Annotated in this window: 48 protein-coding genes and 1 tRNA gene; 25 read left to right on the top strand and 24 right to left on the bottom strand. The window is 33.0% G+C overall.

Going from position 1 to position 56,181, the window contains the following annotated elements; genetic code table 11:
• Positions 1-303 (top strand): hypothetical protein (locus AC061C_RS11475; protein WP_478291287.1); only part of this gene is annotated, 303 nt, incomplete at its 5' end.
• Between the two features lie 226 nt (positions 304-529).
• Positions 530-1,429: an alpha/beta hydrolase family protein gene (locus AC061C_RS11470; RefSeq protein ID WP_478291286.1), complete on the top strand. Its 900-nt coding sequence runs from the start codon at positions 530-532 to the stop codon at positions 1,427-1,429.
• A gap of 150 nt (positions 1,430-1,579) precedes the next feature.
• Here the strand turns inward: AC061C_RS11470 and AC061C_RS11465 are convergent, their stop codons facing one another.
• The 11 genes from AC061C_RS11465 to msrA form a co-directional block, all read right to left on the bottom strand.
• Complete coding sequence (locus AC061C_RS11465; protein ID WP_478291285.1) at positions 1,580-1,720, bottom strand: hypothetical protein; 141 nt, start codon at positions 1,718-1,720, stop codon at positions 1,580-1,582.
• A gap of 117 nt (positions 1,721-1,837) precedes the next feature.
• Positions 1,838-3,082 carry a site-specific integrase gene (locus tag AC061C_RS11460; protein ID WP_478291284.1) on the bottom strand — a complete coding sequence of 415 codons (1,245 nt, stop codon included), beginning with the start codon at positions 3,080-3,082 and terminating at the stop codon, positions 1,838-1,840.
• Between the two features lie 251 nt (positions 3,083-3,333).
• Positions 3,334-3,418 (bottom strand) — tRNA-Ser (locus tag AC061C_RS11455).
• Between the two features lie 168 nt (positions 3,419-3,586).
• On the bottom strand, positions 3,587-4,720 hold the full coding sequence (gene ribB, locus AC061C_RS11450; protein ID WP_417944155.1) for a 3,4-dihydroxy-2-butanone-4-phosphate synthase: 1,134 nt from the start codon (positions 4,718-4,720) through the stop codon (positions 3,587-3,589).
• 8 nt (positions 4,721-4,728) lie between these two features.
• Entirely contained in the window at positions 4,729-6,162 is a 1,434-nt protein-coding gene (locus tag AC061C_RS11445; protein ID WP_478291283.1) for an LptF/LptG family permease, read from the bottom strand.
• Between the two features lie 8 nt (positions 6,163-6,170).
• Positions 6,171-6,860 (bottom strand): outer membrane lipoprotein periplasmic chaperone LolA1, encoded by a 690-nt coding sequence (gene lolA1 / locus AC061C_RS11440; protein ID WP_417944159.1) that lies wholly within the window; start codon positions 6,858-6,860, stop codon positions 6,171-6,173.
• 4 nt (positions 6,861-6,864) lie between these two features.
• On the bottom strand, positions 6,865-9,312 hold the full coding sequence (locus AC061C_RS11435; RefSeq protein WP_478291282.1) for a DNA translocase FtsK: 2,448 nt from the start codon (positions 9,310-9,312) through the stop codon (positions 6,865-6,867).
• A gap of 18 nt (positions 9,313-9,330) precedes the next feature.
• Complete coding sequence (locus AC061C_RS11430; protein ID WP_417944161.1) at positions 9,331-9,705, bottom strand: diacylglycerol kinase family protein; 375 nt, start codon at positions 9,703-9,705, stop codon at positions 9,331-9,333.
• A gap of 9 nt (positions 9,706-9,714) precedes the next feature.
• On the bottom strand, positions 9,715-10,212 hold the full coding sequence (tpx, locus tag AC061C_RS11425; protein WP_478291281.1) for a thiol peroxidase: 498 nt from the start codon (positions 10,210-10,212) through the stop codon (positions 9,715-9,717).
• Between the two features lie 260 nt (positions 10,213-10,472).
• The gene (gene msrB, locus AC061C_RS11420) at positions 10,473-11,015 is read right to left on the bottom strand and encodes a peptide-methionine (R)-S-oxide reductase MsrB (protein ID WP_478291280.1); all 543 of its coding nucleotides are present in this window, start codon (positions 11,013-11,015) and stop codon (positions 10,473-10,475) included.
• Positions 11,016-11,018: 3 nt separating this feature from the next.
• Entirely contained in the window at positions 11,019-11,645 is a 627-nt protein-coding gene (gene msrA, locus AC061C_RS11415) for a peptide-methionine (S)-S-oxide reductase MsrA (RefSeq protein ID WP_478291279.1), read from the bottom strand.
• Between the two features lie 420 nt (positions 11,646-12,065).
• Here msrA and AC061C_RS11410 point away from each other — a divergent pair, with 420 nt between their 5' ends.
• Entirely contained in the window at positions 12,066-14,225 is a 2,160-nt protein-coding gene (locus AC061C_RS11410; RefSeq protein ID WP_478291278.1) for a S9 family peptidase, read from the top strand.
• A 279-nt stretch (positions 14,226-14,504) separates the two neighbouring features.
• On the opposite strand, the gene AC061C_RS11405 is transcribed toward AC061C_RS11410, so the two are convergent.
• Complete coding sequence (locus AC061C_RS11405; RefSeq protein ID WP_417979512.1) at positions 14,505-15,548, bottom strand: NAD(P)-dependent alcohol dehydrogenase; 1,044 nt, start codon at positions 15,546-15,548, stop codon at positions 14,505-14,507.
• A gap of 420 nt (positions 15,549-15,968) precedes the next feature.
• Positions 15,969-17,045, bottom strand: coding sequence for a Ppx/GppA phosphatase family protein (locus AC061C_RS11400; protein WP_478291277.1), 1,077 nt, complete (start codon positions 17,043-17,045; stop codon positions 15,969-15,971).
• Between the two features lie 516 nt (positions 17,046-17,561).
• Here AC061C_RS11400 and AC061C_RS11395 point away from each other — a divergent pair.
• Positions 17,562-17,996, top strand: a complete 435-nt coding sequence (locus tag AC061C_RS11395) for a DUF6526 family protein (RefSeq protein WP_478291276.1) — start codon at positions 17,562-17,564, stop codon at positions 17,994-17,996.
• Between the two features lie 101 nt (positions 17,997-18,097).
• Positions 18,098-18,667: a pentapeptide repeat-containing protein gene (locus tag AC061C_RS11390; protein ID WP_478291275.1), complete on the top strand. Its 570-nt coding sequence runs from the start codon at positions 18,098-18,100 to the stop codon at positions 18,665-18,667.
• Positions 18,668-18,713: 46 nt separating this feature from the next.
• Here AC061C_RS11390 and AC061C_RS11385 read toward each other — a convergent pair whose 3' ends face one another.
• The 5 genes from AC061C_RS11385 to glyA form a co-directional block, all read right to left on the bottom strand.
• Entirely contained in the window at positions 18,714-20,510 is a 1,797-nt protein-coding gene (locus tag AC061C_RS11385; RefSeq protein WP_478291274.1) for an ATP-binding protein, read from the bottom strand.
• A 10-nt stretch (positions 20,511-20,520) separates the two neighbouring features.
• Positions 20,521-20,973: a response regulator gene (locus AC061C_RS11380; protein ID WP_309759543.1), complete on the bottom strand. Its 453-nt coding sequence runs from the start codon at positions 20,971-20,973 to the stop codon at positions 20,521-20,523.
• Positions 20,974-20,996: 23 nt separating this feature from the next.
• Positions 20,997-21,557: a helix-turn-helix domain-containing protein gene (locus tag AC061C_RS11375; RefSeq protein WP_309759545.1), complete on the bottom strand. Its 561-nt coding sequence runs from the start codon at positions 21,555-21,557 to the stop codon at positions 20,997-20,999.
• A 189-nt stretch (positions 21,558-21,746) separates the two neighbouring features.
• Positions 21,747-22,340, bottom strand: coding sequence for a MiaE family protein (locus tag AC061C_RS11370; RefSeq protein ID WP_417967969.1), 594 nt, complete (start codon positions 22,338-22,340; stop codon positions 21,747-21,749).
• A 121-nt stretch (positions 22,341-22,461) separates the two neighbouring features.
• Positions 22,462-23,736, bottom strand: a complete 1,275-nt coding sequence (gene glyA, locus AC061C_RS11365) for a serine hydroxymethyltransferase (protein WP_478291273.1) — start codon at positions 23,734-23,736, stop codon at positions 22,462-22,464.
• Positions 23,737-23,844: 108 nt separating this feature from the next.
• Between glyA and fahA the strand changes: the two genes are divergently transcribed.
• From fahA to argH, 10 genes are all read left to right on the top strand, one after another.
• Positions 23,845-25,128 (top strand): fumarylacetoacetase, encoded by a 1,284-nt coding sequence (gene fahA, locus AC061C_RS11360; protein ID WP_309757247.1) that lies wholly within the window; start codon positions 23,845-23,847, stop codon positions 25,126-25,128.
• Positions 25,129-25,284: 156 nt separating this feature from the next.
• The gene (locus AC061C_RS11355; protein ID WP_478291272.1) at positions 25,285-26,469 is read left to right on the top strand and encodes a hypothetical protein; all 1,185 of its coding nucleotides are present in this window, start codon (positions 25,285-25,287) and stop codon (positions 26,467-26,469) included.
• A 473-nt stretch (positions 26,470-26,942) separates the two neighbouring features.
• Complete coding sequence (locus tag AC061C_RS11350; protein WP_478291271.1) at positions 26,943-27,560, top strand: GNAT family N-acetyltransferase; 618 nt, start codon at positions 26,943-26,945, stop codon at positions 27,558-27,560.
• 212 nt (positions 27,561-27,772) lie between these two features.
• The gene (locus tag AC061C_RS11345; RefSeq protein ID WP_478291270.1) at positions 27,773-28,969 is read left to right on the top strand and encodes an argininosuccinate synthase; all 1,197 of its coding nucleotides are present in this window, start codon (positions 27,773-27,775) and stop codon (positions 28,967-28,969) included.
• A 219-nt stretch (positions 28,970-29,188) separates the two neighbouring features.
• The gene (gene argC / locus AC061C_RS11340) at positions 29,189-30,166 is read left to right on the top strand and encodes an N-acetyl-gamma-glutamyl-phosphate reductase (RefSeq protein ID WP_478291269.1); all 978 of its coding nucleotides are present in this window, start codon (positions 29,189-29,191) and stop codon (positions 30,164-30,166) included.
• A gap of 122 nt (positions 30,167-30,288) precedes the next feature.
• A complete protein-coding gene (locus tag AC061C_RS11335; protein ID WP_478291268.1) occupies positions 30,289-31,425 on the top strand; it encodes an aspartate aminotransferase family protein in 1,137 nt (378 codons plus the stop codon).
• Positions 31,426-31,515: 90 nt separating this feature from the next.
• A complete protein-coding gene (locus AC061C_RS11330) occupies positions 31,516-32,460 on the top strand; it encodes an N-acetylornithine carbamoyltransferase (RefSeq protein ID WP_478291267.1) in 945 nt (314 codons plus the stop codon).
• A gap of 76 nt (positions 32,461-32,536) precedes the next feature.
• Positions 32,537-33,322 (top strand): acetylglutamate kinase, encoded by a 786-nt coding sequence (gene argB / locus AC061C_RS11325; protein ID WP_478291266.1) that lies wholly within the window; start codon positions 32,537-32,539, stop codon positions 33,320-33,322.
• Positions 33,323-33,404: 82 nt separating this feature from the next.
• On the top strand, positions 33,405-34,475 hold the full coding sequence (locus AC061C_RS11320; RefSeq protein WP_478291265.1) for a M20 family metallo-hydrolase: 1,071 nt from the start codon (positions 33,405-33,407) through the stop codon (positions 34,473-34,475).
• 199 nt (positions 34,476-34,674) lie between these two features.
• Positions 34,675-35,955, top strand: coding sequence for an argininosuccinate lyase (gene argH, locus AC061C_RS11315; RefSeq protein ID WP_478291264.1), 1,281 nt, complete (start codon positions 34,675-34,677; stop codon positions 35,953-35,955).
• Between the two features lie 491 nt (positions 35,956-36,446).
• Here the strand turns inward: argH and AC061C_RS11310 are convergent, their stop codons facing one another.
• A complete protein-coding gene (locus AC061C_RS11310) occupies positions 36,447-36,602 on the bottom strand; it encodes a hypothetical protein (RefSeq protein ID WP_478291263.1) in 156 nt (51 codons plus the stop codon).
• Between the two features lie 547 nt (positions 36,603-37,149).
• Between AC061C_RS11310 and AC061C_RS11305 the strand changes: the two genes are divergently transcribed.
• The 3 genes from AC061C_RS11305 to AC061C_RS11295 all read left to right on the top strand — a co-directional run bounded on the left by AC061C_RS11305 (position 37,150) and on the right by AC061C_RS11295 (position 40,016).
• Entirely contained in the window at positions 37,150-37,725 is a 576-nt protein-coding gene (locus tag AC061C_RS11305; RefSeq protein ID WP_478291262.1) for a hypothetical protein, read from the top strand.
• Between the two features lie 145 nt (positions 37,726-37,870).
• Positions 37,871-38,869 (top strand): DUF2157 domain-containing protein, encoded by a 999-nt coding sequence (locus AC061C_RS11300; protein WP_478291261.1) that lies wholly within the window; start codon positions 37,871-37,873, stop codon positions 38,867-38,869.
• Positions 38,856-40,016, top strand: coding sequence for a hypothetical protein (locus AC061C_RS11295; protein ID WP_478291260.1), 1,161 nt, complete (start codon positions 38,856-38,858; stop codon positions 40,014-40,016). The genes AC061C_RS11300 and AC061C_RS11295 overlap by 14 nt, the downstream gene beginning before the upstream one ends.
• Before the next feature lie 305 nt (positions 40,017-40,321).
• On the opposite strand, the gene AC061C_RS11290 is transcribed toward AC061C_RS11295, so the two are convergent.
• Entirely contained in the window at positions 40,322-40,843 is a 522-nt protein-coding gene (locus tag AC061C_RS11290) for a hypothetical protein (protein ID WP_478291259.1), read from the bottom strand.
• A 203-nt stretch (positions 40,844-41,046) separates the two neighbouring features.
• Positions 41,047-41,436 carry a bacillithiol system redox-active protein YtxJ gene (gene ytxJ, locus AC061C_RS11285; RefSeq protein ID WP_417967939.1) on the bottom strand — a complete coding sequence of 130 codons (390 nt, stop codon included), beginning with the start codon at positions 41,434-41,436 and terminating at the stop codon, positions 41,047-41,049.
• Between the two features lie 143 nt (positions 41,437-41,579).
• Here ytxJ and clpB point away from each other — a divergent pair, with 143 nt between their 5' ends.
• Entirely contained in the window at positions 41,580-44,183 is a 2,604-nt protein-coding gene (gene clpB / locus AC061C_RS11280) for an ATP-dependent chaperone ClpB (protein WP_478291258.1), read from the top strand.
• 91 nt (positions 44,184-44,274) lie between these two features.
• Here clpB and AC061C_RS11275 read toward each other — a convergent pair whose 3' ends face one another.
• Positions 44,275-44,742, bottom strand: a complete 468-nt coding sequence (locus AC061C_RS11275; RefSeq protein ID WP_478291257.1) for an OsmC family protein — start codon at positions 44,740-44,742, stop codon at positions 44,275-44,277.
• Positions 44,743-44,943: 201 nt separating this feature from the next.
• On the opposite strand from AC061C_RS11275, the gene AC061C_RS11270 reads away from it, so the two are divergent.
• The 6 genes from AC061C_RS11270 (at position 44,944) to AC061C_RS11245 (ending at position 53,341) form a co-directional block, all read left to right on the top strand.
• Positions 44,944-45,813 carry a DUF808 domain-containing protein gene (locus AC061C_RS11270; protein WP_478291256.1) on the top strand — a complete coding sequence of 290 codons (870 nt, stop codon included), beginning with the start codon at positions 44,944-44,946 and terminating at the stop codon, positions 45,811-45,813.
• A 451-nt stretch (positions 45,814-46,264) separates the two neighbouring features.
• Positions 46,265-46,900, top strand: coding sequence for a hypothetical protein (locus AC061C_RS11265; RefSeq protein ID WP_478291255.1), 636 nt, complete (start codon positions 46,265-46,267; stop codon positions 46,898-46,900).
• A 161-nt stretch (positions 46,901-47,061) separates the two neighbouring features.
• Positions 47,062-49,758, top strand: coding sequence for an NB-ARC domain-containing protein (locus AC061C_RS11260; protein ID WP_478291254.1), 2,697 nt, complete (start codon positions 47,062-47,064; stop codon positions 49,756-49,758).
• A gap of 588 nt (positions 49,759-50,346) precedes the next feature.
• Positions 50,347-50,856 (top strand): hypothetical protein, encoded by a 510-nt coding sequence (locus AC061C_RS11255; protein ID WP_478291253.1) that lies wholly within the window; start codon positions 50,347-50,349, stop codon positions 50,854-50,856.
• Positions 50,857-51,470: 614 nt separating this feature from the next.
• On the top strand, positions 51,471-52,628 hold the full coding sequence (locus AC061C_RS11250) for an alpha/beta fold hydrolase (RefSeq protein WP_478291252.1): 1,158 nt from the start codon (positions 51,471-51,473) through the stop codon (positions 52,626-52,628).
• Positions 52,629-52,801: 173 nt separating this feature from the next.
• A complete protein-coding gene (locus tag AC061C_RS11245) occupies positions 52,802-53,341 on the top strand; it encodes a hypothetical protein (protein WP_478291251.1) in 540 nt (179 codons plus the stop codon).
• A 301-nt stretch (positions 53,342-53,642) separates the two neighbouring features.
• On the opposite strand, the gene AC061C_RS11240 is transcribed toward AC061C_RS11245, so the two are convergent.
• Both AC061C_RS11240 and AC061C_RS11235 read right to left on the bottom strand, forming a co-directional pair.
• On the bottom strand, positions 53,643-54,644 hold the full coding sequence (locus tag AC061C_RS11240) for a PorP/SprF family type IX secretion system membrane protein (RefSeq protein WP_478291250.1): 1,002 nt from the start codon (positions 54,642-54,644) through the stop codon (positions 53,643-53,645).
• A gap of 17 nt (positions 54,645-54,661) precedes the next feature.
• Positions 54,662-56,181: T9SS type B sorting domain-containing protein (locus AC061C_RS11235; RefSeq protein WP_478291249.1), on the bottom strand; the 1,520-nt coding region annotated here is incomplete at its 5' end.

Genomic DNA, 56,181 nt, shown 5'->3' with positions numbered 1-56,181 from the left:
TTAAAAAATATTCCTGCTTCCGTTACTAAAGATAAAGCTATTTCTTTTGAAATAAAGCAAAAAAATTTTTATAAACTTAATTCAAAAGGTGTTATTACGATAATGCTTGAATCAATAATTGGAAAATCAGAAATCGAATGGTTAGCGAATAAAATTTGTGATGAAATATTTCATACAGCAGAGAAAGTTTTTATTTTCTATTATTTTGAAGATCAGAAAAATACTGAGGTCGCATGGGCAACATCGCATTTTACAAATGGGAAACTAGAAATCAATATAAATGATTTTATTTTATCAATGTAATTGCCTCCAGCAGCTAAGGATCATTGTGTGCTTAGCTCAAACAATGAAACCTGTGTAGAAAGGAACCGGAGGTGTTTAAACAAGAGGAATAATTGCAATTTAATCCTGTATATTTACTTTATGAATAACAAAATAAAGTCAGTCTGGAGGTTTTTAGAAGAACTGACGTAATAGGCAATACTAACGCAGACTGGAGAATCTAACGTAATTTTTATATTAAACTAAAATGAACATAAACTTTTCTTCTAACTTATTTCTTTGGTTACTATTAATAACTTTACCAGAAATGGTATTTTCTCAATCGGCTGACTTTACCATTCAAGATGTAAAGTTTGAAAGTCAGGGCGTCACTCTTGCAGGCTCAATTTTAACACCTAAAAAAACAGTTGCAGCAGTTGTAATTGTTCACGGGTCTGATCCTGTAAAAAGAGAAATGGACTTCGCAATACGTCTTGCCAAAGAAGGTGTTGCTGTATTGACATATGATAAACGTGGAGTTTGGGAATCGGGCGGTGTATATGTAGGGCCATCTGTTGGTACTAATAATATTGACACTACTAATCTTAATTTATTATCTCACGATGCAAGTGCAGCTGTAAACACATTTCGAACCTATTTGAAAGATAAAAAAACACCAATTGGATTAGTTGGTTTCAGTCAAGCAGGATGGATAATCCCAATTGCTGCAAACAAAAATCCACAAATCGAATTTATGGTTTTATTTAGTTGCCCTACAATTACAACTCTAGAACAACTTCGATTTCAGTTTTATACTAACGGCAGCAATAATTTTTGGGAAAATCATACAGAATCAGATGCTCGTGAAAATACTAAAAATGATCCAGACAGGTATCAATTCGTTGCGACTGACCCGAAAATTTCTCTGAATACTCTTTCAATTCCAGGACTTTGGCTTTTTGGTGAGAAAGATATACAGATTCCAGTAAAGTTGTGTATAGAGCAATTAAATACATTTAAAGCTCAAGGTAAACCTTTCGAATATACTTTGTTTTCTAAATTAGGACACAATACTTCTTCCGGCGATATTACAGAAACTGTTGCTATTTCAATTCAATGGATAAAACAGAAAACTTTTAACATTAAGAAGTCTAAAGTATCAAAATAAAGCACTGCCTACAACAGCAAGGGTTTCGTTGGGCTTGAAAAGCCAACAATGAAGCCTGTGTTGAACGGAAGCGTTTATAAGTTTTATTTCTCTGATTTGATCTCTTTTATCATACGCTCGAGTTTTTCTCGCTGTTGTTTTGCTTTTTCATCATATGAAAAGTTCTTTAAGTTTTATTTCTATATACTGAATCGCTTGTTTTGCCTGACTCATAGGATCGGTGGTTTCCTTTTTAATTTTTTCAACTTCAAATTCAAATTCACAAAAGAAAGCATCGCAATATATCTTCATATATGAGTTTTAGTTTACAAAATATCAAACTAAAGTATGCTATTATTACAGAGTTAAATCGTACGTAAAAGTTAATTGTTTTATAATGAATTGCCAAATTTTTATTAATGTCTTGATTTAATTGGTCTTGTCGAGCTTCATTTGATGCGCGTTTTTGAATTTATCCTTGAGGATCATCATATCATTGCTGATTTTTTTATCTAAAATCTTAGCATAATGTTGAGTAGTTTTTAAATTGGTATGTCCGAGCATTTTACTTACGGTTTCAATTGGCACACCATTGGAAAGTGTTACAGTTGTCGCAAAAGTATGGCGGGCGATGTGAAAGGTAAGTTCTTTATTGATGCCGCATACATCAGCAATTTCTTTTAGATAGGCGTTCATTTTTTGATTACTCAGAATAGGTAAAAGACGGTTTTCATTTACACAGGTTGGATGATTTTTGTATTTATCGACGATTTCCATTGCCATTGGTAATAATGGAATTTTGGAAGGGGTATCCGTTTTTTGTCGGTTTTTAAAAATCCATTTATCTCCATCTATACCCAAGCTAATGTGGTTTTTGTTTAATTGCTGTACATCGACGTAAGCTAATCCGGTAAAGCAGCTGAAAATAAATATATCGCGGACCAATTCCAATCGTTCCGAAACAAATTCTTTATTTATCATACTTTCTATTTCGTCTTCGTTTAAAAACTCTCTTATGACTTCTTTTACTTTGGCTTTGTAATTCGCAAATGGATTTTTGATTAGCCAGTCATTTGCAAGGCATTGATTGATGATTTTGTGGAAGTTTTTGACGTATTTAACTGCCGTGTTATTGTTGCACTTGCGAACACTACGCAGATAAAATTCATACTCCATGATAAAGGCATGGTCAATCTTCTCTATATTAATATCAGAAAGACTGTATTTCCAGTGAAGAAAGTCTTTGGTGTGTTTGAGTGAGGTTTTATATCGCTCTAGCGTTCCAGGGGCATATTCGAGACCCAAAAGCTCTTCTATTTTTCGGTTGTGCTCCTCGAAAATTGGAATTAACATTCGCTCCCGTTCTTTAATTCCGAGTAACTCATTTTTAAAAGTTTCAAAGTTTACTGGAATGTCTTTTTTGATTAAAATTTTCTCAATATTTAAAATCTTAGATTTTAAATGGTCAAGATGTCCATTGATTGAACGAGCTTCTTCCGAAGTTCCTCTCATTTTTGACATTTCAGAATGCCATTTTTCGGGATCAACAAACTTACCAGTACTGTTGTCTAATCGTTGTCGATTGATAGTAATTCTTTGAAAAATTGGGACTAGCCCTTGGGCGTTGACTTTTGCTCTTTTTACATAAAAAAGAATTGAAATTGGTGCATCCATGATGTGGTAACCTTTAAGTTAATAGAAATTTAAAAATTCCATCAACACAAAACAAGATGTTCATATAGTGAACTCCTTATTTTATCGGGGTTTCCAAAGGTAGGGGCACAATACATTTCATTTTACAATGTGCCCCTCGATGTGCCCCTTTTAGTATGAGAAACCATGAATAATTTGGATAGGCCTTAAAATGAAAAACCCTCTAAATCATACGATTTAAAGGGTTTTAGTTGGTTTTTTGAAATAACCAGCGGAGAAAGAGGGATTCGAACCCCCGGACCTGTTACAGTCAACAGTTTTCAAGACTGCCGCATTCGACCGCTCTGCCATTTCTCCAGTATGTCGCTTTCATTATCTGATTGCGAGTGCAAATATAAGAACCTTTTTTGGTTATACAAATCTATTTTTAGAAAAAAAACATCAATTTATTAGACTCATTTTTAAAGGTTTCATTTTCTTTACTTTAGAGACAACTTATTTTTTAAAAAAGCTAATAAAGATAGACTAATACTTTACGTATTCCGTTATTTCTAACCCATATCCAATCATCCCTACCCGTTTAGTACCTTCAGTATTGGATACTAATCTAATTTTTGAAATATCAATATCATGCAATATTTGTGCTCCAATACCAAAATCTTTACTATCGATGATAATTTTTGGTGCCTTCATAACTCCTTCGCTTTGTAATAATTTGAGTTCAGCTATTCGATTCAATAAATTTATTGATTGCATGTCTTGATTGATAAAAATCACAGCGCCTTTTCCTTCATCATTAATTACTCGGAACATATCATCCAATTGTTGATCTACATTGTTGGTCAATGTACCTAATAAATCATTGTTTACTTGCGAAGAATTGATTCTAGTTAAAATAGATTCACCCAAATTCCAAGTGCCTTTTGTCAAAGCAATATGAATTTGTTTATTGGTCGTCTGTTGGTATGCTCTTAGTCGAAATGTGCCAAAACGAGTCTCAATATCAAAATCTTCTTTTTTAACAATCAAACTGTCGTGTTGCATTCTATAGGCCACTAAGGCTTCGATGGAAACTAATTTTAAATCGAATTTTTTAGCCACTTCCACTAATTGCGGTAAACGTGCCATAGAACCATCTTCGTTCATAATTTCAACAATCACACCGGCTGATTTAAAACCGGCTAATCTTGCAAAATCTATAGCAGCTTCGGTATGTCCTGTTCTTCTTAATACGCCACCTTGTTTGGCTATAAGCGGGAATATGTGTCCAGGACGTGCTAAATCATGTGGTTTAGTTTTAGAATCAACCAAAGATAAAATCGTTTTTGCTCTATCTCCGGCTGATATTCCTGTAGTCACACCGTTACCTCTTAAATCTACCGAAACCGTAAATGCAGTTTCCATCGGGTCGGTGTTGTTACTCACCATAACATGCAATCCTAATTCTTTGCATCGGCTTTCTGTTAGTGGAGCACAAATTAATCCTCGACCGTGTGTAGCCATGAAATTGATCATTTCTGGTGTCACTTTTTCAGCAGCAGCCAAAAAATCTCCTTCATTTTCACGATCCTCATCGTCAACAACTATTATTATTTTTCCTTGACGAATATCTTCAATAGCCTCTTCAATAGTGTTGAGTTGTATGTTGTTTGTAATCATTTGTATTGTTAATTTTGTGACGGGAATATTTTTTTTATTACTTTTTGGAATGGCGCCAAAATGACATCCATGTTGATTAATCCAATATCATTTGTAGCCCTATAGGTTAATAAAACAGCTAATGGTGTTAGTATAAATGAGGACAACCAAGAACCCATAAAAGGTGTCATTCCATTTTCCTGTGCTAATCTTTTTCCAAAAGTATTGATAAAGTGAAAGGTGATAAAAATTAAAATAGCAAAAACTATAGGAAGTCCTAAGCCTCCTTTTCTAATAATTGCTCCTAGCGGCGCTCCAATGAAAAACATTAGAAAACAAGCATATACAATAACGAATTTATCGTAAAATGCCAATAAATGTTTATTGATATTCTTTTGTTTATTGTCTAATTCTGATTTGGTGGATTCTATAGCGTACGCTATGCTTGTTTGATTACTCACTGCTATTTTCAAGATATCTGATTGTTGTTTTAATGTATACAAAGACAGGATATCTTTAGGAAGTGGTTTTCTTTTTTTTCCGTTAGCTATTTTTTTATTTATTGGAATTGCTATTCGGGAGTTACTATTTTCCGAAAACGAAATAATATCCGTTTTCATATTCTTATTTAATGAATCTAAGGTATAATTCAATTCATTTACAGTAAGCATGGTGTTCGTATTCGCAACACTTTCATCTGTGATATCGGTCTTATTTAATTCAGATAGATCAATATTAATGATTTGTTTTTTAAAGGAACTTTTAGCGAAAGGTAATTTGCTACGATCTTCGTATTTTTTTGGAACAATATCTTCATAATAGTACCCATCATTTAGCACTAATTGCAAAATACTCGATTCTTCACTACTAATTAGTTCTCCATCTTTCGCCTTTATTACGGTTTTACTTCCGTCTCCAATCTTAGATTTTTTATGAATTGTCACACCAGTTAGGATATTTCCTTGTTCACCGGATTTTTTATTTACCTTAATATTATAAAAGCCCACATCGTTAAACTGACCTTCGGCTATAGCCAATGCGGGTTTGACTTGTGCAATGTTTTTTCTGAAATTGATAAATTTATACTCCGCATAGGGAATAACATTATTCGAAAAAAAGAAGGCTACAATACTTAATAAAACGATGAATACTGTCAAACTTCTCATGGCTCTTTGCAAAGAAATTCCGGAAGATTTCATAGCTGCAAATTCATAATTTTCGGCTAAATTTCCAAAAGTCATTATGGAGGCCAATAGTATAGAAAGCGGCAATACTAGTGGTACAATTCTAGGCATAGAAAAGGCCAAGAATTTAATAATCATCACTAAGTCTAAATCTTTGCCAGCCAATTCTGATATAAATAACCAGACCGTTTGAAGTATGAAAATGAAAAACAGGATTACAAATACCGTAGCAAATGTAGTCAGGAATGTTTTTAATAAGTATTTGTCAAGAATTTTCACCTAATAAATTAATCTAATTTGTTGATGTAGTAATTTGGATATTTACTTTCCGCAAATGTAAATTGATTTTTTGACAAAGGTTGGTTGGTTTTGAAAGAATTAACCGTTAATGTTGTTTTTGTACCTTTTTTACCTACTTCAATTAGGTTATAGATGTGTTTTGTTTGAATATCAATTCCCAATAGTACCTCTTTGCGTTGATCTCTAGAACTCGTAGGTACCAATTTAATATACTGAATTTTGCGGCCTTTTACGTTTTGTAAAATATCCATATTGTATTTGTAACCCGTATTAAAAAAAGTTAACATTTTTGACGGAGTAATGGCACTATCATCTTTTTCATTGACCTTAGATATCGTAATTTCCTCATCTTCTGGAACAATAGTGAATGTTTTTTTACCGTCAAAAATTTTAGTTACTCCCATGAAATTCAATACATATTGATTGCCTTTCATGGTTACATTTCCTTTACTATCCTGATTGATATTTTCTTTTGCATTATTCAGCGAATACTTGAAATCAATTACAATTGTACTATAACTTTTAACTTTAGCAGTAACTTGATCTAAAAGTTCTTTTGCTTTTTTATCTTGTGCTTGAATTGAGAAACTAAAAAATAATAATGCTGCAATTAAAAGAAATTTTTTGCCCATACTTTCGGTATTATTTTTTTTTAATTCTTGAATTTTTGATTTCATGGTATTAATTGTTTTGTTCATTGTTGAAAAATTGATCAAGAGAACTCATGTCTAGAATATTTACACTTCGTGCTTTACTTCCTTCAAAAGGGCCCACAATTCCTGCAGCTTCGAGTTGATCAATCAATCGGCCTGCTCTGTTGTAGCCTAATTTTAGTTTACGTTGTAACAACGAAGCAGAACCTTGCTGTGCATTTACAATGATTTCAGCTGCTTCTCTAAACAATGTGTCTCTGTCAGAAATATCCATATCAAGATTAATGCCACTTTCCTCACCAACAAACTCAGGAAGTAAATAAGCCGTTGCATATGCTTTTTGAGAACCTATAAAATCAGTTATTTTTTCTACTTCGGGTGTGTCAATAAAGGCACATTGTACTCGAACAACATCATTACCATTGGTGTAAAGCATATCCCCTCTTCCTATCAATTGATCGGCACCTTGAGTATCCAGAATCGTTCTGGAATCAATTTTTGAGGTTACTCTAAAAGCTATTCTAGCTGGGAAATTGGCTTTTATTAAACCTGTTATTACATTTACGGATGGTCTTTGTGTTGCGATAATTAAGTGAATTCCAATGGCTCGTGCCAATTGTGCCAATCGTGCAATAGGAACTTCTACTTCTTTACCAGCAGTCATAATCAAATCGGCAAACTCATCTACTACAAGAACGATGTAAGGTAAAAATCGGTGTCCGTTTTCAGGATTTAATTTTCGAGCTTTAAATTTATCATTGTATTCTTTGATGTTACGCACCATCGCATCTTTCAATAATGAATACCTATTGTCCATTTCTACACAAAGGGAATTCAATGTATTGACCACTTTAGCATTATCAGTGATGATTGCGTCATCCATATCTGGAAGTTTGGCTAAATAATGTCTTTCTATTTTATTAAAAAGTGTAAGCTCTACTTTTTTAGGATCGACCAAAACAAACTTCACCTCAGCTGGATGTTTTTTGTACAAAAGTGATGTTAAAACCGCATTCAAACCTACAGACTTTCCTTGACCTGTAGCTCCTGCCATCAATAAGTGCGGCATCTTGGCTAAATCAACTACAAACGTTTCGTTCGAAATTGTTTTTCCAAGAGCGATTGGCAATTCCATTTCAGCCTCTTGAAATTTAGCTGAGCCAATAACACTTTTCATAGAAACCATCGTTGGATTTTTATTAGGAACTTCGATTCCAATAGTTCCTTTTCCTGGAATAGGCGCAATAATTCGAATTCCTAATGCCGAGAGCGATAAAGCAATATCATCCTCTAAACTCTTAATTTTCGAAATACGAATTCCTGCTTCTGGTACAATTTCATATAATGTAACCGATGGACCAACGGTCGCTTTAATTTGTGCAATTTCTATTTTGTAATTGCGCAGTGTATCTACAATTCGGTTTTTATTCTCTTCTAACTCTTCTTGGTTGATTGTAATTCCACCAGTAGAATATTCTTTTAATAAATCTAAAGTCGGAAATTTAAAATTAGATAAATCCAAAGTCGGGTCAAACAATCCAAAATCAGCCACTAATCGTGAAGCTAAATTTTCCTCAATAATATCTTCTTCTGGAGCAGTTTCTATAACAAACGACTCATTACTAGCTACACTAATTTCTGGATTTACAACTGGTGTAACTTGCATGGCAAGCGGCTTTACAACAGGATCTCTATTAATATCCGATGAATTACTAATAGTAGGTTTTAATGCCTCTTTGTTAATTTCAAATTGTGAGCCATTGGTTTTTAAATGAATCTCGTCTACATCATCAACAGCAACGGCAAATTCTTCTAAATTATAACCGCTATTGCTATTATTAATTGGATTAGAAATTGGGGGACCTTGTGTTTCTTTTTTGGTAGTATCAAAAAACGACTGAATACGCTCTGGTGAGAGTTTGATTTTGAAAATAATATAAATGATTAACCCAAATATCAAAATCAATAATGTACCTGTCTTCCCAATATAATCTTGTAGTAATAAATTCAATTCATAACCAATAGTTCCGCCTAGTTCAGGTAAGGAGGTAGCAAAAAATCCAAATAAAACGGATAAAATAATAATCACGAATAAATCCCAAAACCAGATATTTTTTAATTTTCTAGTAGGAATTCCGAGTATTAAATAAAGGCCTGTTAAAAAAAACAAGCGCACTATTATAAAAGCTGCTACCCCAAATCCTTTATAAATAAGAATGTGAGCTAAGAAAGCGCCAAATTTACCCAGCCAATTCTGAACGATTTCATCTCTATTTTGCAGTTCATTAACAGCACTTTGATCTTGTTGTCCATAAATAAAAAAAGAAATAAACGCCACTAATAGCGCTATCGAAAACAATACTAATAGTGCTCCAAAAACAATTTTATGTTGTTTAGTAATTTTTAATGGATGAACTGACTCTGTTTTTGTGCCGCTCGCTTTGTCTGAAGCTGTTGCTTTTTTTATTTTTGCCATTCTTGAATTGGATAATTTCTAAAGAAATAATGGGAGATAAATGATTAAACCGATAGCAAATGCTGTTAAAGCGGCAAAAAATACCGCTCCAGCAGCAATGTCTTTTATAAAGCCAATTCTTTCATGAAAATCGGGATGTATAAAATCAGCCATTTTTTCAACGGCAGTGTTTAGGCCTTCCACACTTAAAACCAACCCAATAGCCAGTATTTGAAAAAGCCAATCCGTTTTGGAAATATCAAAATAAAAACCTGCGATAGTGACAACTATTCCAAGAGAACATTGTACCATTATACTGTGTTCAGTAGTAATCAGTTTTAAAGCTCCTGCAATCGCATATCTGAAGCTTTTTAATCTTCCGTAGAAAAAAGTATTGTCTTTTTGAAATTCCATTAAATACGATTAAAGTACCGCTAAAGCAGCTTCGTAATTGGGTTCATCTGCAATTTCAGTAACTTGCTCTGTATGTGTAATAGTTCCATTTTCGTCAACAACAATAACTACTCTGGAATGCAATCCAGCCAATGGCCCATCTGTAATTTCTAAACCATTTGTTTTACCAAAACTTCCTTCAGGAAAATCTGATAAGTTCATCACGTTTTCAAGACCTTCGGCTCCACAAAAACGACTTTGAGCAAAAGGCAAATCTCTAGAAATACAAAGAACGATCGTGTTTTCTAAAGCACTAGCACTTTCGTTAAATTTACGAACAGATGCTGCACATGTTCCTGTATCTACGCTAGGGAAAATATTTAAAACCAGTTTTTTGCCTAAAAAATCACTTGCCGAAGCAATGGAAAGGTCATTTTTAACTAATTTAAAATCAGCTAATTTAGTACCTACTTTTGGTAATTCACCTGAGGTGTGTATTGGATTTCCTCCTAATGTTATTGAAGCCATGTTTTTTATTTAATTGTGAGGTTCAAAAGTATGAAAATTAATTCAGATTTAATCTTCAATTATTGGTTTATAGTTTGATTTTTTTGAAAGATAATGCTAGTCTCAATAGGTCTTTTGTTGCAACTGAAATCAATTTTTCAATGAAATTACTACCATTAGATTTAACATACAGTGTATCACATGAATTCATAAAATTCAAAAGGGCGTCCGTTTTATTTAAAACGAACGCCCTTTCTTTGAAACAAACAATTAACTAACTTTTACTTTGATTCCTGAAATAACAACGATGCAGAGTTCATACAATATCTAAGTCCAGTAGGATTGGGACCATCATCAAAAAGATGTCCCAAATGACCATCGCAGCGTGCACATACTATTTCGCCCCGAACCATTCCCAAACTTTTGTCAGCAACCTCTTTTATTCTATTACTATTTATTGGTGCATAAAAACTTGGCCATCCCGTTCCTGAATTAAATTTTGTTTTGGATGAAAACAGTGGCAATTTACATCCTGCACAAAAATAATGTCCTTTTTTGTGGTTGTCATTGTATTTGTTTTGAAAAGGACGTTCGGTACCTTTCTCGCGTAAGATGAAATACTGTTCTGTTGTTAAAATTTTTCTCCAAGATGCATTTGTTTTAACAACCTTTTTCAAAGAAATATCAGTCAATGACAGTAACGGATTTTTTTGGTTAGTTTCGCTAACAACACTTGATGTTCTCTCTTTTTCATTTGCCTGTATGCACGCCATGAAACTAAAAATCACTAGCGGAAGTGCAAAAAAATATTGGAATCGTTTCATAATTTAATGATTAGGTTTTAATTTTCCTTTGTATGATGCTATAAAAGAATTGTATCGTGGCATTGAAACCCCTTGTACGTATGGCTCGTTGGGATTGTTAACTACATAATCCTGATGGTAGGCTTCCGCTTGATAAAAATCTGCAGTTGGTTTTATTTCCGTTACTATTGGAGCATCAAAAACACTATTAGCAGTAAGCTCCTCGATTTTATCCTCAATTATTTTTTTCTCTAATGCATTAGAATAGAAAGCAATTGATCGGTACGAAGATCCGCGGTCAGGTCCTTGCTGATCCGGTGTTGTGGGATCGTGAGAAGCAAAAAAAATAGCCACTAATTCTTTGTATGAAACTACTTTTGGATCATAAAAAACAGCTACTGATTCTGCATGCCCGGTTCTATTTGAACTTACATATTCATAGTACGGATTTTTAACAGTACCACCTGAATAACCTGAAATTACTTCCTCCACTCCTACTATTGCTTCAAAAACGTGTTCGCTACACCAAAAACAACCAGAGGCAAAAACTGCAATTGCTTTTCCTTTTTGTGGCGCAAGTGACAACTTTTCAGTTTTAGAGTTACAACCCATAATCACCATTAAAACTAAGATACAAACTGTGAATTTCATACTATTCTTTTTACTGATTTCTCATTCGATGATTTAAATGAGATTCTGAACAATTCGTTTTTGATTGTTTGTCAACACACTTTTCAATCGTTTAATATACTGTAATATACGGCCTATTTGTGTTTTTAGTTTGCTTCTAAGTCCTAAATTTTTGTTAGTTTTTTTAAAGTACATTTTACAGTATTTTTTTTTCAAGTAAACTATCAGGCAACACACATAGCCAAACACTATTTTTAAAATTAAAGTTGCTGTATCAATGCAGCTAAATTTTAAACTATAATATTGATTCTTATAAAATGGTAGAGTTAACAGAATTTATTTTATATTTATTATTACAAAATCCATTTAAGAAACAAACCAATTCATTAAAATGTTTTGTTTTCAATTTTACTCCATAACAATAAAATAAAAAATCAAACTATGAAAAAATTGTCAATTACGATATTGTTTTTATTACAATTGCATGCTGCTATCGCTCAAAATAAAAGTGAGGATGTGACTCTTACCGATATGTTAAAAATTAAAACAGTTGGAAACATTACCGTATCTAAAGATGGAAAACGAGCTGCTTTTACGGTAAATACAATTGAAAATGATGAAAATAACAAGCTGGATTACAAATATCGTTCACAAATTTTCACCACAACAATTTTAGAAAATAATACACCCGTACAATTAACCACTCATAAAGATGGAGCTACAAAACCAGCTTGGAGTCCTGATGGCAAGCAAATAGCTTTTACTCGATCTGTTGAAGAAAAAAATCAAATATTCATCTTGTCTATGGAAGGTGGTGAGCCTATACAATTGACGAAAGATAAATACGGCGCAAGCAATCCTAAATGGTCTCCAGACGGCAAAAAAATACTGTTTTCATCCAGCATACCATTACGCGATTTACTGCAAGACTCTATATTGAATCCTTCAAAATCTATTCCCACTTGGAAGATGGAAAAGCCTGGTTTTGACAAAAACGAGCATTTACTAACCAATAAAGACAAACCAAATCCAAACGGAAATTTAGCCGAAATTAGAGCGTATCTGGATAAAAATGCAACCGATAAAAAAGCAATTGTGCTTAATAAATTGAATTTTCAAAGTGAATCAAACATTTCATCAGAAATGAATTTCAATCACTTTTTTGAAATAAATGTATCTAAAGACGCTGTTCCGAGACTACTTACAAATGGCTTTTATAATTTTAGCACTGCTGATTACACGCCAAGCGGGAAACAAATAATTTTATCGGGTGATGTAGATACTTCAGAAAATCAAGATCGATCCTTGGAAAGTGAAATTTTCATTATGGATGCAGATGGAGGAAATTTCAAAATGCTATTGGGAGAGGATGGAAAAAGATACAATAGCGCTTCACTTTCACCATCGGGAAAATGGTTGGCTTTTCTATCCAGCACTACCTCATTCATATCCGTACCGTCACTATCGATAATGCCACTTAATGGTACTGAAAAAGATATTATAACTATTCCTTTTGATCGAAACAAATCAAATTTTATTTGGAGTAAGGATGACAAATACTTGTATTTTACCGCTCAAATGAACGGCGGTAACGTGCTACACAAGCTCAACACATTAACTCAAAAAATAGAGACTCTTTCAAGCACTGATACTGGAATATCCAGTTTCGATATTGCAAATAATACAATTGTTTATTCAAAAACTCAAGTATCAAATCCATCTGAATTATATTTTGCTGAAGCCAATTTCAAAAATGAGAAAAAAGTTAGCTCCTTTAATGATTGGGTTACTGCTAAAAAATTATCTTATCCAGAAAAGAAAACATTCCAAAACGAATTAGGAATGACAGTAGAATATTGGATTATGAAACCATCTAACTATAAACCAGGAGAGAAATATCCTTTATTACTAGAAATTCACGGAGGTCCATCAGCTATGTGGGGACCTGGTGAAGAAAGTATGTGGCACGAGTACCAATATTTTTGTAGTAAAGGATACGGAATAGTGTACAGTAATCCGAGAGGCTCTGGTGGTTATGGATTGGATTTTTTGAGAGGGAATATCAACGATTGGGGCACAGGTCCGGCAAGTGATGTACTGACAGCACTGGATAAAACCGTGCAAGAAGGCTGGGCAGATCCGTCTAAGTTACTCATTACTGGTGGTTCTTATGCAGGATATTTGACCGCATGGATTATCAGTCATGACAATCGCTTCAAAGCAGCATGTGCGCAACGAGGTGTTTATGATTTGAATACTTTTTTTGGCGAAGGTAACGCTTGGCGACTGGTACCCAATTATTTTAGTGGCTATCCTTGGGAACCAAAAGTAAAAGAGATTTTAACACGTGAATCTCCTATGAATTATGTTCAAAATATTACAACACCTTTTATCATTTTTCATGGAGGTAATGATCGAAGAACTGGATTTATTCAAGCTGAAATGTTGTTTCGAAGCCTAAAAGTACTAGACCGTCCAGTAGAATTTGTAGTACATCCCGGTGCCACTCATGAAATTACTCGAGCTGGTGATAATCGTCAGCGTATGGATCAAATGCTGAGAACGTATGAGTTTTTTGAAAGAACAATCGACAAAAAATAAAATTATATACTTACATCTAAGTGGCAAGAAAGATATATTATCGCAATTATTAAAAAGAGTTTTTGCCACAGATTGAAAGGGTTAAGAAGATTTTTAAAATTACAAAATGAATTAATCTGTGCTAATCTGTGAAATCTATAGCAAATAAATTTAGAGCTTCATTAAAATACTACATTAAATTTTACCCATTAGATAGAACTAAAAATTAATACCTTTTTCCTAAACAAAAATCCCTGTCAAATTTATTTTGACAGGGATTTTTCGTTTCAAAAGCATCTTTTATAATGTAGCCATATCAATAACAAATCGATACCGCACATCGCCCTTTTCCATTCGCTTATAGGCATCATGAATGTTTTTGATATCAATCATTTCAATATCTGAAACTATATTATGTTCTGCGCAATAATCTAACATTTCTTGTGTTTCTGGTAATCCTCCGATGAGGGAACCTGCCAGACTCCTTCTCCCGCCTATGAGGCTAAAAGCATGCACCTGATACGGAGTTGGAGGAACTCCAACGCAAATATGAACACCATTAACTCGCAATAATGACAAATACAAATTTAAGTCATGCGGCGCAGAAACGGTATCTAAAATAAAATCGAAGGAACCAGCAACGCTAGCTAGTTGTTTTTCGTCTTTGGTTACGATAAAATTATGAGCACCCAGTTTTTTCGCATCTGCTTCTTTGTTTGCAGATGTACTCAATACTGTAACCTCAGCACCAAAAGCAACACCAAATTTAACGGCCATGTGTCCTAAACCTCCTAAACCCAGAACAGCTAATTTATGACCTTTCCCTACTTTCCAATGTTTTAATGGCGAATACGTCGTAATTCCGGCACATAATAATGGTGCAACAGCAGCTAGATCTAGTGTATCAGAGATATGCAAAACAAAATCTTCGTGAACTACAATTGTATCTGAATAACCACCGTACGTAGGAGTTACCCCATCTTGACCTAATGCGTTGTAAGTATCCGTTCGCCCTTTTATACAAAATTGCTCTAAGCCCTCTTTACAATTCTCACAACTTCTACAGGAATCTACCAAACAACCCGTTCCTGCTAAGTCTCCAACTTTAAACTTCTTAACGTGACTACCTACTTGAACTACTTTCCCCACAATTTCGTGTCCCGGAACCATTGGATAAATAGAGCCTCCCCAATCGTTTTTTATTTGATGCAAATCACTGTGGCAAACTCCACAAAAATGAATATCAAATTGCACATCGTGTGGTCCTAATTCTCGTCGTTCAAAATTCCAAGGCGCTAAATCTGTGGTCGCATCCTGTACTGCATATCCTTTTGATGGTATCATAATTTTTAAATTTTAAGTTATGCTAAATTACGGAATTACGGAATGTGTTTTTATCTAGTATTTGATAATGTTTCCATAAATTAATACTGGCTGTATGAATAGAAAACAATTAACTCAATACATAATTTGGATAAATTAAATGAAGTTTAAACCTGATACAATTAGTCTATTTTAAAAACAAAAATAAGCTCTTTCTACCATACCTATAGTATTTTCGTAGTGTTAAAGAAAGAGACAAAGACGGTTTACATTATTTTTTACACCAAAAAACTAACGATTATTGGTTTTGAATGTGTCCGAATTCAATAAATGACTACTGATTTATAGGAATATCCAAGTATTAAAAAAAAGAAATCGCTGTAAAAATAATATTTCACAGCGACTTAAGAATTCATGGTAAAAGCATAGAAATACTGTTAACTACCAAACCTTTTTAACTTTTTTAGATCGCTCAGCAATGTAAGTTACTAGCCAAGCTATTTGTCCTTCTTTAGCGAAAAAAAGTTTCTTATTTTTTAAATCTGGGATTGCCTCAAGAGTAACAAGTAGCATAGTACTTCCCGATATTAAGTACTTTTGCGAATATGTTTTAAGTACAGTTTCTACTTCTTTATCTGTCTTAGCTAATTCTTCTAACTTTTTGAAATTATTTTTTAAAACCGCATCAAAGTCAAGTACATCTTCTATTGTGAATTTATTAAAACTTGCTTTTGCCGCTCCGTTAAAAAGTGTATAAAATGCCCAAACTGCTCCACCAGACATATACACTTTCTTTTTATCTAATGCTTCTGGATTTGTAGCATACATCGCATCTATTTGCTTTCTTAAAATAGGTAAAAAACTAAATGACTTTTCTTTAAATTCTGCCAAATCTTCTTTTTTTGTAATTTTGATTACAGCTTCAGTTAAAGTAATAGTGCCGAAGCTTACAACTAGTGGAAAAAACACAAAAACATCATTGTTTCGCACATCAACATAACCACCTTTAGTATTGCCACCTCCTATATCTAGAATCACTGAGTTTGGGTATTCTTGCGGAGGTACACAGCCTTTTAACAGCATTTTCCCCTCTGTTTTTGCATCAACAAAATCCAGTGTTCTCGTAGTTGCTAAATATATTTTATCTGCCAGCACTTGAGTGTTTTTTGCCATAGCAACTCCGGAAGAACCAACAATAAAAATATTTTCATTTTCAATTTCAAATTCATTCAGCATTTTTAAATAGTTGGCAATAACTGTTGCAACAGCTTTGTCAATATCCTCTTTAGCTAAATTACCGTCTTTTGCAATCCCTTTTGCAATTCCAATGTTTTCTGTCCAAAACGATTTTACAGTATAATCGCCTTTCTTAATATTGCCAACTTCTAGAACACTCATTTTAATTCCTTTGCTGCCAATTTCAATACCCCCATAAATATTAGATCCTTTTGCATCACTATATATGCTAGTGAAAAAAAATGCTATTATTCCAATTAGAAAATTTAGTTTTGAATTCATTTGTTTTGTTTAGTTTAGTTTTTTTTTTGCTTTTCGTTTTAACATGTCGTTTCATAAATAAGACAAGTGTTTATAAAATGGGGAATGCAAATCGTCTATTTTATGTTGTTTCAAACCAAAGTTTCGATCAAAACACATACTAAAAAGAACAGATATTGTTGTGGAATATGATGCATTTTACACTTCAACAATTTTACTATTTATAGAAATATTGATCAAATGAAAGGAAAAAACATTAGTAATACTTTTCTTTTCTTTATACTACTTATATACTCGTTGAAATACATTTTTTGTACTGATTTTAACGAAAAACTGTGAATTTTGAAACAAAAAAATTCAAAATAAATCTGATAATTCCGTATAAATTTGTTTAGATATGTAAAATTTTAAAATAAAGTAAGGTTTTAGACAAACATTGCCTTCCTAAAATAATACTTAAGTATTTTGATTTATTCATTAAAACATCTCACGTAATTCAAATTAGTAGTTTTACAGTACCTTTAAAGAAAACTAAATATGAAAACGCAATCGTATAAGAACCATATCCGCTTTTACCCGCCACATCATTTTATTTATTACCCAATAATAATGGCTTTTTTATCATTTAGTATCTATTTTGCTTTTACCACAGAGGATGCGATTGTATGGTCATTTTTAAGCGCAATTTTTGTAGCTCTCTTTTGTATAGCATTTATGCTACGCCAACATTATGCATTGACTTTGCAAAACCGAATTGTGCGCCTGGAACTCAGATATCGTTATCTCGCTTCAACCGGAGAACGATTTGAGAAATTTGAAAATCAATTAAATGACGACCAACTATTTGCCTTGCGATTTTCCCCAGATGAAGAACTCCAAAATCTGGTAGAAAGAGCTTTGAATGAAAACCGTACTGGAAAAGATATTAAAAAAGCAATTGTAAATTGGAAAGCAGATCACGAAAGAGTGTGAAAGATTAAAGTTATTTACAAATACTCTAATCCTTAAAGCCTATTAATTTGTTCCTTTACAGAATTAAATAGTGAACTTTACCTTGACTATAAAATTTTTAAATGGCAGAATATTTTCTAGATATCGAATACAAAAGCATCACTTACGGTGAAGAGGAAGTCAATTTTAAAGAATTTGAATGCTGTACGTTTACCAAATGTAATTTTTCTCAATGTGCATTTGTGGCGGTTACTTTCATTGATTGTACCTTTAATGATTGTACTTTTAGCAATGCCAAAATTAATTATGTAGCCTTTAGAACTGTAACTTTCAATAAATGCGAAATCAAAGACGTGAATTTTGCCATGTGCGATAAATTAATTTTTGAAATTGCGTTTAAGGATTGCATATTGGATTTTTCCAAGTTTTATACTCTAAAATTAAAAGGAACTTCTTTTACCAATTGTAGCCTCGTCGCAGTAGATTTCATGAGCACAGATTTAACCGAAGTGCTATTTGAAAACTGTGATTTATACCGCTCTGAATTTGCAAAAGCTATTGCCAACAAAGCAAATTTTAAAACTAGTTTCAATTACACCATAGATCCTAAAACAACTAAATTAAAAAAAGCAGTATTTGCTTTAGAGGGATTAAAAGGATTACTATACAAACACGACATTGAAGTCCATTAGCGAAGTTTTTAAGCAAAATAGTGTTGCCTATTTTGAAATTACTTTGCTAAAGTAATTCCCCTTTTGGAATAAAAATATAGAATTTTGCCCCAATATTTGGTTTTGCTTTTACTTTAATAAAACCTTTATGATTTTCTACAATTCTACTACAAATTGCCAATCCAAGTCCTGTTCCTGAATATTTTGGATTGGTTTCTAAACGTTTGAACAATAGAAATATTTTTTCTGAAAATTCTTGTTTAAAGCCAATCCCATTGTCTGAAACAATAATCTTATAGTAATCATTTTTATTAGCGATTTTGTAATCTAGCATTTCTTTTTCTGTAATTCTATTTGTAGTAATGCTAACCTGCGGAATACCTTCTTCCTTACTATACTCTAAAGCATTAGAAATTAAATTAATAAAAAGCTGTTTAATTTGGAAAGGAATTGCTTTAATAACAGGTAAATTTCCAATAGTGATATTGGCTTTTTTATCATCAATAGTAGAGGATAAATCTTGAAGTACTTCCTCTAGAACTTTATTTAGATTTGTTTCAACAAAAACTTTATCCCCTTTTATCGTTCTGGAATAATCAACTAAATCAATTAATAAAGTCTGCATTCTATTTGCTGTAAACCTAATTTTAGAAAAATAGTCTTTTCCTTGTTGGGAAAGTAAATTCAATTCGTTTTCTTCAAATCTTGAAATAAACATTTGAATTTTACGAAGTGGTTCCTGCAAGTCATGACTAACAATATTGTTAAATGCCTCCAGTTCAGTATTGATATATTTAAGCTCTTTGTTGTTTTCTTCTAATTCTAGTGTTTTTTTATATTGATTGGTGATGTCATAGTTTACCCCAATTTTAATTAACTCTCCACTACCATTTGTTGTAAAACTTCCTACAGCTATGATGTATTTAATACTTCCATCTGGTGTCAAATATCGAAACATCATAGAGGTCGATTGATGATTTACTAACGAATCTGTATGTACTTGGGTTACATATGCTAAATCATCTGGATGGATATATTTACTGGTGTTTTCTAAATTAGGTTCAAAAGCATTTGGCTCCACACCCATCAACCGGAAAATATTGTCAGAAAATGCATACTTGCTAGTTTCAACATTGACCATCCAATGTCCAAAACCTGCGGTCATTTCAGCAGTGTTGTAGGACTCATTCAATAATTTTAACTGATCATTTGCTTTTTTAAGCTCCTCAATATCAACATTCATTTTTTGGAAGGAAAGCAACAATATCAAAAGAGAAAGAATCACCAATAAAAAGGCTGTAATAATGGAGTCTCGCAATTCAAATTGATGATTGTTATTTTCAAATTTAGTTTTTATACTCTCTGAAAATATGATTTTTGTAACAAAAGATTTCATCTTTTCTGTAATCGTACTACTCTCCAGTAACATCTGATTTATGGCGAGCGGACTTGACTTTCTGCTTTGTGCCAACAGTAATGTCTTTCTGAATAACTTGAATCTAAGATCGATCAGTTTTTTTAAGCGATTAATATCATTGTATCGAGCGGTATCATTTTTTGTCAAAAACTCTAACTTTGTTACACTTTCTGTTATTTTACCTCTATTCAAAAAACGGTCTTCAATATACCTGTTTTCTTTTGTGATAATGTAACTGCGTAAATTCATCTCGTAATTACTAATTACGGATAATAGTTTTTCTAATTCGAGTTGTGTTTGGTTTGAATTTGAAATTAATTCAACGGTAGAGTCCAACTTTTTCATTTGGGAATAAAACATAGAAGCGATATAGCAAACAACAACAATTGCAATAGCTAAAGCTATTTTAAACACTTGTGAGTTTTTATATAGTCCAAGAATTTTCATTTACTCCTTGTTAAATGCTAAAGAAAAATGTTTCAATATTTAACCCTGAAGTGTGAAACTGCCAATTCATATTGACCACCTCTTTGATCACTTTTTTCAGTTCAGAAAAATCATTAGGTTTTTTAATGTAGATATTCGCCCCTTCAATAAAAGTATCTTCAATATCTTTTTCTGATGAGGATGTAGAATATATTGCTATTGAAACATCTTTAAAACGAGCATTAGATCTAATTTCTTTAAGACAATCAATACCTGTTTTTCCGGGCATGTTTAGGTCTAGAAACAAAACATGAGGCAACTTAATTTCAGGATGTACCAAATAATCCATAAGATCATTTCCATCTTTAAATAGAGTCAACTTATTATTCATTTTAAGCTCTTGTATAGCTTCACTAAAAAAAGTGCGATCATCTTCGTCATCGTCAGCTAAAAGAATATGCATTGAATCTTGGTGTGTAAGCATAAATGGGTGTTTTTGTAACTTAATTAATCAGTGTTAGATAATTTTCTCTTTTTACCTACTATTCTTTTGAACATGGAGGGCGTTAATCCAGTAACTTTTTTAAACTGGGTTGATAAATATGCCACACTGCTATAGTTTAATTCATGAGAAACTTCAGTTAAGGTAAGTTTTTCTTCAATTATCATTTTCTTAGCGCGTTCGATTTTTTGAATAATTATAAAATTCTCTATCGAAGTAAATGTATATTCAGAAAAAACATTAGTAAGATATCCGTATCTAAAGTTCAATTTATCAGACAAGTATTGCGAAATGGTAACATTAGGAAACTTATCTTTTTCATAGACAATTTCAATAATAGCATCTTTAATTTTTTGAATTAATTGCCCTTTTGGGTTATCAATAATTTGTATTCCATACTTTGACAAACTCACTTGGAGTTCAGTCAAAACATCTTCAGAAACAGTATCCGCAATTTCAATTTGTCCTAAGTCCAGCAATTGATATTTAATATCAAATTTCTCTAATTGTTCTTGTAATATTGCTTTACATGCAATATTTCCATCGTAATTAAAATTCAGTTTCATATCAATAAACAAGTGTTAAAATTAAAATCTAAAGAAAATCAAAAAATACTAATCTACCAACAATTCATTTACTTTAATGCTAAAATCTGGATTGATTAGAATATATTCAATTAATACCCTTACTGGTGGGATACATTTATTCTTTTGCTGTAAATAAAAATTATAGACAACACAAACTACACATGGAAATTACCCGTGAATTGTTTCATTTTTACCATAATTTTTTATGATATTTTCTTCAAATGAAAGCCATTCTCTCCAACGTTTTTCAACATCAATTCCTACGCCATATTTTCTCGCATACGTAATAAAAGTAGTATAATGTCCCGCTTCACTCTCCATCAAATTTCTATAAAAAACAGCTAATTCTTCATCTTGAATGTTTTCAGAAAGTACTTTGAAACGCTCACAACTTCTGGCTTCTATCATTGCAGAAAACAATAATCGTTCCACTAAACTGGATACTCTGCTCCCATCACTGCTTTTTTTCATATATAAATACAGTTCATTCACATACTCATCTTTGCGTTCTCGACCCAGTTTCAAGCCCCGTTTGACAATAATGTTATGTACTTGCTCAAAATGATCGATTTCTTCTTTGGCTAAAGCCAATAAATCCCGCACTAAATCTTGATGTTCTGAATTGTGAGTGATGATTGTAATTGCATTTGTAGCAGCCTTTTGTTCACACCAAGCATGATCCGTCAGGATTTCTTCAATGTTTTTTTCTACAATATTAACCCATCTAGGATCGGTTGGTAGCTGTAATCTTAATACACCCATTTTTTTGGTCTTAAAGTTAGAAAGTCATAAAGTCAAAAGTCGAAAGCCAAAACTAAGAGAGAATATTAAATTCTTTTCAAAGACTTTCGACTTTCGACTTTAAACTATAAAGACGTATTTATTAATATACAAAAATAGCTCTTTCGCTCATCATTTCGTTTACTTCATTGGCAACTGCCTCAATAACCTCTTCGTTTGTATGATCTAGCAATACTCTGTCAATTAAGGCTACAATAGTTTCCATATCTTCTTCAACAAGACCACGAGTGGTAATAGCTGCCGTTCCTACACGAATTCCTGAAGTTACAAATGGTGATTTATCATCAAATGGAACCATGTTTTTATTTACGGTAATTTCTGCTTTTACAAGAGCATTCTCAGCCTCTTTTCCAGAAATATTTTTATTTCTTAGATCAATCAACATCATGTGATTGTCTGTTCCGCCAGAAATGATTTCATAGCCTCTTTTTACAAAAGCATCAGCCATTGCATTTGCATTTTTTTGTAATTGCAAAGCATACGTAAAAAATTCATCTTTCAATGCTTCTCCAAAAGCAACTGCTTTAGCTGCAATAATATGCATTAATGGACCACCTTGATTCCCTGGAAAAACAGCCAAATCCAATAAAGAAGACATCATTCTGATTTCCCCTTTTGGAGTGGTTAAACCAAATGGATTTTCGAAATCTTTACCCATCAAAATTAAACCTCCGCGAGGACCACGTAATGTTTTGTGTGTTGTTGTCGTTACAATATGGCAATGTGGCAATGGATCATTCATCAAACCTTTGGCGATAAGCCCCGCAGGATGCGAAATATCAGCCAACAAAATAGCACCAACACTGTCTGCAATTACTCTAAAACGCTCAAAATCCATATCGCGTGAATACGCAGAGGCTCCTGCAATGATTAATTTTGGTTGTTCTTGAGTGGCTATTTCTTGTATTTTATCATAATCTAATCGTCCTGTTGCTGGATCTACACCATAGAAAGAAGGTGTGTATAAACGTCCCGAAAAATTAACAGGTGAACCATGGGTAAGGTGTCCCCCATGAGACAAATCAAAACCTAAAATTTTATCTCCAGGTTTAATACAGGCGTGGTAAACCGCAGTATTTGCTTGTGAGCCAGAGTGAGGCTGTACATTTGCGTACGCTGCTCCAAATAATTCTTTGGCTCTATCAATAGCAATTTGTTCTACAACATCAACTACTTCGCAACCTCCGTAGTATCTTTTGCCAGGATATCCCTCGGCATATTTATTCGTTAAAACAGAACCTGCAGCTTCCATCACTTCGTCACTTACGAAGTTTTCTGATGCAATAAGTTCTAATCCGTGAATTTGTCTTTCTTGTTCTTCTAGAATAAGGTCAAAAATTTGTTCGTCGCGTTGCATTTTTTTGATTTTCGTTAATTTGATGCAAAAATACAAAAAAACGTTTGGTAAATAGTTAGATTATGATATATTTGATGAGTAATTTTTTAACAAAATAATTAACAAAATATGCCGATAACAGCTAACGATACTAATAGAAAATCATGGTTAGAAGTGCCTGCCGATAGTGATTTCCCTATTCAAAACATACCTTTTGGAGTTTTTCTAACCAAAGAAAATATAGTGACTGTAGGAACAAGAATTGGTGATTTTGCCATTGACCTTGGTGCCTTGCAACAATTAAATTATTTTGAGGGCATTGAACTTACAGATGATATGTTCATGCAAGATACTTTGAATGATTTTATTTCAGATGGTCAAAAAACATGGCGTTTGGTTCGGAATCGAATTGCAGAACTATTTGATGCCACAAACCCAAAATTACAAAATAATGCAAAAGATCTTGACATTATCATTTTTAGAATGGAAGATGTCGAAATGCAACTACCAGTACTAATTGGTGATTATACTGATTTTTACTCTAGTAAAGAACACGCTACAAACGTAGGAAAGATGTTCCGCGACCCAGAAAATGCATTATTGCCCAACTGGCTTCACATTCCCGTAGGATACCACGGCAGAAGTTCTTCCATTGTTCCTTCTGGAATTCCGGTTCACAGACCAATGGGACAAACACTACCAAATGGAGAAACTACACCGGTTTTTGGACCTTCACGTTCTGTAGATTTTGAATTGGAGACCGCATTCATTACAACCGATGTAAATATCATGGGCGAAAACATAGCGGTTACTGAAGCTGAAGATTATATTTTCGGAATGGTTTTATTGAATGATTGGAGTGCTCGCGACATCCAAAAATGGGAATATGTACCATTAGGTCCATTTTTAGCTAAGAATTTTGCTAGCTCTATTTCCCCTTGGATTGTGACTATGGATGCTTTGGAACCGTTTAGAACGAAAGGACCAAAACAAGAACCTACTCCACTTCCCTACTTACAACAAAAAGGAAAACATTCTTTTGATATCAACTTGGAAGTAGCCATTCAACCTGAAAATGCAAAACCAACGGTTGTTTCACACTCCAATTTTAAATATTTATATTGGTCTATGTGCCAGCAATTAGCGCACCATACTTCTAATGGATGCCGAGTAAACTCTGGAGATATGATGGGTTCTGGGACTATTTCCGGTCCTACCGAAGATAGTTTTGGTTCTATGTTAGAATTAACTTGGGGCGGAAAAAATCCGATAAAAATGAGTGATGGAACTGAGCGTAAGTTTATCAATGATAATGATACCGTAATTATGAAAGGCTACTGTCAAAACGGTCAGGTCCGCATTGGTTTTGGTGAAGTATCAAGTAAACTCCTTCCTCCTTTTGTAAGACCATAAAAATTATAATTTGTATATTTAAACCTAACATTTAGTCTATTTTTGTTAGGTTTTTTTATGGCATTATTTTTGGATTTTCAAAAATCGAAAATCAAATTATCTGCTTAAAACAAATAGGAAAAACAAGTCAAATTCAAATACATAATTCTACAGCTTATGAAAAAAATTACTCTTTTATTATCCTTGTTTCTCCTTTTTAGCGCTTGTGGCGTGAAACAAACTCAAAACCTATTGAGCTCCGGAAATTACGATCAAGCCATAGACAATGCTGTATCTAATTTGCGCAGCAATAAAGATAAAAAAGGCAAACAAGATTATGTGTATTTACTAGAAGAGGCGTTCGCAAAAGCAAAAGAGCGTGATTTGAATGCCCTTAATTTATTAGCCAAAGAGGCTAATCCTGCACAATTGGAAAAAATGTATACTACCTATGTACAATTGAATTCCCGTCAGGAAAAAATTAAACCGGTTCTCCCTTTAAAACTCATTAAAGAAGGCCGAAATGCAATCTTTCCTTTTGATAATTATGACGATCAAATCATCAGTAGTAAAAATGCTTTATCAGCTTATTTATATGCCAATGCCAAGAAATTAATGGTGACTTCAGATAAAATGAATTACCGAAAAGCATTTGATGATTTAGAGTATTTGAATCAAATCAATCCAAATTATAAAAATGTTTTGCAACTTATGGACGAAGCTAAATTTAAAGGTTCTGATTATGTTTCGGTTTATACAAAAAATGAAACCAACATGATTATTCCTCAGCGTTTGCAGAATGATCTATTGGATTTTAGCACTTTGGGGTTAAACGACAAATGGACCGTTTACAATAGCAACAGACAAAAAGGAATTGACTACGACTATGGAATGGTAATCAATTTTAGACAAATTTATATTTCACCCGAACAAATTAAGGAACGCGAATTTGTAAAAGAACGAGTGATCAAGGACGGTGTAAAAAAATTAATTGATGCCAATGGAAAAGAAGTTCTTGACGAAAAAGGCAAAGTAGTTATGGTAGATAACCTGATTACCGTTGCTGCCAGAATATATGAATTCCGCCAATTTAAGTCATGCCAAATAACAGCCAAAATTGATTACATTAACTTTAAAAACAATCAATTATTGCAATCGTTCCCTCTAACTAGCGAATTCATTTTCGAAAATATTTACGCCACATACAAAGGAGACCGTCGTGCCTCAGATGATAATTATTTCTCGTATTTTGATAGAAAACCAGTTCTTTTCCCGAGTAGTGAGCAAATGGTATATGACACTGGCGAAGATTTGAAGGCAAAAATTAAAGATATAATCACTCGCAACCGATTTAGAAACTAGTAGTCTAAATTACATTAAATCCAATAGAACTCCTTGATAATCAATTGTATCAAGGAGTTTTTTTAAAAAAAAAAATCAACAATCCGTTGGTATTTTGTTAGAAAACTTAAAAATAAATTGAATAGTTAAAAATAAGTGTACTTTTGCTGCAATGAATAATACAAGTTTACATATTACTACTTTGTCACGGACAAGCAGATTTACGACTTCGCCCGAAGTACGGATGCTATCTCTATAGTACCCAAAACCTGTTTCGTATTTTTATTCATTTTTCATTTTTTCTGTTTTGAACGTACCGCTATTTTCTATTGGATTCTTATATCCAAAAACAAACGCATTTACATCTATATCGCACTTTATTTCAGTTACTTACAACAAAGCAACCTGTTTTAAAGCATCAATTATAGGTAACACAAACTCGTCTCAGACTTCATTACACGATTCTTTTCTAACTTTAAAATTCAACTTTTAAAATGAATATTTCCATCGTCACAACTCAGGAAGAGCACTACAAATACGCAATAGAAATTTGCGAAACAATAGAGTTATCAGCACTTTTAAGAGGTACTGGTATTGCTAAAAGAACGCCTGAGTATATCCAGAAAAAAATGGAGACTCAAGACGCCGTTATTGCACTAGACAAAGGGAAATTTGCAGGTTTTTGTTATATCGAAAGTTGGCAACATGGCAAGTTTGTAGCACATTCTGGCTTGATCGTTCATCCGGATTATAGAAATCTTGGTTTGGCAAAAAAAATTAAGTCGTTTGTGTTTGATTACTCTCTTAAAAAATATCCAGAAGCAAAAGTTTTCGGAATTACAACAGGTTTAGCAGTAATGAAAATAAATTCTGATTTGGGGTACAAACCAGTTCCTTTTTCAGAGCTGACAAATGACCCAAGCTTTTGGAAAGGTTGCCAAACCTGTACTAATTATGAAATTTTGAAAAGCAAAGAAAATAAAATGTGCTTGTGTACTGGCATGCTATATGATCCAAATGAAAAACCAAAAGACCCTCCTAAACATCCTTTCAATGTCCGGATTTGGAACCGTTTGAAGAAAATAAAACAAGCGGTATTTTTAGATAAATAAATCACCTAACCGAAGGGAAGTGAGCCAAGAGATAGAAAAAAAAGTCACATAAAATAATATTCCATTTAGCCAGTATTGGCCTCAATACTTCAAAGAGAAGGCGACCAGGATAAAAAAGTCACATAAAATAATATTCCCTTTTGCCAGTTTCGGCTCCCCCTCCTTCGGAGGGTCCCGAAGCTTCGGGAGGGGGGAGGAAAAAAAATAAAAAAATGAAAAAAGTAGTATTAGCATATAGTGGAGGTCTTGATACTTCCTACTGCCTGAAATATTTAAAAAACGAAAAAGGATTCGAAGTTCACACCGTACTTGTAGATACCGGTGGATTTACCGCTGATGAACTAGAAAGCATAACAACAAGAGCGTATGAACTTGGAAGTGCAAAGCACACCAATCTTACCATTGTAGATAAATATTATGATAAAGCCATAAAGTATTTAATTTTTGGAAATGTATTAAAAAACAATACCTATCCACTTTCTGTGAGTGCTGAACGTGTTTTTCAAGCCATAGAAGCCATAAAATATGCAAAATCTGTTGGCGCAAGTGCCATTGCACACGGAAGTACTGGCGCTGGAAATGATCAAATTCGTTTTGATTTAATTTTCCAAACTATCGCACCCGAAATTGAAATCATCACTCCTATTCGAGATTTAAAATTATCAAGACAGGAAGAAGTAGATTATTTAGCCAAAAACGGCGTTTCCTATTCTTGGGAAAAAGCACAATATTCCATTAACAAAGGATTGTGGGGAACAAGTGTTGGCGGAAAAGAAACTTTAACATCACATCAGGCACTACCTAGCGAAGCTTATCCTTCTCAATTGGTAAAAGAGGGCGCGGAAAAAGTAACATTAGAATTTTCAAAAGGGGAATTAATTGCTGTAAATGGTATAAAAGACAAACCTTCAGCTAATATTGTTACTCTTGAAAAACTGGCTAATGCCTACGCTATAGGTAGAGACATTCACGTAGGTGATACCATTATTGGCATTAAAGGAAGAGTAGGTTTTGAGGCTGCCGCACCTTTAATCATCATCAAAGCCCACCATTTATTAGAGAAACACACACTAGGAAAATGGCAGCAATACTGGAAAGAACAACTCGGCAACTGGTACGGAATGCTGTTTCATGAAGGACAATTTCTCGATCCTGTGATGAGAAATATTGAAACTTTTCTGCAAGATACCCAGCACACTGTCAACGGAAAAGTGACTGTTACACTAAAACCATATCATTTTTCGCTTGACGGAATCGAATCTGAAAATGATTTAATGAATACGAGTTTTGGACAATACGGAGAAATGAACAATGCATGGACCTCTGATGATGCCAAAGGATTTATCAAAATTCTCGGAAATGCTCAAAACATATTTTCATCGGTAAATAATGAATCATACGAGCAATAAATAGCATTTTTTTAGGAGCAGAAATATTTTGCATTTTCAGAAATACTGTCCCGCTTTACGTTACAATCTTTTCCTTTAAAAAAAAAGGAAAAGGATTTTCACTGCAATCGGGGCTAAAGAGAAAAATAGCGCTTTTTTAGAAACATAAAAAGAGCACTATCCAATCTGTGGAAATCAGTAAAAACTGTGACAAAAAATAATTCGAAAAAATAAAAAATTATGATTACTACAGGAATAATCGGCGGTTCAGGATATACAGCTGGGGAGCTCATCAGAATCTTGATGTTTCATCCTCACGCAACAATTGATTTTGTTTTCAGTACAACAAATGCTGGAAAGCCACTTCATGTTGCACATCATGATGTCATGGGCGATATCGAAATGAATTTTACCGATACCGTGAATCCAAATGTGAATGTGGTTTTCTTGTGTTTAGGTCATGGAAAATCAAAATCTTTTTTAGAGCAAAATCAATTTGCTAGTCATACAAAAATCATCGATTTAGGTAATGATTTCAGATTGACAAAAGATAAAGAGTTCGATGACAAATCTTTTGTTTATGGTTTACCTGAATTGAACAAAGCAGCCATTAAAAACGCTCAATTTATTGCAAATCCAGGTTGTTTTGCAACAGCAATTCAATTGGCATTATTGCCTTTGGCGAAAGCCGGAATACTCACAACTGACGTTCATATTAATGCCACAACAGGAAGTACAGGAGCCGGAGTTACCCCTTCAGAAACAACACATTTTAGCTGGAGATCAAACAATATGTCACATTACAAAGCTTTTGAGCACCAACATCTAGGGGAAATTAACCAGAGTGTCCACCAATTGCAAGCGTATTACGCAAACGAATTGATTTTTGTACCCAACAGAGGTGATTTTGCCAGAGGAATATTCGCCACATTATACACAACAATCGAAGAAAGTCTGGAAGATTTAGTAGCAAAGTATGAGACTTATTACCAAGACCAACCTTTTGTTACGGTTACTACCACAGGAATCAACATGAAACAAGTGGTGCAAACCAATAAATGTATTATTAGTTTAATGAAAAAAGGAAACCGGTTATTGATAACTTCAGTAATCGATAATTTAACAAAAGGAGCTTCAGGACAAGCCATACAAAACATGAATTTAATGTTTGGATTGGATGAAACCACAGGATTGCATTTGAAACCAAGCGGATTTTAATCCCCTCCCCGAAGGAGAGGGAGATGAAATGAAATGATTAAAATAATATAAATATAAAACAACACCCCCCGTTGTCAGATTTTATTCCCCCTCCTTCGGAGGGGGTTAGGGGGAGGATTATTATGAACTTATTTGACGTTTACCCATTATACAGCATCACTCCAGTAAAAGCATTAGATTGTACTATTACTGATGAAAACGGAGTAGAATATTTAGATTTATACGGCGGTCATGGCGTAATTTCCATTGGACATACCCAGCCAGATTATGTCAAAGCCTTAAAAAAACAGTTAGACAACATCAGTTTCTATTCAAATGCTATTCAGAATCCACTGCAAGTATCATTAGCCCAAAAGTTAGGGAAGCTTTCAGGATTAGAGGACTACACCTTATTCTTGTGCAGTTCCGGAGCCGAAGCCAATGAAAACGCTTTGAAATTGGCCTCGTTTCACAACCATAAATCGCGTGTAATTGCTTTTGAGAATTCCTTTCATGGAAGGACTTCGGCAGCAGTTGCAGTGACTGACAATAAAAAAATTGTGGCGCCAATCAATGCGCAGCAAATTGTTACTTTTTTACCCTTGAATAACATCGAATTGGTTGAAAACGAACTCAAAAAAGGTGATGTTTCTTCGGTAATAATTGAAGGTATTCAAGGAGTGGGCGGCTTAGACCAAGGTACTACAGCATTTTTTCAGGATTTAGAAAAAATATGCGCAGCTCATGATGTTGTTTTAATTTTAGACGAGGTACAATCTGGATACGGAAGAAGCGGAAAGTTTTTTGCCCACCAACATCATAATATCAAAGCAGATATAATTTGTTTGGCAAAGGGAATGGGGAACGGTTTTCCTATAGGTGGGATTATGATTTCTCCAAAATTCACAGCCAGTTACGGATTATTAGGAACTACTTTTGGAGGAAACCATCTAGCTTGTGCAGCCGGAATTGCAGTTTTGGACGTCATGGAAAAGCAACAATTAATGGATAATGTAAATTACGTTTACGCCTATTTTCTGGAAGCAATCAAACAAATCCCCGAAGTAATTCAAGTAAAAGGAAGAGGATTGATGCTGGGCGTAGAATTTGATTTTGACGTTAGTATACTTCGTAAAAAAATGATCATCGACAAACATATTTTTACCGGAAACGCAAACAACAAAAACTTACTGCGAATTTTACCTCCTTTAACAATTACAAAACCAGCAATCGACCTGTTTATAAAGGCTTTACAAGAAGCTTTAGTAGAGATTAAATAACATAAAGTAATACTCTTTGTAATAAAACTTAAACTACTATAAATTAAGCATTTATTATAAAATTAGTAGGACTTATTAAAAAACAAAATCATGAATTACAACGCTGTCAATACTATAGATGTACTTGAAACATGGGTTAAAAAAGCCCTTAAAATCAAGAAAAAACCACTCAAAAATAAAAAATTAGGTAAAAACAAAACACTAGGATTATTGTTTTTTAATTCTAGTTTAAGAACGCGATTGAGTACGCAAAAAGCTGCCTTAAATTTAGGAATGAATGTCATGGTCATGAACTTTACCAATGAAGGTTGGACCCTAGAATTTGAAGAAGGTGCCGTAATGAACTCGAGTGCATCAGAGCATATTAAAGAAGCAGCCGCTGTTGTTTCTCAATATTGTGATGTGATTGCTATAAGAGCATTTGCTGGATTAGTTGATAAAGAAAAAGACAATGCCGAAATAGTGCTGTCTAGTTTTATAAAATATGCAACCGTTCCTATTATTAACATGGAGAGCGCCACGGGACATCCATTACAAGCGCTGGCTGATGCTATTACCATTGAAGAATTTAAACCCAAACACCGACCCAAAGTGGTTTTAACATGGGCACCACATCCTAAAGCGTTACCTCAAGCTGTTGCCAATTCTTTTGTAGAAATGATGCAGTTACAAAAAAATATGGATTTTGTAATCACTCATCCAAAAGGATATGAATTGAATCCTGAAATTACGAAAGATTCAAAAATTGAATACGATCAAAACAAAGCATTTAAAAATGCCGATTTTATTTATGCCAAAAATTGGAGTAACTATATTGAATACGGACAAATTACAAATTCTGATCCAAAATGGACCGTAACAGCTGATAAAATGAAATTAACTAACGATGCAAAATTTATGCATTGTTTGCCCGTAAGGCGTAATATGATCGTATCAGATGAAGTAATTGACAGCCCTAACTCAATTGTGATTGAACAAGCCAATAATAGAACTTTCGCAGCACAATTAGTGCTTCAAAAAATATTGAAAAAATAAGGCGCTGAGATGCAAAGTTTCTAAGACACTAAGTTCTTATACCCTTTGTATCTGAGAACCTCAGAACCTTTTTTAAATGGAAAATAAAAAACCGATAACGATACAAAAAATTGGTGGAAATATCATTGATAACCCGATGGAATTGGCTCATTTTTTGACTGATTTTTCTAAGATTGAAGGCTACAAAGTACTCGTTCATGGCGGTGGAAAATCAGCTACAAAATTAGCCGAAAGTATGGGTTTAGTTCCACAAATGATTGATGGAAGACGCATCACCGATGCCGCTATGCTAGAAGTTGTAGTCATGATTTATGCTGGCCAAATCAACAAAAATATCGTAGCACAATTACAAGCCAATTCGACCAATGCAATAGGTTTTTCTGGAGCTGACGGGAATTTAATTCAATCAGTCAAACGAAATCACCCCACAATAAATTATGGTTTTGTAGGTGATGTCAATAAAGTGAATACACCCTTACTAGAAACGTTACTTGTAAATAATCTTGTACCCGTATTTTGCGCCATCACACACGATGGCAGCGGACAATTATTAAACACAAACGCAGACACTATTGCTAGTGAACTAGCAATCGCTTTATCAGAAGTTTTTGAGGTAACTTTGAATTACTGTTTTGAAAAACCAGGAGTTTTATTCGACGCCGAAGATGATTCTTCAGTTATCGAAAACATGAATCCCGAATTATATGCAAAATTAAAAGCAGAAAAAGCCATACATTCTGGAATGATTCCTAAACTGGACAACTGTTTTAATAGTTTAAACAAAGGAGTTCAAAAAATAAAAATAGGGCATCACCGCATGTTGCAAGATGCAACGGCTATTTGTACAAATATCAAATTATAAAAAGTGAAACACAAGTCTCACCGATTTTGAAAAAATTTCTTTTCAATTTTAAAAAATCGTTGAATCTGTGGCTAAAATAAGTATGAAAAACATAGAAATCCTTACACAAGAAGCCATTGCGCTATTAAAGGCACTTATTGAAACACCGTCATTTTCCAGTGAAGAAGATCGAACAGCACTTTTAATTGAAAATTGGTTTACACAAAACAACATCCCTTTTAAACGTGAGAACAATAATGTTTGGGCTTTCAATCAACATTTTGATGCAAAAAAACCTACACTATTATTGAATTCTCACCACGACACGGTAAACCCAAATCAAGGCTATACCCATGATCCTTTTCAAGCCATTGAAAAAGAGGGTAAATTATTTGGTTTAGGCAGCAATGATGCTGGCGGATGTTTGGTTTCTCTTTTAGCTACTTTTGTCCATTTTTATTCCCATGAAAATTTACCTTACAATTTGGTGATGGTAGCCTCGGCCGAAGAGGAAAGCAGTGGAAAAAACGGCTTAAACAGTGCTTTAAAGCACTTGCCTGAACTAGATTGTGCCATTGTTGGCGAACCCACTTTAATGCAATTGGCCATAGCCGAAAAAGGTTTATTAGTTCTCGATGTCATCGTAAAAGGTACCGCCAGTCATGCCGCTCATCAAAATCTTGACAATTCCATTTACAAAGTAATTCCCATAATCGAATGGTTTAACAGCTACAATTTCGAAAAAATTTCAGAGGTTTTAGGTCCTGTTAAAATGACCGTAACCCAAATTAATGCCGGAAAACAACACAATGTAGTTCCTGCAGAATGCCATTTGGTTGTAGATATCAGGGTAAATGATTGTTACAGCAATCAAGAAATTCTAGAAACTGTAAGAGCAAATGTTGCTGCGGACATTAATCCAAGATCTATGCATTTAAACGCTTCTTCTATTCCTGTTTCTCATGGATTGGTGCAGGCCGGAATCGCATTAGGAAGAACCACCTACGGCTCGCCTACCCTTTCAGATCAATCGGTTTTGAGTTGCAAATCATTGAAACTAGGGCCTGGTGAAACCCTGCGGTCACACTCCGCAAACGAATTTATATTTATACATGAAATAAAAGAAGGAATCCAATTGTATATCAACATACTAACTGATTTTTTCAAACAATAAAATGATTAGGAGCTAATCCCGCTATCCGTTACAATCTTTTATTTTTTAAAGAAAAAAATAAAAGGATTTTCACTACAAACGAAGTTCACTGAACTCCAATGAAAATAGAAATTAAGTGAAGTAATCGGGGCTATGAAAACGATTCCTGTAGATAATGCAAGTTTCAACCTGAAACTTTAAACCTGAAACAAAAAACAATATGAAACTTTGGGAAAAAGGAATACCAACAGATAAACAAATCGAACATTTCACTGTGGGAAACGACAGGGAACTGGACTTAGTTCTGGCAAAATACGATGCTTTAGGTTCAATTGCACACGCTAAAATGCTCGGAAACATTGGTTTATTGACAGCCAATGAAACAGATATGTTAGTAGCTGCTTTGAACGAAATTATTGTTGATGTTGCTGCTGGAAATTTCACAATTGAAGATTCCTATGAAGATGTACATTCTAAAATTGAATATTTGCTAACAGAAAAATTAGGCGATGCCGGAAAAAAAATTCATACCGCGCGTTCTCGTAACGACCAAGTTTTAGTAGATGTTAATTTATATTTAAAAGATGTAGTAATAGAGCTAAAAGAACAAGTTAAAAACCTTTTTGATTTACTGATGGAATCAGCAGAGAAACATCAAAATGTATTATTGCCTGGCTACACCCATTTACAAATTGCAATGCCATCGTCTTTCGGAATGTGGTTTTCCGCTTACGCCGAAACTTTGATTGATGATATCACAATGCTGAATGCCGCTTTGAAAATTGTAGACCAAAATCCATTGGGATCTGCCGCAGGCTACGGAAGCTCCTTCCCTATTGATAGAACTTTTACAACACAAGAACTGGGTTTTGAAACATTAAAATTCAATTCGGTAGCCGCTCAAATGAGTCGTGGAAAATCAGAAAAAACAGTTGCTTTTGCCATGAGCAGCGTGGCCGCTACGCTTTCAAAATTTGCAATGGATGTTTGTTTGTATATGGGTCAGAATTTTGATTTCATTACTTTACCGTCGCATCTTACAACAGGTTCCAGCATCATGCCACACAAAAAAAACCCAGATGTATTTGAGTTAATTCGTGGAAAATGCAATAAAATTCAAGCCTTACCTTATGAAATTACTTTAATTACTAACAACTTGCCGAGTGGTTATCACAGAGATTTACAATTGTTGAAAGAAGGATTGTTTCCAGCCATTCAAAACCTGAAAGCCTGCTTAGATATCGCGATTTTTTCTATAAAAGACATTCAAGTAAAAGACAATATTCTTGCCGATCCAAAATACAATTATTTATTTACGGTTGACACTTTAAATGAAATGGTCGTTGCCGGAATGCCGTTTAGAGATGCATACAAAGCCGTTGCAGAACAATTGGAAAACGGAACTTTTACTTCACCAAAAGAAACCAAACATACACATGAAGGAAGTATCAACAATCTATGTTTGTACGAGATTATAGAAAAAATGAAAGCTGCTTTTTAAAAGCATTTTAATTCATAAAAAAACCGATTTGTAACACACACCAATCGGTTTTTTTTTAACTAAACCACTATGGACTTAAAGTCCATAGATTTTGTTTGGCAGACTGAAAGTCTGCGAGGTTAAAATGTAAAATCCACCGCAAATTCGCAAATTTAAAGACTTGCAACGTAAAAAATAATTTGCGAATTTGCGGTAAATATTTTTAGAACCTGAAAGGGAAATGCACTAAAGTACATAGTTTTAACTATTTTTGAGACCAATAAAATAGCGTTATTTAATTGTTGAAGTTTGTACTTATAACGCCAGTAGTACCGACCTGCCTAGTTGCTTCGACTCCACAGTGCGTATTGCTACATATCCTTCTACTTTTCTTAATGAAATTATAGTATAGTTATAGGTTGGTTTATTTACTTCGGTACCAAAATCGATAGGACCTTTATAATAATTTGAAAAGTGATTCCTAGAGTTCAGTTATCCGCACTAATATAATTTTAGAATACCTTATCAACATCAGTGAAATTAGTACCTTCAACATCACAAGTTGAGTTTTTTACTCCACCTCCTAAAGCAATTGCAAGAGAAACAGATTTTGAAGCATTGTAATAACAATTTAATGTGAAAAGTTTGGCATTTCTTATACGAGGCATTCTCTGCTTGCAACCTTTGACCAAATAACAATTTTTAAAAGTGATACTATAGTGCTCGTAAGCGGGAGATTTATTTATTTTTTGAAACAACCAGATTTGTAAAACGATGATAATCTTCACTTAATGATCCATCGGTTTTTGGCATGTTTAGATAAGTAAATTTGTGGCAAGAAGTAAAGACATTATCTTCGGCTCCTATACTGTCAAAATTACACTCCAGTCCTTCTTAAAATTCAAAATGATCTATCAATATATTTGTAACTTTCGAGGTAAGATTATCACGACTGTCAACATTATAAGGTTTAGATCCTTCAAATAGTAAATTTCGAAAATAATATGTTTAGAGCTTGCTTTTAAACTCAACATCCTAGATCCCAATTTAATTAGAGTCATGATAAAATATGTAATTATTTGAATTACAGAATTGTTTTTACAATAAAAAAATGCTCAGAATAATTGTCATAAAAAACTTAAAAAATAAGTACTCATTTCCCATTAATTCTATTTTTTAATTATATATTCGTACAAAATTTAAAAAATTTATAAAATGAACATTACAAAAAAATTTGCAGTAGTATTATTTATTTGCGCATCAATTTTCACTGGTTGTTCTAGTGATGATGACAACAAGGTAATTGAAGTTGTTGATACAGCAACTTTAAAAACATTCAAAGATGTATCTTTTTCTTTAGATTTCTCTGAAGGATTTGAGGCGGGACGTTTTTTCTCAACAGAAACCGGAAAATCATACAAAAAGAGTCAAATAGATGGTACTATTTTACCAAAAATTGATATTGCTTTCTATGGTGGTAGTATGTCGGTAAATTATTTTGTTAGCCCTAAAAATGTAGAAAATGGTGTTTCTGCTAACGCAACAAATACAGATTACATCAATTATGTAACAAATCAGTATACTATTGACCAATTCAATAAATTGGAAAAAGGAGAAGAATTAAATAGTCTAACTATTGCTGATGATGGAGAATCATTTCCAGACAGCAAATTACCGCTTGTTGTTTTGTTTAAAAACGCTGCTGGTAAAAAAGGAGTTATCTACGTTAAATCTGTAACTAGAGTAGGTTCTAATCCTAGAATTGTTGCAGATATCAAAATCCAAAAATAATTGAGATTTATATCCTAAATAATTATTTTTTAAAAATGCGCTAGTTGATTCTAGCGCATTTTTTTTATATCTCTTTCCAATTTTAAATAAAAAAATTACTATTAAGTACATACATTTGAGTAATTAGTTATTTTAAGTTTAAAATATGAAAAAATTTGAAGAAGAGGCAATGAAAAGTCTTTTGGGAAAAAAATTAATAACCCCTGAACAATTCGATCAAGTGCAGGCCTATCGAAATTTAGATTTTTTTTCATTACATACTGAGCTAAAATTATTCATGTATGCCTCTGTATTACTGTTTACCTCAGGTATCGGTATTTTAATTTATAAAAATATTGATAGCATTGGGCATGTCGCTATATTGGCTTTATTACTTTTGGTTACCGTTTTTTGTTTTTACTTCTGTTTTAAAAACGCCTCTGGGTTTAAAAAACAACAAACTCAATTTGAAAATCCTATTTTTGATTACCTGATTTTGGCAGCAGTATTATTAAGTTGCATTTTTGTTGGCTATCTGCAATTTCAATACGCTGTTTTTGGTACTCAATACGGACTCGCCACAATCTTCCCTACAGCAATAGCTTTCTTTTGTGCCTATTATTTTGATAATAAAAGTGTCTTATCAATCGCAATAACCGGTTTAGCAGCATACATTGGTTTATCCGTTTCTCCACAGACTTTACTTCACAATGATTTTTATGAAAACAATACCCTGAGCTACTCGGCTATTTCATTAAGTATTTTATTGGTAATTTGGACGATATACAGTGCTAAAAACGACCTAAAGAAACATTTTAGCTTAGTATTTCTCACGTTTGCTTTGCACATTTTCAGCATCGCTTGTATTAATAATTTATCAGATGGTTATTGGGGTATTTTTATAATACTAATGGCTGGATCCTGCTACTATTTTTACCGTACCAGTTACCTCATTAAATCGGTTTCTTTGTTTGTATTTACCTTAATCTACGCTTATATCAGTATTAATGTAATGCTATTCAAATTTTTAGCATTCATCAACATTGATAGTGAATTAATGATCCCTTTCTTTTTCGTAGTACCCTTTTACTTTATTGGTTCCATCATTTACTTTATTCGACTTATTAAACAATTTAATAAAAAAGCTAATTATGATACAATATAACAAAACCGAATTAGAGCAAGAGTTTCAGGTTGAAGAAGGACGTTCTCTAAAAAAAGCAGGATTTATCAATGCTAGTCAGTTTAATTTGATTGATAAAAATTTAACCGTTCTTAAAAGTCAGAAAAACATATTAATACGAATTGGATTTTTGCTTTTAGGGAGTTTTTTATATTCCTCTATTTGTGGCTTTCTTACTTTAATTAGCCTAGATGCAATGAATGAAAATTATCAATTTCTGGTTTATAGTATTGCTAGTATTGGTTTCATTGGTACAGAAATTTTAACCAAACAAAAATATTACGGTTATGGCCTTGATGATGCTTTCCTACTTGGTGCACAATTGTGCTTAGCAATTGCAATAGGCATTTCAACAGACGGAAACGAACTTACTATCGCATTAATACTCTCACTAACCTCTTTGCTTAGTTATCTTAGATATGTACAGCTATCAATGGCGATCCTATTTTGTATGGCATTCTCTTGTTCATTGATTTTCATGATGTTTGAATTGGGAACTTCCGCAAAAACGATACTGCCTTTTGTAATGATGCTTTTTGCAATAGCCATCTATTTAGGTAGCAAAAAACTTTTAGAAAAATTAACACTACCATTTTATTCTAAAGGAATTGTTTTTACACAAGCTTTTGCACTGATTTTATTTTACGTATCAGGAAATTATATGGTAGTGCGAGAACTCTCAAGCGAATTATTGGGTGTAATTGTTACAACAAATAACGATATTCCGTTTGCCTTTTTCTTTTATGGATTTACGTTTATAGTTCCTGTCAGTTATTTGGTTTGCTCGTTATACAAAAAAGACCGCTTTATGCTTTGGATAGGGATCGCATCTATTTGTTTTTCTATATACACCATCCGTTTTTACTATTTCGTACTACCTATTGAAATTGCACTAACCATTGGTGGTTTGGTATTATTTGCTTTTACTTTTTTTGTCATAAAAAAGATTAAAAACAATACCACTGGAGTTACTTTTCAGCCAGATCGTTTTTCACAAGGAAATCTATTTGGCACTGCCGAAATACTTTTGGCGTCACAATTGGGATTAAAACCCGAAACTACAGTGGAATCGCCTATGGAATTTGGTGATGGAGGTTTTAGTGGCGGAGGTTCTGGTGGTAGTTTTTAAGGTAGATGTATTCAACTTAAATCATATTTTTAAAATCAAAACCAAACCATTGGAACTCTTATCACTTTTTGCTGCATTATATTCTAAAAAACATGATATTAAAAATATAATAGTGATTTCTATAAAGTGAAATATTGATAATTAAAAATCTTCTGGTAACACTATTTCTTGTTTTACAGCCTATCCTTTTACTTTTCCTGGATTCCAATAAACTTAAGTTTTAAAAAAAATAAAACCGCACATTCGCAAATTAGATTTAAATCTTTACTTTGCGTATGTGCGGTTTTTACTATAAGGTGTTTAGCCTAGAACTTAATAGTACCTGTTTTAAGATAAATCGCTGAATTTTTGATGGAGTTACCAATCGCATTATTAAGTGCTTGTTCAAATGCAAAAAGAACTACGCCTGCGCTTCCTTTTGACACAAAATCTAATACTTTTTTTCGTGTCTTAACATCGTAAATCTGAAAATGAGAATTTACAATACAACTTTCACTTTGACCGCCTCCTCTCATTCCCATGCCACCGCCAGCCATTGGCATCATTACGCCAGGATTCCCTTGAATGCTGTTAGTGATTTCGTGACGCAAAATTCTTATCAAATAATCGGCAGTTGAATTTGTAAATAAAGAATCTACTTTTTTTTGTTGCTCCTGATTGACTGTGAAACTATCATTAGAAAGAAATTCTAGTGATCGATCGTATTTAACATTACCAAAAATATTCTCGTTTTTCAATGTTATTGAAAAGAGACTATCAAACTGCTGAATAAAATCTTCTTTTTGTTTATACTTTTTGCTAAATGTCTTAGTAAATTCGTTCACCATTACTTCATCGCTACTTACTAGTAATGCTGTTTTATTGGTGCCAAAAGGAATTCGGAACTATTATAGGGTTTTACTTCACTAATTCGAGTTGCTGTACAAGACACTAATAATTGGATACTTATTACTCCTGCTATTAACAAATTATTTATTTTCATTTATGCTATTTTTCGAATCGACTATTTTTAAAATATGACAAAGATTGATTACAGTTTCGTCCCCAACTCCTCCGCATCAATATCACTATGCGAAACGTTATAAATGGCTTTCCCTTCCTTAATCAAAATCAATTGTGGCGATTGATGCGTTACCCCAAATTGCTCTGCAATAGCATTAGAAATAGCTCTATATTCGATTAAATCTAAAAAATAAGGTGTAACTTTATCTGAGCTATCAAACTCATTTTCAAATTGTTTCAATGCCATTCTACTTACGCTACATCGGGTACTGTGTTTAAAAATAGCCACAGGTTTTTCATTCGACATAGCTATAATTTCATTCAGTTGCCCTAAATCGGTTAGTTCATTCCAATTGATTTTATTTTCATTTAAATCCTTTTCATCTGAACTACTGAACATATTTTTAAAAAAACTCATAATTGTCTTGTTTTAAGACATTTTGACTTAAAAACATGATAAAAATCATGAAATTTCCGTCAATTTGTCTGTATTATTGTATTGGAATATAAATTGAAGATTAATTTGCGAAGTTAAGTAAATAACACAAACAATATAAAGCCATGAACATAAATAAATTCACCATAAAATCTCAGGAAGCCATTCAACTTTCGCAACAATTGGCACAAAGTTACGGCCAGCAACAAATAGAAAACGAACATATTTTTAAAGCGATTTTTGAGATTGATGAAAATGTAGCTCCTTTTATATTAAAAAAACTGAACGTGAATGTCCCGCTATTTCTTCAAATATTGGACAGCACCATTCAGAGTTTCCCGAAAGTTTCCGGAGGCGAAATAATGCTTTCTAGAACTGCAAATACAACCCTTAATGAAGCAGAAATCATTGCCAAAAAAATGAATGATGAGTACGTTTCTGTGGAGCATTTAATTTTGGCAATCTTTGATTCTAAAACCAAAGCAGCCCAAATATTAAAAGATCAAGGCGTAACCGGAAAAGGATTGAAAGCCGCTATTGAAGAATTGCGAAAAGGCGAAAGAGTAACCTCTGCCTCTGCCGAAGAAACCTACAATTCCTTAAATAAATATGCCCGAAACCTTAATGAACTCGCTCGATCCGGAAAACTCGATCCTGTTATTGGTCGTGATGAAGAAATACGCAGGGTGTTACAAATTTTAACCCGAAGAACAAAAAATAACCCAATGTTAGTTGGCGAACCCGGCGTAGGTAAAACCGCTATTGCTGAAGGATTAGCTCACAGAATCGTAGATGGCGACGTTCCCGAAAACCTAAAAGACAAAATCGTGTATTCACTCGATATGGGCGCACTAATTGCCGGTGCCAAATACAAAGGAGAATTTGAAGAACGACTAAAATCTGTGGTGAAAGAGGTCACTGCCGCCGAAGGTGATATTGTTTTATTCATTGACGAAATTCACACGCTTGTGGGTGCAGGAGGTGGCGAAGGCGCTATGGATGCGGCCAACATCTTGAAACCTGCCTTAGCTCGCGGTGAACTCCGTGCTATTGGGGCAACAACATTAGACGAATATCAAAAATACTTTGAAAAAGATAAAGCTCTCGAAAGACGTTTCCAGAAAATAATGGTCGAAGAACCAGATATCGAAAGTGCCATTTCAATTTTGCGTGGTATCAAAGAAAAATACGAAACACATCATAAAGTCCAAATCAAGGACGATGCAATTATAGCGGCTGTCGAATTATCACAACGGTATATCACCAATCGTTTTCTTCCAGACAAAGCTATTGATTTAATGGACGAGGCAGCTTCAAAACTGCGCATGGAAATCAATTCTAAACCCGAAGAACTGGATGTTTTGGATCGAAAAATCATGCAGTTGGAAATCGAAATCGAAGCCATTAAAAGAGAAAAAGACGAATCAAAACTAAAAATTTTAGGACTCGATTTAGCCAATCTAAAAGAAGATCGCAACGAGATTTATGCCAAATGGAAATCAGAGAAAGATGTAGTTGACAACATTCAAGCGGTAAAAACCGAAATTGAAGACCTTAAATACGAGGCTGAGCGTGCGGAACGTAATGGCGATTACGGAAAAGTAGCTGAAATTCGTTATGGAAAAATTAAGGAAGCCCAAGAAAAATTAGCAATCTTCACTAAACAATTACAAGAAAATCAATCTGGAACATCCCTAATAAAGGAAGAAGTGACCCGCGAAGATATTGCGGAAGTCGTAGCAAAATGGACTGGAATTCCAGTTATGAAGATGCTTCAGGGCGAAAGAGAAAAACTGCTTAAACTGGAAGATGAATTGCATCAAAGAGTCGTAGGACAAGAAGAAGCCATTCAAGCCGTGAGTGATGCCGTGCGCAGAAGCCGTGCCGGATTACAGGACATGAAAAAACCGGTGGGAACCTTTCTTTTCCTTGGAACGACGGGAGTTGGTAAAACCGAATTAGCAAAAGCCTTAGCCGAATATTTATTTGATGATGAAAATGCAATGACCCGTATTGATATGAGCGAATATCAAGAACGCCACAGCGTAAGCCGCTTAGTGGGTGCGCCTCCCGGATATGTAGGTTATGATGAAGGCGGACAATTGACCGAAGCCGTTCGTAGAAAACCGTATTCAGTAATCCTTTTGGATGAAATTGAAAAAGCACATCCAGATACCTTCAATATCTTGCTTCAAGTTTTGGATGAAGGACGTTTGACAGATAACAAAGGACGTTTGGCCGATTTTAAAAACACGATTATCATCATGACTTCGAATATGGGAAGTCAAATTATTCAGGATAAATTTGATAATTTGAAAGGAAGTGTCGAAGCCGCAACCGAAGCTGCAAAAGTAGAAGTATTGGGATTATTGAAACAAACGGTTCGTCCGGAATTCATTAACCGTATTGACGAAATTGTGATGTTTACACCATTAACCAATGAAAATATTACCAAAATAGTTGGACTTCAACTGAAAAGCGTGACAAAAATGCTAGCGCTCCAAGGTATCACTATGGACGCTACTCCAGAAGCTATTGCCTATTTAGCCGAGAAAGGATACGATCCGCAATTTGGGGCCAGACCAGTAAAACGGGTCATTCAAAGGGATATACTCAATGAACTGTCCAAAGAAATTCTATCTGGAAAAATAACAACCGACAGCATTGTTTTGATTGATGCTTTTGATGGGAAATTAGTTTTTAGAAATCAAACAGAATTGGTTTCTTAAGAAACTAGAAGCATTTAAACCTAGGAAAACATCAGTCGAAAAGCTGGTGTTTTTTTATGCTATTATGTTTTTATAGAGTAAACCGGCTGATTTAATTGCTATTTTTAATTTCACAAGTTGGAAAATGGAAAATTGGAAAATTACACGAATTGGCTATAAAACAGAGTTGGTTTGCTTTTTTATGCAAGCTAAGTGCTTCTTCTATTTTCTCTTTATTAGTAATACAAACTTTCGGATTGAGATTAATGGCTATAAAACGACCGCTACCATCTTCCAAAACCTCCAGCGTTGCCTCAGCTTCGTCTGTATAGGAAACCACGTCGATATCATTTTGACTGCAAACATATAAGTACGACATCATGTGACAGGAAACCACACTGCTCAATAACAAGTCTTCAGGATTGTACAAAGCAGGATCGCCTTTAAAAGCTTTAGCAGCCGAAACATGTAAAACAGCCTTACCGTCAATGGCTATGGTATGACTTTTAGTATACGTTACCGCTTCCTTTTTAGAAAAAAACCAATCTAATTTGGCTTTAAATATATGTTTGAACCCCATCCTTTTTTTTATTTCAAAAGTAAATAAAAACGAGACTACTACTGCAGAAAGATTTTTTGGGCGAATATTAACTAAAAAAATCACCCGTTTTATAAATAGAGTAAATAAAAAAAGTTTTAGCTTCGCAGGAATAAACAAAACACGCAGCTTAAATTTTGGCAAAGCACTACCAAAATCAATGCGGTTTCTAAAACAATCAAAATGGCATCAGGTTTTTTCGCACTATTAGATGATATCGCAGCAATTATGGACGATGTTGCGGTTATGAGTAAAGTGGCAGCCAAAAAAACGGCAGGTATTTTAGGCGATGATTTAGCCGTAAATGCTGAGAAAGCCTCTGGATTTATCTCCTCCAGAGAACTTCCTGTTCTATGGGCCATCGCAAAAGGTTCCTTAATAAATAAAGTAATCATTTTACCCATCGCTTTTTTGTTGAGCGCCTTTTTGCCCATAGCTGTTATTATAATCTTAGTCCTTGGCGGACTCTATTTGGCCTATGAAGGTGCCGAAAAAATATACGAATATTTCTTTACGCACGAACATGCAAAGCACGAAATTTCGTTGGAGCCGATGACCGAAGAACAAATTTTGGCATTCGAAAAAGAAAAAATAAAATCGGCTATTGTCACTGATTTTATCCTCTCTGTAGAAATCGTAATTATTGCCCTCGGAACTGTCATAGGCAAACCCATTTTATCACAAATAATGGTCGTAACTATCATTGCAATCATAGCTACAGTAGGCGTTTACGGCATCGTAGCCTTAATTGTTCGCATGGACGAAGCAGGTTTAAAGTTGATTAAAGTTAATAGCAATGAAGGCAGTTTTACCAATAAACTAGGAAATGTATTAGTGCAAGCGTTACCCAAAGTCATCAAAAGTTTATCTGTAATAGGAACAATTGCTCTACTATTAGTGGCAGGCGGAATATTTGTACACAATATTTATTTTTTACACGATTTATTACCACAAGTACCAGCTATCCTCACAGAATTTGTAATTGGACTTGCAGTTGGTTTGCTAGTTTTAGGGATTGTAACCGCATTCAAAAAGATCATTGGCAAGAATTAAGCAGCAATTCAATACACTTTAGTCGCATACATAATTTATAAACAAGGAAAACATCAGTCAAGAGGCTGGTGTTTTTTTATTTCTTTTTTTAGGAGCATGCGGCTTTGTTTTTTCAAGACGAGTTGTCCCGCTGTCCGCAGTATCTTTTTATAAACGCAACCCTCTCGGGTTACATTTATAAAGAGGATACTTGCTCCCATCTGGGCTATTTGACAACGACTTTTTTCCAGAATAAAGTTGCCGGAAAAAATGTTTTATTATAGTTTACAATCTCTTATAAATCATATTAGAATAAAAAGCTCTTTTAATAATTTGTAAGAAAATTTTAATATATTTGAAAATCAATAATGCGAAATAAACCTTTGACAATCTGCCCGTATTTGGGTGTATATACGAAGTTTTGTTTCGCCTATATACTAGTTAGCAGTTATACTAAAAAAACTACAAATATATGTTTCCAATTTACGTTAGAAATCCAGGGACTGGTGCCCGAATTTACATCAAGGAATTTTCCCAAAATTTCAAAAAGATTTGTTCTGAACATCAAGAAGAAGGCAAAGCAAGTTCCTTCGCATTAATTGTACACGATTTTAAAAATCCACAAGTAACAAAAGTTCTTAAAGATGATGAATATTTTAATGCTCTGAATGAAATATCTGGTCATAATTTAACGGTTTTTTACCTTGAATTAACTTCTGAATATAAACAGAAATCGAGTAATAATTTTGTAAAAGAAATGAACGAATTTCTTTTTGAAGAATTTGACGCAGAAGATAAGGTTAAAACACCAGCAATTTTATTTTTTCAAGTTAAGGACAAAGAAATTATCGATTACTTTTTTTGTTCATTAAAAGAGAATACAGTTGAAAAATCATTTTTAGAACTTGAAGGTTTACTAACAAAAGTTAGCTCGGTAATGGAACATATTTCTCCAGAAAATCGAAAAAATTACGAACAGATTTTTAATTTAATTAAACAAGAAATAGATTCAGCAAAGACAATAAATATTGTAAAATCAAAAGCTGGAAAAATATATAAATTTGGAAAAATAATTTTATTTATTGAAAAGATTTTTTCTCTAATATAGTGTACTACCGCTACTACACATTTTTGGCTACTGCGGAATTTAGTGGAATTATCGTTTTTAAATCGTATTTTCGTTCAGCCGAAAATACTCGTCTTCGAAGTCCGCAACATCAACAAGCGCAGGAACGTTATGTGATATTATAAACCAATAAAACTCTACAAATGAATTATATATTTAGTCAATTAGATCGTAAAATAAAATTTTTAAAATTTGAAAATCAATATGGTGACCTTAGAACTTATTATCAAGCTAAATTAGAACTGAAATTAATTTTCATTTTGGCTTATCTATGGAATCAAAATTTTGACAAAATTGAAGAAAACAATAAAGAACAAATAATAAATGCAATACTTAAACCATCAATAGGTTCAATTATTCAAATAATAAGAACTTTAGATATTTCTAATGAGTTTTTTGGTAATAAAGCTATAAAAAAATTGAGCCAAAAAATTAATGAATATCCGGCTTTTAGAAATGAAAAAATCGGGCATGGATATTCTTTTGAAGACGATAAAGAAAATATAATTGAATTTTATGAGGAATTCTTTAAAATATTTGAGGACAAAGAAGTTAATACAATATTCAGTGATGTAAAATTAATAAAAGTAACAAGTTCTGAATCAGATAGTTTTAAAGGCATTATTTATGAATCTGATGGAGCAAACTATAAAGGTTGGGTATGCCCAAGACAAACGAAAGAATTTAATGTTGGCGATGTTTATGTACAAACAGATAGTAATAGTTACTTACGTGTTTCTCCTTTTATTTTAATAGAGAGTGAAGATGAGTTTTACTCATTTTGTTCAATTGATGAGAAATTAACAGGAAGAACAAAATATAATAGAATAAATAAAACTGGACAGAAAGTTATTGACGTTTTAGAGTTTGAGAAACTAATTATTAGTCAGGATAATTTTAAAATAAAGTCAGCGAATGGTACAGTAATAAATATTTTTGATAAAAATTATAAAAAATACATTGATGTTGGTATTACGAGTAAAGTAATTACTTTTCTCGAAAAAAGTAAAGCTTTTGTATTTGCGACAATATGGGGACACGGTGGTGTAGGCAAAACAGCTTCCATTCAGAGAGTATGTGAAACACTTTGTAATCAAGAAAAAAAAGTATTTGATTATATTATATTTTTATCGGCAAAAGACAGATATTACAATTATTATCAAGGTAAAGTTTTTAATATATCAGATAAAATTACTTCATTAGAAGATATTGTTACAAAAATTAATCTAATAATGTTTGATGAAAACGTTTATAATGAAGAAAACATTATACAATTTAAAGGAAAATTATTTATAATAATTGATGATTATGAAACATTTTCAAAGTCAGAAAAATCTAAAATCATTGAGTTTATTAAAAAATTAGATATTAATCATCATAAGGTTGTTTTAACTACTAGAGCTGTAAATTTAATTACTGGAGAAGAAATTCAGACTAAAGAATTAAATAAAGAAGAAACAATTAAGTTTTATATAGAATCCATAAAAAATGAATTTCCTAATTACAATATTTCTCATTTAAATGATGAATTAAAATGTTCTGAGCTTCAAAATAAAATTTTTGAAATTACTTTTGGTAGACCATTATTTATTTTGCAATTGGGTATTCTAACTGTTCAATTTGGAAGCCTTAAAGAAGCTACAAAGATCAATATTAATACCACAAAAGAAGCTATTAACTTTCTTTATGATAGAATCTATGATTATTTATCATTAGACGCTAAAAATATGTTTCTAGCAATAAGTCTTATTACAGAAGAAAACGATTTAACAGGGCTGCTGAACAATTTAAGATTTATATTAAATAAAGAAGACAAAGAGGAAGATTTTCAAGCCTCATTGAGTGAACTTGTAAAACTTAAAATTATAACAATTGAAGACAAAGACTTTTTTAAAGTTTATTCTTTCGAGGTATATAATTTAATGAAAGTTTATTACAGTAAAAAAGGTCCTGAATATGATGGAGGAATTACAAGTAGATTTAATTTACTAAATGTCGATGAAAATTATTCGACCGAAGAAGCATTATTAGCAAATGCAGATACTTCTAAATTAATAGAAAGTGAAATTGAAGTTGAAAATAAATATAGATATATACTTAATAGGGAAAAAACACCATACGAATTAAAAAGAACTGCCTTACTAAATTTTGCAAAGTATCTAGTTACAACAAGGGGTAAACATTTCAAAGCAATAAAACTGTTTGATGATTACAATCACCTATTCAGTAAAGACTTTGCATATGTAATAAATTTCGCACCGACTTGTTGGGCTGATGGTAATTATGAAAACAAATTGAAATCAATTCAAGTTTTGTCAAATTTTCTTAGCCTAAATTCAAAAACTCTTCCTTTAGAGAATGATTTAGAAGTATTAGGAATGTTAACTACTTACAAGTCTATTTTAGTAGTTAGTGAAAGAGATGAGCTGAAAACTTTACTGAGAAGTGGAGAAATTGATGAAAAACAATATCAAAATTTATATCAAAAGCAAAAAATAGAATTTAGGGATATTCTAAGATTTCCAGGATTAAAACTATGGAAATATATTAAAACTATAGACTTAATGACACTATCTCCGAACTGTAGAAATCAGGTCTTAGACGGTTTAACTCATTTATCTGAAATTTGTATTAGGAACAATAGATATGATTTTACAAAAGATATATGTAATAAAATAATTGAAGAAATGCCTCAGAACTATCATAATCCCTTCATATCTAAACTCAATAAAGTAGATAATATAGAAAATAAAAACAAACTAAATACTGAGGTGAATTTAACAAAAGAAACTAAGGTTTCTGCATTTGGTGAGTTGTTACTTGACAAATTAAAAAAATAACATCACATAACAGATAAGGTTTCGTTGCGGCTGCAAGCCGAACAATGAAACCTGTGTTGAACGGAACCGATTACATGCCGTCAACACTTATGGAGTTATCGTAAAGTTTAGAGAGAGAATTTCAAGAGGCAAGTGAGCCTCTTTTTTTGTGCGGTAAAATCAAGATGGTTTTTACTTGTTTTTCATTCACTTTCGGGCATCAATTTCTTTACCCATAATTTTGCTTTTACAGGAATTAGTAATTTGGATGCCTGCTGCCACAGTATCTTTATAAACGCAACCCTCTCATTTTCATTTATAAAAAGCGTATTTGCTCCCATTTGGGCTAATTCACAACGAGTTTTTTTCAGAATAAAGTTTTCTAATGAAGTCTTTTTTAAATTTTAGATTCTGTTACTTTTCATATTGGATAAAAAAGATGACTACCTATTTGTAAGAAAATTTTAATAATTTTGAAAAGAAATAAAGAAAAATAAACCTTGCCGATCAAGCCATTTTTGTGTGGATATACTAAGTTTATTTCGTCTATATACTAGTTTTGTGAAACCTATGAAAAAACTAACACTAATAATATTGACAATTTTAACTTTGGGTTTCATAATACCCAAGAAGAACACTATTTTTATTGGAACTGTCGTGTCAGACGAACAAACCAAAAAGGATATAACAGGACTTATTATCGATTTTCGTATCGACACATTAGTAATTGCTCAAAGCATTGTTGATAAAAATGGAACGTTTAAAATTTCTGCATCTGCTGACAAAGAATTTGATGTTTATTACCGTGGAATTGGAATCGGCGAAAATTATGCTTCAACTATAATATCAACAGAAATAGATACTCTTAAGTTTACAATTCAAATTCCTAGAAAATACAATAAAAAGTATGGTAAAATAGTTTGCCCCAAATGCTCAAGACAAGACCAAACTATACCTATTCGTTACGGACTTGGAACTGAAATTATTTATCGAAACGTTGACAAAAAAGGAGACACAACATACATATCATACGATAAAAACAATTATTATGAAGGTGGATGTGTGAATTCAGAAATTAGTCCTAAATATTTTTGTAAACGAGACATAATAAAATTTTAATGATAATCATAAAAAAGGCAGCACACAACAGTTAGGTTTTCGCTGCGTGCACAGCACGAAAAATGAAACCCGTGTTGAACGGAACCGGTCACTGGAAGGAACTATGTACTTATCGTAAATTTTAGAGAGAGAATAACAAGAGGATTGAGTCTCCTCTTTTTTTGTGGGGTAAAATCAAGATGATTTTTATATGTTTTCATTCACTTTCGGTCAAACATGCCCTTTACCATTATTTAGCTTTTACAGGAAATTGTAATTTGGCTGCCAGCTGCCGCAGTATCTTTATAAACGCAACCCTCTCGGGTTTCATTTATAAAAAGGATACTTGCTCCCATCTGGGCTATGTGACAACGATATTATCCAGAATAAAGTTTTCGAATAAAGTGCTTTTTTAAATTTTAGATTCTGTTACTTTTCATATTGGATAAAAAAGATGTTTACTTATTTGTAAGAAAATTTTAATATATTTGAAAAGAAATAAACCGAAACAAACCTTTGTCAATTTATCTATTTTTAGGTGGATATACGAAGGTTTATTTCGTACGTATATGAGTTGTGTACCATTTTACCAAAACGAACCAAAAAACGAAAAAACAAAAACTTAAAATTTTAAAATGAAATTATTCTTAAAAGTTATTATCTTTTTTACACTTTTTAGTTCAATAAAAAGTCAATCTCAAACAATTGATACTTTAGTGGATGTAGGAAATCATAAACTACATTTTACCATTATAAAAGGTTCAGGAATTCCAATTCTTTTTGAAGCAGGTGCTGGAAGTGATGGAAGAGTTTGGAATTCTATTCTGCAACCAATTGCAGATTTAACTGGAGCAACAATAATAACATATGATAGAGAAGGTTTAGGTAAAAGCACTATGAATACTTTAGAAACTGAAGACTCAAAACACGGTATGTTAAATAGCCTTGTTGATTTAGAAACAGGATTAAAAAAATTGGGTTACAATAAACAAATTATGTTAGTTTCTCATTCTTTTGGCGGTTACTTTTCAACTTTATATTCAGTAAGGAATCCAAATCTTGTAAAATCGATTGTATTAATAGATGTAAACCATAATTTTATGGAAAAGTTTGTAGAAAGCGATTTAAAAAATCAAGAACTACTTATTCCAGAATGGAAAAAAAACAATCTCCCTATATATTACATGGCGACAAATATACGCGAAACTGTCAAAATGATGAGTGAAATTTCAATTCCACAAAATATTCCAGTTGTAGATTTAATTAGTGGAATTGCATCTTTTAAAGAAACTGAAAAAGTAGAACATTGGAAAGAATGTCATAAAAATTTTGTTGCTAGTCATCCAAAAAGTATCGGTATTACCGCATTTGAATGTGGTCACGGAATTTGGTTTGATAATCCAACTTTAGTCATAACAACAATAGCTAAAAGTTATGCTGAAACTCTAGATAAAAAACAGAAAACGGAAGTTTATGAACGTACTCTAAATTATGCCATTAGTTCATCAAACAACGTCAAAAAAGAAAATATTACTTACATACATTCGGAAGACAATCTGAATAATTTAGGTTACGAATATTTAAACAAGAACGAGAATGAAAAAGCTTTAGAAATTTTCAAATTAAACGTATTATTATATCCTACCAGTGGAAATGCTTACGATAGTTATGGAGAAATACTATTAAAAATTAACAAAAAAGAAGAAGCAATTAAAATGTATAAAAAGTCTATTGAATTAAATCCCGAAAATGAAAATGGCAAAAGAGTTTTAGAAGAACTTTTAAAACAATAGTAAATGAAAAAACGTACGCAAAACAGCCATTTTGAGCTAGCCGGAATTTAGTGGAATTACCGTTTCGCATCAAGTTTTCGTTAAGCATAAAATTGAGCGGTAACGAACTTTCGGCCAGCTCAAAGTGGCAAAACATTGACATTAAACACCTCAAATATCGATTAAGATAAAATATGAATTACATTAGCGAAATAGAAAATATTCTAGTGAATAAAGAAAATTTTATGCAAATAGAATATCAGAAAACAGAAAATGGTGATCAAATAATATTCACTCCAAAAAATCATCAAACAGCAGTTCTAATACTCGTTTATGTTTTGCCTTTTTTCTTATTGTACTTTTATATTAAAGACGGTTTAAAATCCGAACAAATACTTTATTTCTTCGGTATACTAATTTTTCAATATGTGATTGCCTATAAATATTTCGAAAAATTGAATAAAGTAATTATTGATTTTAAAATTAAAGAAGTCAAGATTGAAAATAATTCTATGATTAAGAAAATTTATGATAAAAAGGCAATAAATTTTAAAGATATAAATTGCATTGAAGCTAAATATTCAAATAAGCATCAAGATAAATTCATATTAAAAACTACTAAAGAAGTTGAACATTATATGTTTGCAGGAAGTACAATAATGTTTAATGGTAGAGAATACACAAAAAAAGTTGCTAATAATCTAACATATTTAATCAAATTACAGAAAATATAATAGCTACTGCCAAAAGTTAGAGTTCTTCGTTTCCTGCGTCGCATGAACAATGAAGACGCTGTTGAACGCTACAGATTATATGCCGTAAACACTTAAGGAGTTATCGAAAGCTTTTTAAAAGAATAACAAAATGCATGTGAGTCTCTAGTTATATGCGGTAAAATCAATATGGTTTTTACGTGTTTTCCTTCACATTTGGACATAAATCTAAAATTCTACGAAGTATCCCAACTTCGCAGTCGAGATACAAAAGCCGCAAGCTAGTATTTTCAAATTCGGATTTAGGTGTACTACCGTGATACTATTTTCCGGTGTAGTTAGGACAACCGAAACACTTGACATCCAAATTAAATTGATAGGTCAAAGAAAGTTCATAGATACCACCTGTTTTTCCAATTTTGGACGTATTTAAATCATAAGCGAGTCCCAATCGTAAATGATTGTATTGCAACCCCGTAAAAAGATTGACAGAGGTAAGCAACTGGTTATTAAAACCATTTTTAGCAGGATTTGTTACGGCAGTTGCCCCAAAAAACATTTTTTCGAATAAGATAGAAGCCCCAACATCGAGTCGGTTATAGCGGCCTTGTTGCATGTAATTTGAAGTTACAAACATTTTAGTCGCGTACGGAAAAAATTTTACGTCGATATAGTTTGCCAGCAGAAATTCATAACCGGTGCTCAGCGAGAAAAAAGTATTCAAAGGCACATTTCCATCTTCGGTAAATGCTATATTGGGTTTGTTAAGATGCTTCATAGATAGACCGATCCACATAGAATCAGTATTAAAAACCATTCCTGCGCTCGCATCAAAAAAACTTATTTTATTGTTTCGCAACAATGGATCAACAGAATTTGAATTTACAATTCCTGTTCTTATATTTATTTGATCTTCTAATAATAAATTTTGAAACGCAAATGATTTGAGTCCAAAACCAACTTCAATTGCAGGTCTGAAATCCCAATCATCACTAACTCTTACCTTATAAGCATAATTAGCATTGATTTGCGTGAAATTGTAGTTGGTGACATTTTCTCTTTGGTTTAAAACACTAATACCGTATCCACTACTCATTTTTTCGTTCCAAGTATTAAAAAAAGCGTAATCAGTGTCAATTTTTAAATCTAAATCAGGCCATTGCTCTCTATGGATAACGCCGGTATAAGTGGTTTCCATAAAACCTGAAAAACCAGGATTCAACGTTTCTGGAACCAAAAAATATTGTGTAAAAACAGGATCTTGCGCGTTTACTTTTGAATAAATACAACAGGATATAATTATAATAAATAGCTTAATTTTCATTCGATTTATGCGTCGCTTTATTTGATTAATGTAAAGGCACCATCTTCGATTATGGTGTGATTATAAAAAGTTTTTGCCGTGAGTTTGAATTGGTAATTTCCATTTTCAGCATCTAAATCTTTAATTTTTCCGTTCCAGCCACTCAAGGTTTGTCCTTTCTCACTGTGTACTACGCTGCCCCATGTATCGTAAATGTCTAAAGTCATTTCTATGAAACCTAGAAATACAGGTGAAAAAGTATCGTTTACACCGTCACCATTTGGGGTAAATGCATTTGGCATCATTAGACTATATCCTTTTTCTACCAGTACAGTGGCGCTGTAAATATATTGGCAACCAAACGGATAAGTGACGGTTTGTTTGACCGTATAAGTACCTGTTTTTGTGAAAATGTGTTTTGGACTTTCCTCATCAGAAAAATTACCATCTCCAAAATCCCAAGCACTTTTTATAAAATCTCCTGTTGCTAAATTGTTGAACAAAATTGGGTCATAAATAGAGTACAATCCATAAACATCATTCCCATAAGAACTTGTTTTGAAGTTTGCTTCGCCTAATACAGGAGTATCAACATTATAAGTAATATTAGCAGTACACCCAAAACTATCCGTAACACTAAAAATAACCAAGCCATTATTATTGGTATTCATTATTTCATTGTTGACGCCTGTAACAACGCCATCAGACCAGCTTAATTGATACGGTGGAATTCCGCCTTTTACTTTTCCTACAAATGTTTGTTTAACGTATTTAGTGTTACAGTCAAAATCTGTCAAAACTTCAATCGAAGGTGTTAATTGATCAAATCGAATAATCTTCCACGATTCAGATTTTTTGCAGCCATTAGCATCAGTGACCGTTACGGTATAATTATTGGGAGGAAGGTTTTGTAAATCTTCTGAAGTAGCGCCATTAGACCAAGAAAAATTAAAAGGAGGCATACCACCAGTTACTACTAAATTAATTGAACCTGTATTCGCATTCAAACAATCTAAAGGGTTGGCAACATCTGCTCTCAACTCTAATAACAATGGTTCGTTGATAATGAATTCCTCCCTTATTTTACAAAATTTTCCGTCTGTTATAGTAACTGCATATTTACCAGGTCCCAAATTATTTCGTTCTATGCCGGCAGTTGCATTATCATCCCACACTAAAGTAACTGGAGCTTTACCTCCAACAAGATTCAGTCTAATATATGCATCCTTTGCACCATAGCATGAAATCTGTTTCACATTTGGATTTATCGTAAAAACTGGCGCATTATCAATAATGATAGGAAATACTTTCACACAATTTAAAGCATCAGTAATCGTGATAGTATAAGATCCCGCAGATAGATTATTTTGTACTCTTCCCGTTCCTAGAGTACTCCAAGTTATCAAATACGGCTCTCCGGTAGTAAACGGAATTCCTCCCGTAATGTTAGTAATAGTAATCGAAGCATTAGAATAGTTGTAGCAAGCAATCTCTGTTTTTGTATATTCTAATCGTATTTCATTATTTTGAAGTAGAATTACCTGCAACTTATCTGTAC

Source organism: Flavobacterium sp. GNP010 (assembly GCF_056428945.1).
The sequence above is the reverse complement of the archived record's forward strand: the minus strand, read 5'-3'. Positions and strand labels throughout refer to the sequence as shown.

What these genes read in the sequence shown, in the direction of transcription:
- AC061C_RS11470 (WP_478291286.1), top strand. Translation starts at nt 530, where the DNA reads ATGAACATAAACTTTTCTTCTAACTTATTTCTTTGGTTACTATTAATA.
- AC061C_RS11465 (WP_478291285.1), bottom strand. Translation starts at nt 1,720, where the DNA reads ATGAAGATATATTGCGATGCTTTCTTTTGTGAATTTGAATTTGAAGTT.
- AC061C_RS11460 (WP_478291284.1), bottom strand. Translation starts at nt 3,082, where the DNA reads ATGGATGCACCAATTTCAATTCTTTTTTATGTAAAAAGAGCAAAAGTC.
- ribB (WP_417944155.1), bottom strand. Translation starts at nt 4,720, where the DNA reads ATGATTACAAACAACATACAACTCAACACTATTGAAGAGGCTATTGAA.
- lolA1 (WP_417944159.1), bottom strand. Translation starts at nt 6,860, where the DNA reads ATGAAATCAAAAATTCAAGAATTAAAAAAAAATAATACCGAAAGTATG.
- AC061C_RS11435 (WP_478291282.1), bottom strand. Translation starts at nt 9,312, where the DNA reads ATGGCAAAAATAAAAAAAGCAACAGCTTCAGACAAAGCGAGCGGCACA.
- AC061C_RS11430 (WP_417944161.1), bottom strand. Translation starts at nt 9,705, where the DNA reads ATGGAATTTCAAAAAGACAATACTTTTTTCTACGGAAGATTAAAAAGC.
- tpx (WP_478291281.1), bottom strand. Translation starts at nt 10,212, where the DNA reads ATGGCTTCAATAACATTAGGAGGAAATCCAATACACACCTCAGGTGAA.
- msrB (WP_478291280.1), bottom strand. Translation starts at nt 11,015, where the DNA reads ATGAAACGATTCCAATATTTTTTTGCACTTCCGCTAGTGATTTTTAGT.
- msrA (WP_478291279.1), bottom strand. Translation starts at nt 11,645, where the DNA reads ATGAAATTCACAGTTTGTATCTTAGTTTTAATGGTGATTATGGGTTGT.
- AC061C_RS11410 (WP_478291278.1), top strand. Translation starts at nt 12,066, where the DNA reads ATGAAAAAATTGTCAATTACGATATTGTTTTTATTACAATTGCATGCT.
- AC061C_RS11405 (WP_417979512.1), bottom strand. Translation starts at nt 15,548, where the DNA reads ATGATACCATCAAAAGGATATGCAGTACAGGATGCGACCACAGATTTA.
- AC061C_RS11400 (WP_478291277.1), bottom strand. Translation starts at nt 17,045, where the DNA reads ATGAATTCAAAACTAAATTTTCTAATTGGAATAATAGCATTTTTTTTC.
- AC061C_RS11395 (WP_478291276.1), top strand. Translation starts at nt 17,562, where the DNA reads ATGAAAACGCAATCGTATAAGAACCATATCCGCTTTTACCCGCCACAT.
- AC061C_RS11390 (WP_478291275.1), top strand. Translation starts at nt 18,098, where the DNA reads ATGGCAGAATATTTTCTAGATATCGAATACAAAAGCATCACTTACGGT.
- AC061C_RS11385 (WP_478291274.1), bottom strand. Translation starts at nt 20,510, where the DNA reads ATGAAAATTCTTGGACTATATAAAAACTCACAAGTGTTTAAAATAGCT.
- AC061C_RS11380 (WP_309759543.1), bottom strand. Translation starts at nt 20,973, where the DNA reads ATGCTTACACACCAAGATTCAATGCATATTCTTTTAGCTGACGATGAC.
- AC061C_RS11375 (WP_309759545.1), bottom strand. Translation starts at nt 21,557, where the DNA reads ATGAAACTGAATTTTAATTACGATGGAAATATTGCATGTAAAGCAATA.
- AC061C_RS11370 (WP_417967969.1), bottom strand. Translation starts at nt 22,340, where the DNA reads ATGGGTGTATTAAGATTACAGCTACCAACCGATCCTAGATGGGTTAAT.
- glyA (WP_478291273.1), bottom strand. Translation starts at nt 23,736, where the DNA reads ATGCAACGCGACGAACAAATTTTTGACCTTATTCTAGAAGAACAAGAA.
- fahA (WP_309757247.1), top strand. Translation starts at nt 23,845, where the DNA reads ATGCCGATAACAGCTAACGATACTAATAGAAAATCATGGTTAGAAGTG.
- AC061C_RS11355 (WP_478291272.1), top strand. Translation starts at nt 25,285, where the DNA reads ATGAAAAAAATTACTCTTTTATTATCCTTGTTTCTCCTTTTTAGCGCT.
- AC061C_RS11350 (WP_478291271.1), top strand. Translation starts at nt 26,943, where the DNA reads ATGAATATTTCCATCGTCACAACTCAGGAAGAGCACTACAAATACGCA.
- AC061C_RS11345 (WP_478291270.1), top strand. Translation starts at nt 27,773, where the DNA reads ATGAAAAAAGTAGTATTAGCATATAGTGGAGGTCTTGATACTTCCTAC.
- argC (WP_478291269.1), top strand. Translation starts at nt 29,189, where the DNA reads ATGATTACTACAGGAATAATCGGCGGTTCAGGATATACAGCTGGGGAG.
- AC061C_RS11335 (WP_478291268.1), top strand. Translation starts at nt 30,289, where the DNA reads ATGAACTTATTTGACGTTTACCCATTATACAGCATCACTCCAGTAAAA.
- AC061C_RS11330 (WP_478291267.1), top strand. Translation starts at nt 31,516, where the DNA reads ATGAATTACAACGCTGTCAATACTATAGATGTACTTGAAACATGGGTT.
- argB (WP_478291266.1), top strand. Translation starts at nt 32,537, where the DNA reads ATGGAAAATAAAAAACCGATAACGATACAAAAAATTGGTGGAAATATC.
- AC061C_RS11320 (WP_478291265.1), top strand. Translation starts at nt 33,405, where the DNA reads ATGAAAAACATAGAAATCCTTACACAAGAAGCCATTGCGCTATTAAAG.
- argH (WP_478291264.1), top strand. Translation starts at nt 34,675, where the DNA reads ATGAAACTTTGGGAAAAAGGAATACCAACAGATAAACAAATCGAACAT.
- AC061C_RS11310 (WP_478291263.1), bottom strand. Translation starts at nt 36,602, where the DNA reads ATGCCTCGTATAAGAAATGCCAAACTTTTCACATTAAATTGTTATTAC.
- AC061C_RS11305 (WP_478291262.1), top strand. Translation starts at nt 37,150, where the DNA reads ATGAACATTACAAAAAAATTTGCAGTAGTATTATTTATTTGCGCATCA.
- AC061C_RS11300 (WP_478291261.1), top strand. Translation starts at nt 37,871, where the DNA reads ATGAAAAAATTTGAAGAAGAGGCAATGAAAAGTCTTTTGGGAAAAAAA.
- AC061C_RS11295 (WP_478291260.1), top strand. Translation starts at nt 38,856, where the DNA reads ATGATACAATATAACAAAACCGAATTAGAGCAAGAGTTTCAGGTTGAA.
- AC061C_RS11290 (WP_478291259.1), bottom strand. Translation starts at nt 40,843, where the DNA reads ATGGTGAACGAATTTACTAAGACATTTAGCAAAAAGTATAAACAAAAA.
- ytxJ (WP_417967939.1), bottom strand. Translation starts at nt 41,436, where the DNA reads ATGAGTTTTTTTAAAAATATGTTCAGTAGTTCAGATGAAAAGGATTTA.
- clpB (WP_478291258.1), top strand. Translation starts at nt 41,580, where the DNA reads ATGAACATAAATAAATTCACCATAAAATCTCAGGAAGCCATTCAACTT.
- AC061C_RS11275 (WP_478291257.1), bottom strand. Translation starts at nt 44,742, where the DNA reads ATGGGGTTCAAACATATATTTAAAGCCAAATTAGATTGGTTTTTTTCT.
- AC061C_RS11270 (WP_478291256.1), top strand. Translation starts at nt 44,944, where the DNA reads ATGGCATCAGGTTTTTTCGCACTATTAGATGATATCGCAGCAATTATG.
- AC061C_RS11265 (WP_478291255.1), top strand. Translation starts at nt 46,265, where the DNA reads ATGTTTCCAATTTACGTTAGAAATCCAGGGACTGGTGCCCGAATTTAC.
- AC061C_RS11260 (WP_478291254.1), top strand. Translation starts at nt 47,062, where the DNA reads ATGAATTATATATTTAGTCAATTAGATCGTAAAATAAAATTTTTAAAA.
- AC061C_RS11250 (WP_478291252.1), top strand. Translation starts at nt 51,471, where the DNA reads ATGAAATTATTCTTAAAAGTTATTATCTTTTTTACACTTTTTAGTTCA.
- AC061C_RS11245 (WP_478291251.1), top strand. Translation starts at nt 52,802, where the DNA reads ATGAATTACATTAGCGAAATAGAAAATATTCTAGTGAATAAAGAAAAT.
- AC061C_RS11240 (WP_478291250.1), bottom strand. Translation starts at nt 54,644, where the DNA reads ATGAAAATTAAGCTATTTATTATAATTATATCCTGTTGTATTTATTCA.